This window comes from Pseudomonas sp. AIG, assembly GCF_977020205.1.
In genome coordinates, this window is sequence record NZ_CDROCK010000060.1 from 1 (window position 1) to 43,030 (window position 43,030).

The 43,030-nt window shown below is 52.2% G+C and carries 33 protein-coding genes; 15 read left to right on the plus strand and 18 right to left on the minus strand.

What is annotated here, in order from left to right; translation table 11 throughout:
- Positions 1 to 1,076: 1,076 nt before the first annotated feature.
- The 3 genes from ACWR1S_RS26470 to ACWR1S_RS26480 all read right to left on the minus strand — a co-directional run bounded on the left by ACWR1S_RS26470 (position 1,077) and on the right by ACWR1S_RS26480 (position 2,076).
- Positions 1,077 to 1,415, minus strand: coding sequence for a hypothetical protein (locus ACWR1S_RS26470; protein ID WP_454565550.1), 339 nt, complete (start codon positions 1,413 to 1,415; stop codon positions 1,077 to 1,079).
- 248 nt (positions 1,416 to 1,663) lie between these two features.
- Positions 1,664 to 1,876 (minus strand): hypothetical protein, encoded by a 213-nt coding sequence (locus ACWR1S_RS26475; protein WP_454565551.1) that lies wholly within the window; start codon positions 1,874 to 1,876, stop codon positions 1,664 to 1,666.
- On the minus strand, positions 1,783 to 2,076 hold the full coding sequence (locus ACWR1S_RS26480; RefSeq protein WP_454565581.1) for a hypothetical protein: 294 nt from the start codon (positions 2,074 to 2,076) through the stop codon (positions 1,783 to 1,785). Before ACWR1S_RS26480 ends, ACWR1S_RS26475 begins: the two co-directional genes overlap by 94 nt.
- A 470-nt stretch (positions 2,077 to 2,546) precedes the next feature.
- Between ACWR1S_RS26480 and ACWR1S_RS26485 the strand changes: the two genes are divergently transcribed.
- Genes ACWR1S_RS26485 through ACWR1S_RS26500 form a run of 4 tightly spaced genes read left to right on the plus strand, consistent with a single transcriptional unit; the run spans position 2,547 to position 17,396 of the window.
- The gene (locus tag ACWR1S_RS26485; RefSeq protein ID WP_454565552.1) at positions 2,547 to 8,948 is read left to right on the plus strand and encodes a hypothetical protein; all 6,402 of its coding nucleotides are present in this window, start codon (positions 2,547 to 2,549) and stop codon (positions 8,946 to 8,948) included.
- Positions 8,948 to 11,734, plus strand: a complete 2,787-nt coding sequence (locus ACWR1S_RS26490; protein ID WP_454565553.1) for a DISARM anti-phage system protein DrmE domain-containing protein — start codon at positions 8,948 to 8,950, stop codon at positions 11,732 to 11,734. The genes ACWR1S_RS26485 and ACWR1S_RS26490 overlap by 1 nt, the downstream gene beginning before the upstream one ends.
- A gap of 9 nt (positions 11,735 to 11,743) precedes the next feature.
- Positions 11,744 to 15,304, plus strand: a complete 3,561-nt coding sequence (locus ACWR1S_RS26495) for a helicase-related protein (RefSeq protein WP_454565554.1) — start codon at positions 11,744 to 11,746, stop codon at positions 15,302 to 15,304.
- A gap of 10 nt (positions 15,305 to 15,314) precedes the next feature.
- A complete protein-coding gene (locus ACWR1S_RS26500; protein ID WP_454565555.1) occupies positions 15,315 to 17,396 on the plus strand; it encodes a hypothetical protein in 2,082 nt (693 codons plus the stop codon).
- Positions 17,397 to 17,888: 492 nt separating this feature from the next.
- On the opposite strand, the gene ACWR1S_RS26505 is transcribed toward ACWR1S_RS26500, so the two are convergent.
- Positions 17,889 to 18,959 carry a DNA-binding protein gene (locus ACWR1S_RS26505; RefSeq protein WP_454565556.1) on the minus strand — a complete coding sequence of 357 codons (1,071 nt, stop codon included), beginning with the start codon at positions 18,957 to 18,959 and terminating at the stop codon, positions 17,889 to 17,891.
- A 197-nt stretch (positions 18,960 to 19,156) separates the two neighbouring features.
- On the opposite strand from ACWR1S_RS26505, the gene ACWR1S_RS26510 reads away from it, so the two are divergent.
- Complete coding sequence (locus tag ACWR1S_RS26510; protein ID WP_454565557.1) at positions 19,157 to 20,140, plus strand: tyrosine-type recombinase/integrase; 984 nt, start codon at positions 19,157 to 19,159, stop codon at positions 20,138 to 20,140.
- Positions 20,141 to 20,440: 300 nt separating this feature from the next.
- Here the strand turns inward: ACWR1S_RS26510 and ACWR1S_RS26515 are convergent, their stop codons facing one another.
- The 4 genes from ACWR1S_RS26515 to ACWR1S_RS26530 form a co-directional block, all read right to left on the minus strand.
- On the minus strand, positions 20,441 to 22,444 hold the full coding sequence (locus tag ACWR1S_RS26515) for a DUF3732 domain-containing protein (protein WP_454565558.1): 2,004 nt from the start codon (positions 22,442 to 22,444) through the stop codon (positions 20,441 to 20,443).
- Positions 22,441 to 22,902, minus strand: coding sequence for a three component ABC system middle component (locus tag ACWR1S_RS26520; protein WP_454565559.1), 462 nt, complete (start codon positions 22,900 to 22,902; stop codon positions 22,441 to 22,443). Before ACWR1S_RS26520 ends, ACWR1S_RS26515 begins: the two co-directional genes overlap by 4 nt.
- On the minus strand, positions 22,902 to 24,122 hold the full coding sequence (locus ACWR1S_RS26525) for a hypothetical protein (RefSeq protein ID WP_454565560.1): 1,221 nt from the start codon (positions 24,120 to 24,122) through the stop codon (positions 22,902 to 22,904). The genes ACWR1S_RS26520 and ACWR1S_RS26525 overlap by 1 nt, the downstream gene beginning before the upstream one ends.
- Positions 24,123 to 24,796: 674 nt before the next feature.
- Entirely contained in the window at positions 24,797 to 25,450 is a 654-nt protein-coding gene (locus ACWR1S_RS26530; RefSeq protein WP_454565561.1) for a hypothetical protein, read from the minus strand.
- 104 nt (positions 25,451 to 25,554) lie between these two features.
- On the opposite strand from ACWR1S_RS26530, the gene ACWR1S_RS26535 reads away from it, so the two are divergent.
- On the plus strand, positions 25,555 to 25,908 hold the full coding sequence (locus ACWR1S_RS26535) for a hypothetical protein (RefSeq protein WP_454565562.1): 354 nt from the start codon (positions 25,555 to 25,557) through the stop codon (positions 25,906 to 25,908).
- Between the two features lie 258 nt (positions 25,909 to 26,166).
- On the opposite strand, the gene ACWR1S_RS26540 is transcribed toward ACWR1S_RS26535, so the two are convergent.
- Positions 26,167 to 27,333 (minus strand): restriction endonuclease, encoded by a 1,167-nt coding sequence (locus tag ACWR1S_RS26540; protein WP_454565582.1) that lies wholly within the window; start codon positions 27,331 to 27,333, stop codon positions 26,167 to 26,169.
- Between the two features lie 512 nt (positions 27,334 to 27,845).
- On the opposite strand from ACWR1S_RS26540, the gene ACWR1S_RS26545 reads away from it, so the two are divergent.
- On the plus strand, positions 27,846 to 28,445 hold the full coding sequence (locus ACWR1S_RS26545) for a hypothetical protein (RefSeq protein ID WP_454565563.1): 600 nt from the start codon (positions 27,846 to 27,848) through the stop codon (positions 28,443 to 28,445).
- Between the two features lie 746 nt (positions 28,446 to 29,191).
- On the opposite strand, the gene ACWR1S_RS26550 is transcribed toward ACWR1S_RS26545, so the two are convergent.
- The 3 genes from ACWR1S_RS26550 to ACWR1S_RS26560 form a co-directional block, all read right to left on the minus strand.
- Positions 29,192 to 29,713 (minus strand): hypothetical protein, encoded by a 522-nt coding sequence (locus tag ACWR1S_RS26550; RefSeq protein WP_454565564.1) that lies wholly within the window; start codon positions 29,711 to 29,713, stop codon positions 29,192 to 29,194.
- A gap of 68 nt (positions 29,714 to 29,781) precedes the next feature.
- Entirely contained in the window at positions 29,782 to 30,192 is a 411-nt protein-coding gene (locus tag ACWR1S_RS26555; protein ID WP_454565565.1) for a hypothetical protein, read from the minus strand.
- 70 nt (positions 30,193 to 30,262) lie between these two features.
- Positions 30,263 to 30,481 (minus strand): hypothetical protein, encoded by a 219-nt coding sequence (locus ACWR1S_RS26560; RefSeq protein ID WP_454565566.1) that lies wholly within the window; start codon positions 30,479 to 30,481, stop codon positions 30,263 to 30,265.
- A gap of 670 nt (positions 30,482 to 31,151) precedes the next feature.
- Between ACWR1S_RS26560 and ACWR1S_RS26565 the strand changes: the two genes are divergently transcribed.
- The 3 genes from ACWR1S_RS26565 (at position 31,152) to ACWR1S_RS26575 (ending at position 33,012) form a co-directional block, all read left to right on the plus strand.
- Complete coding sequence (locus ACWR1S_RS26565; RefSeq protein ID WP_454565567.1) at positions 31,152 to 31,556, plus strand: helix-turn-helix domain-containing protein; 405 nt, start codon at positions 31,152 to 31,154, stop codon at positions 31,554 to 31,556.
- An 81-nt stretch (positions 31,557 to 31,637) separates the two neighbouring features.
- Positions 31,638 to 32,108, plus strand: a complete 471-nt coding sequence (locus ACWR1S_RS26570) for a hypothetical protein (protein ID WP_454565568.1) — start codon at positions 31,638 to 31,640, stop codon at positions 32,106 to 32,108.
- A gap of 79 nt (positions 32,109 to 32,187) precedes the next feature.
- Positions 32,188 to 33,012, plus strand: coding sequence for an inositol monophosphatase family protein (locus ACWR1S_RS26575; RefSeq protein ID WP_454565569.1), 825 nt, complete (start codon positions 32,188 to 32,190; stop codon positions 33,010 to 33,012).
- A gap of 438 nt (positions 33,013 to 33,450) precedes the next feature.
- Here the strand turns inward: ACWR1S_RS26575 and ACWR1S_RS26580 are convergent, their stop codons facing one another.
- Positions 33,451 to 34,455 carry a metallophosphoesterase gene (locus tag ACWR1S_RS26580; RefSeq protein ID WP_454565570.1) on the minus strand — a complete coding sequence of 335 codons (1,005 nt, stop codon included), beginning with the start codon at positions 34,453 to 34,455 and terminating at the stop codon, positions 33,451 to 33,453.
- A 167-nt stretch (positions 34,456 to 34,622) separates the two neighbouring features.
- Between ACWR1S_RS26580 and ACWR1S_RS26585 the strand changes: the two genes are divergently transcribed.
- Together ACWR1S_RS26585 and ACWR1S_RS26590 are read left to right on the plus strand one after the other, a co-directional pair.
- Positions 34,623 to 34,841, plus strand: a complete 219-nt coding sequence (locus ACWR1S_RS26585; protein ID WP_454565571.1) for a hypothetical protein — start codon at positions 34,623 to 34,625, stop codon at positions 34,839 to 34,841.
- A gap of 67 nt (positions 34,842 to 34,908) precedes the next feature.
- Positions 34,909 to 35,463 carry a restriction endonuclease gene (locus ACWR1S_RS26590; protein ID WP_454565572.1) on the plus strand — a complete coding sequence of 185 codons (555 nt, stop codon included), beginning with the start codon at positions 34,909 to 34,911 and terminating at the stop codon, positions 35,461 to 35,463.
- 106 nt (positions 35,464 to 35,569) lie between these two features.
- Here the strand turns inward: ACWR1S_RS26590 and ACWR1S_RS26595 are convergent, their stop codons facing one another.
- A complete protein-coding gene (locus ACWR1S_RS26595; RefSeq protein WP_454565573.1) occupies positions 35,570 to 36,580 on the minus strand; it encodes an AraC family transcriptional regulator ligand-binding domain-containing protein in 1,011 nt (336 codons plus the stop codon).
- Positions 36,581 to 36,868: 288 nt separating this feature from the next.
- Between ACWR1S_RS26595 and ACWR1S_RS26600 the strand changes: the two genes are divergently transcribed.
- Entirely contained in the window at positions 36,869 to 37,552 is a 684-nt protein-coding gene (locus ACWR1S_RS26600) for a glutathione S-transferase family protein (protein WP_454565574.1), read from the plus strand.
- A gap of 131 nt (positions 37,553 to 37,683) precedes the next feature.
- Here ACWR1S_RS26600 and ACWR1S_RS26605 read toward each other — a convergent pair whose 3' ends face one another.
- Positions 37,684 to 38,445 carry a methyltransferase domain-containing protein gene (locus tag ACWR1S_RS26605; RefSeq protein ID WP_454565575.1) on the minus strand — a complete coding sequence of 254 codons (762 nt, stop codon included), beginning with the start codon at positions 38,443 to 38,445 and terminating at the stop codon, positions 37,684 to 37,686.
- 260 nt (positions 38,446 to 38,705) lie between these two features.
- Here ACWR1S_RS26605 and ACWR1S_RS26610 point away from each other — a divergent pair, with 260 nt between their 5' ends.
- Positions 38,706 to 39,521, plus strand: coding sequence for a DUF1206 domain-containing protein (locus ACWR1S_RS26610; protein WP_454565576.1), 816 nt, complete (start codon positions 38,706 to 38,708; stop codon positions 39,519 to 39,521).
- Between the two features lie 33 nt (positions 39,522 to 39,554).
- On the opposite strand, the gene ACWR1S_RS26615 is transcribed toward ACWR1S_RS26610, so the two are convergent.
- Complete coding sequence (locus ACWR1S_RS26615; RefSeq protein ID WP_454565577.1) at positions 39,555 to 39,758, minus strand: hypothetical protein; 204 nt, start codon at positions 39,756 to 39,758, stop codon at positions 39,555 to 39,557.
- 842 nt (positions 39,759 to 40,600) lie between these two features.
- Here ACWR1S_RS26615 and ACWR1S_RS26620 point away from each other — a divergent pair.
- Positions 40,601 to 40,987, plus strand: coding sequence for a hypothetical protein (locus tag ACWR1S_RS26620; protein WP_454565578.1), 387 nt, complete (start codon positions 40,601 to 40,603; stop codon positions 40,985 to 40,987).
- A gap of 184 nt (positions 40,988 to 41,171) precedes the next feature.
- Here the strand turns inward: ACWR1S_RS26620 and ACWR1S_RS26625 are convergent, their stop codons facing one another.
- Complete coding sequence (locus ACWR1S_RS26625) at positions 41,172 to 41,636, minus strand: hypothetical protein (protein ID WP_454565579.1); 465 nt, start codon at positions 41,634 to 41,636, stop codon at positions 41,172 to 41,174.
- A 704-nt stretch (positions 41,637 to 42,340) separates the two neighbouring features.
- Complete coding sequence (locus tag ACWR1S_RS26630) at positions 42,341 to 42,895, minus strand: hypothetical protein (RefSeq protein ID WP_454565580.1); 555 nt, start codon at positions 42,893 to 42,895, stop codon at positions 42,341 to 42,343.
- Positions 42,896 to 43,030 lie beyond the last annotated feature (135 nt).

Genomic DNA, 43,030 nt, shown 5'->3' on the forward strand with positions numbered 1-43,030 from the left:
GGGAGGGGGGGGACGGGGGGGGGGCTGGGGGGGGGGGGGGGGGTGGGGGGGGGGGAGGTGGGGGGGGGGGGGGGGGGGGGGGGGTGGGGGGATGGGGTCACGAAAAGGTCTACAAGAATGTGATCAATTTTGATTACACCATGTTCCGTATAGTTTGATGCCAGCACTGATCGTGCTATTGGCTTTTCCACTGTTTGACGAGGCTCGCAGTACTGAACTCCGGCGAATCGTCAATAGTGACTTTACCAACGGCGTTTATGATAAACGGCTCGCAAGGAAGCTTAACGCGCACATAATGGATGCTACGCAAGACTTTTTCCATGTCCTGTAAATCGACTCGATTCTGCTTATTCATTTGAATGACCTCTAATGTTCGATTTTGAATTTTCCAGTTTAGATCACTAGCGTAGAACTCCAGCCTAAATAGTCAAGATTGAAAATCTGGGTTTTGTAACTTAACAAATGGTTTCAAACACCCAGGCACGGTGTGGGCGTTGATCGGAGTGTTCAAATCGAAGTTTGTATTTCTTAAGTACGCAAGCTGACAATTTGATGAAATTTTTTTAAAAACGAAAAAACGAAAAAACGAAAAAAAAAGCGAAATCAAGGGTTTAACTTGCCAGTCATTCGCTAATATTGTTTGCTGAGTTATGATAAATTGCGATCTAACCGATAGTAATCATTTCAATATTTTACTTGAGGTATAAGGTAATATAGTTGTATTGACAAGCTATCGCGGTTATTTATGAATATTTAATTATTTCATCCATGGTTTTTATTTCTTTTCTACATATATCCTTCGTCGGTTGTTACCGAAATCAGGGCGCTATTATCACGCCAGTTCGTCCTTGCTGCTTCGGGGCCAGTGTTCGTAAACCGCGCAGCCGACTTTGACCTGTGCTCGGCACGTTAGGCCGCCAGCCTCGCGACTACGGCCCAGGGCCTGCTGGCTCTGTTTTCCATCTGATATAAGCCTCCCCTCCTCCACTCATAATGTAGCCCGCTTAGCTGCCTAGCGTACGCTGACGGCAGTCATTATGATTTTGGAAGATCGAGCTCGCTGCTGGTTTCGGGCGTCACTTTGAAATCGACTCAACAGATACCAACTCCAAGTATTTGTATTTTTGCTTCTTCGCTTCGGCCTTTGCCTCCTGCTCAGCTACCAGCTTGCTGAGGCTGCTGGAATCGTGAACGAAGACTTCGACTTCACCGTCATACACCTTCGATACATGTAACGTCACACGAAGCTTGGACGTATGGTAACCAGTAGTTTTCTTCGGGCGTGTGGTTGGGCTTGGAGTTGGTGGGGGCGATGTTGTATCTAATACTGGTGCTGTTGCGTTAGATGTCACCGGATCCACACTGGCTCCGAAGAGTGCCTTTCGCATTTCCTCTTCACTTAATTCAATAGCCATAAATCTACCTTGGAAAGCACTGAAAGCTGTCACGGGTAGAGTGCCCGTCGTACTCGGATTGGTTATGTATGCAGGTGGTAGGTTCGACAGCATGGTTGATACCTGCGGATGCCGATGATAGCACCGGGATTACCGGCCCTGGTTTCCTCGACCACGAAGCTCTATCTCCATCGCCAGCTAGTACGTCGAACCGGCTGGCTTGGAACTGACCGCGCGTAAAAGCATCCTTCGCGCGGTCAGTTAACTCTTCAGATCGCTAAGGCGTGCTGCTCCTCATCGGTACTCGGTAGGGCTGCCTGGCCGCCGAAGTCTTCCTCCTCTTCATCCAAGGATGTGCTACCAGCGGTTGACCATTCCCGTAGCTCTACTACGGCTGGAATCTTCTCCAGGGCATTGGTTGGTTCGATCCCGAGCTCCACCAAGCGCTGCAGAAGTTCTTCGAAGATTTCCTCTTTATGCATGCTCCAGACGAGGCAAAGCAACGCCAAAACGTCCAGCCTGCACGTTCGAGGATACGTTGGCGATTCATGTCTGACTCCCAGCGATCGGAGCCATGGAAGGCGTCTCCATCACACTCGATTCCCAGAAGATTGTCGTTGGCCCCCTCCACGAACATGTCGAGCCTGAATGCCCACTCTTCATATGCGGGTTGACGCGGTATCTGAGCTCAACCGATCTGCTGAATACCTGCTGCTCTAATCCAGACTCGCACAGCTTGATGAGGCCATCGTGGTCGACCTCCTGCTCAGTTGGCGGTTTGATGAAGTACTCGAGGAGGTTCGACGAACATTTTTTCGGGAATGGTAATCAACAGTGACCGGGCGCATTAGGTACATCCCGTCACGCGGACGGCCAACACCGGGAATTTTAATGTTCTGCGTACTGCCATACTGCATTGATCGACGCCAATGGTGCAGCGTTCTTAGCAAAAATGTTGTTCATCCGAATGAGTTGGATCCAACTAGCCTACGCAATCCTGTTGTAGTAGCGTTAAGCCATCCTTGCCCCCCCAAAATCTAAACTCGCTGGGAGGCAGATTTTCCCAAATGTCCGTTCTTCGCGTGTGTCTACAGCTATGCTTGACTCGAAACCAGACCGCGGCGCAATCACTAATAATGATAAGGAAGTCAAATGAGCAATTTGATCTATGGCGTTGAAATTAATGATTTTCTTCTCGATCAGTTTCTAACTGACGGCCCTGGACTACCCGATCAAACGATGATTGATCCCGAGACAGGACTGCGGGATCCGCTAGTGTTGGAACGCATGCTTGGAATAACACGTGCGATGCGGCGAGCTGATGCCGCAAAACATAAGGCTGGAATGCGAATGGTGGACTACCTGAAGCACGCCCCTGGCCGAATGCTTATGTTGATCAGTGACCTTTATTCAACGCAGCAACGCATCACTAAGAAATCGAAAGCTGTCGACGGCTTTAAAAGCTGGGAAATGGTGGTGCTCAGACAAATTGACATCACATGGTTTGATCCTGCAAGCGCAGCGGCTCAACGATTCAAAGAGTTTTCAGAAGAGGATCGCGATGCTCTGGAGGCCATGGCTGAGCCGAGATTGTCTTGGATGCAAGGACTCAAAAAAAGCAGCATTGAAATCAAAGATTTCATGAAGAGCCGCTGGTATTACGAGCAACTGGCCGGCGTGGTCGGGCTTGTTTTGGATAAGCTCGCTCAGTGGGACACGCTGGACAGCGATGAAAGACAGGCCGTCGCAGATGGTGTTTACGCTTGCGCTACACCGTTTGGTTCGAATCTCCTAGGCTTGTTCATCACCCTCCAGCCTGAGCTAATGAGCTTTTACACGGAAATTCTAAAAGATGCCAAGGCATCCAAAGAAAAAGCTCCTGCTGAAGAGTTGGCGACAGAGCCCCTTTCCCCTCTGAGTCTCGATGGCCTCTATAGCGAGCTTTTGCAATTAGCCGAAAAGGCTAAGTCAGATTCGAGCAATCTCCAGTACGCCGAGCAGATTGAGTTACTGATAACCACCAACCTCCCTCGGCTCAAACAAGAGTACTCATTAGGGGAGGATGCGATACGTAAAATCTTGAACGAGTGCATCGAGTTACTGGAATGCATCGGGAGCAGCCTGGCGATCCCAGAATTTAGTGACGAAGAGTTCTTGATTGCCTTTCGATCCGCCTGGCTTGAGTACTTTAACAACCTTCTGCTGGACGAGGTTCCTGAAGCGCTATTGAAGGACTTGACAGTCGAACGTCAGATGAAATCAGAGGACATCAATGTTCGTCTTCGGACAGCCGAAGCGTATCGGAAAACGGTCGAGGCTGATTTGGCCGACCTTAACAGTAGGCTCGATACTGCTAGTTTCCGCGAAAAAAGTGAGTTGCGTAACGGTATCAGTCAGGCGGAAGAGTCTCGGGCGAGAGGCAGAAAGGAGCATCAGGAGGCGGAACAAGATGGCTGCAATTTGCTGTTGCCTCCTGGGTTACTGATCGATTCGCTCCCCGAGGGACACGATGTCGAATTGACTATTGAGTCTTACCATTCAACGGCCAAGGCTGCGCTAAGGGCGTGGACGAACCCATCACATGAAACTGAGTCGCTGATTGATAACGATCCGATCACGTGTTCTGAAGATGATGAGGCAACCGCCTCAGTCCCCCAGGCAATCGTGAGCCCAGAGGCGAGCGAGCCTGAGGCTGAGGCCTCATTGGATCATGAATATGAAGAGTCGCCGGTTAGCATCGCTCACGACCCCATAGAGATGGAGCTTGAGCAACCCGAAGCTCCTCGAAACGATGTAGGCAGCTGTGTTTTTAACGCCGAAGAACCATCGACCGAGGCGGTTGCGGATTTGCCGATCGAAGAGGGAGTAAACGTATCCCAGTTTTTAGGAACCCCTTCGGAGGCCCGCGACAGGCTCGATCATTGTAAGCAGTCGATGAGTGCGATCCCGGCGATTGCAGTGGAGAACATCGCGCTGCTTTGGATTAAACAGGGTCACCTTCCGTTGGCGAGTAAGACATTGGAAGTCGCCAATCGAATGGGGCTTGTGGGTGAGTTGTTATCCCTCCCCTTGGTTCAAGCTGCCTATCAAGGAACGCATGTGTGGCGAGGAGATACCGCAACCGTTACCCGCGTGCAGCTCAGCATGAATCAGCTTTCGTCGGAAGTGATTGAATCCTGGATATATCGACGCCCAGGCGGGCGCGTGGTGCCTTATCTTGTGTTCAGTGCTGCATTCCAACCGACACTGTTCTGCGGAAATATGACGAATGCACCGCGGCTTCTGGCCTCGGTGGCGACAAACTTTGATGGCCCAATTGTTCGTCTCATTGAAGAAGTGGTCGACTTTACCAGTCATAACCTGCGCCTTGATCTGGACACTCTCCGAGATCAGCCGACGAGTAATGACAAGGAGGCGCGCGGGAAATTGGCGGCTCGGATCGTTGAGTGGCACGATCGTATTCAGAATAAACAGACCGGCTGGGCTCCTGCGCGTAAGGCCATGAAGGAATGTCTAGAGCACGAAGAATTTGCTCTTGCCTATCGCAATATCACCAAGGATGACTCATCGGCGCTGAATCAGGTGCGGGCATTCGCTGACAAATACCGCGACCAAGAAGAACAAAGTCGCCTGATGCATGCCGAAATTCTGAAGGTGATGAACGAGAGCACGGCTGCGCCTCAGATTGAGGGCAACGCTAGGAATTGGTTCTTGCGCACGCTTGATGAAGTGGTAGCCATTGCCGACCTTTGGGTCGAGGGACATGCACTCCAAGGGCAACGTAACAGTGAGCTCAGCAAATTCGCGCCGCGCTTTTTGACGATGGTCACCACAGCGTTGAATCACATAGCGGAACGCATCAATCGCACCGACGACCTGGAGCATTTAGCGGGTCTGCAGATTGTTCAAAACGTGTTGCGCCAAATCTCTCAGACTGCTGAAAGACTAGATGACGCTAACTGGGAAGGTGGTCGCATTACCGGCTGGTTGGCTTGGCCGGCAGAATGGTTGGCGGCATTGAATGCCGATGAAGCCGATCATCAGATGGAGTTACTGTGCTCTTTGCTTGAACACGATATGGATGATTTGGCCCTGGCGGAGCAAGCACTTGAGCGAAAGAATTTTCGTCATGCGCTTCTGCTTACCCTTCATCATCAAGACAGCACCGAGGATAGCGCAGCCGACAAGATCGACGTGATCAAGCGCATGTTTTCCGAAGAGGTCTATTTTTGCAATACCCGCAGCGTCCATATGCGCGGGTTGTTGGACAATGCCAACGTTGCCTCCCTGATTGACGACGAACGTCATTATCAGCTGCGCGGTGAGCTTGAACACCTTCAGGATCAACTTAAGAACCTGAAGATGCTGGACGACCTCTGTGAGATTCATCGCAGTTTGGATGAGCTTGAATCAAGCATTACGGCAAAGTTCACAACCAAGAAAGAAGAGCTGCAGGCGTCGTTGGATGCGCTGATCAGCCAAGCCTTGATCGATCATGGTGTTGACTGGGTTCCCTCCTATTGGCTGCAGCAGATTGATTCGGCGCTTGCCCAGCACGACACCACCGTCGCGGAGGAAATGTTGGAGCATCTGAAACACTCGCTGGAAACCGGAACCTCATTGGCTGACTCCGCAGAATCAAGTACAGAGCTGCTTAAGCAATTCTTGAAACTTGAACCGCAGCTGTATGCGATTTTGAATGCAAATCCCAATCCACGAGAAGTTGTTCGACATCTCGCCGGAGAAGATATCGAGGGGCTCTCACTGGATACCCTGCCAGGGTACTTCAAACACGCGATTGAGGATTTGGTCGGCCTTCGCCGGCGTGTCAAAGCGTTAGATAAGGCGACCTATGAAGAGCTTGTGCATGTCTTGCACGCGTTAGGGTTGGAGGCGGTAACGCCGACGTTCAACAGTACGATGCCGCAGCGCACGGCCTTCTCAACACATAATAAATTTTCCCATTTTGCGATGTCGGTAAAACGCCGAGAAACCGGGCGCGGTATCGTTTTCTTCAATCAAAAATCCGAAGAGCAAGCCGTCAATGTTCTGATGGCGACAGGTGAATGGACAGTCGCTGAGCTACGCGTTTTGCTGAGCGAGCAAACACAATTCCTGCATGACCGCACTGTCCTGATTTCGGGGAAAGAGCTGTCGAACGACGAACGCAATGAGTTGGCATACTTTTCCAAACGAGAGAAGCACACGCTGCTCCATGTAGACCCTGTTCTGCTCGCCATGCTTGCTGGACTCAATGTTCCGGAGACCGCGCGACTCAAGACCTTCCTGCAGCTCAGTTTGCCGTGGACATTCTCCAACCCTTACACAGGCAATCAGATGCAGCCGGCGCCACCGGAAATGCGGTACGGCCGACAAAACGACATCAAGATGCTCACCACCATGCGAAATGGTGCAGCGATGATTTTTGGTGGGCGACAGTTGGGTAAGACAACTTTGCTCAATGAAACTCAACGGCGATTTCACAACCCGGATCAACGCCATCATGCATATCTGCACCAGATGGATGGCAATCTGGATCGTGCCAATCTGTCTGGAGATGAACTCGAGAAGCATCGCAAGTATGTCTGGAAAACCATTTACAACGACGCAGTATCAAGCGGCCTGATAAAAGAGGCTTATGGTCTCGACACCGCAGCGATGGTGGCTGCACTGCAGGAGTATTTCCGTCGGGAGAACTGTGACGCCTTCATGGTGTGTCTCGACGAGATTGATCCGATCCTGGGACTTGATGCGGCTAACGGCTTCCGCATTTTCCGAGAACTGAGCGGTCTGGTTAACAACAGCAACGGTCGATTCAAGGTGGTGATCGCCGGCCTTGAAAACGTTCGTCGATTTGCAGATGCCCCGAACTATCCGCTTCACCAGCTTGGCAGCGCAATCCAGGTCTCTATCATGAGTCCGATGGAGGCTCTGCAGCTGATACGTGAACCGCTTGGGTATCTTGGCTATGAGTTCGAAACTCCCTTGCTGATGAACCGAATTCTGGTCGAAACGAATCGGCATCCGGGATTGATTCATATCGTGTGTCACGAATTGATCCAGACCTTGAGTGCTCGTCACCAAAGTCGGATCGGCAGTCTCACGATTACCGCTGATGACATTGAGCAGATTCGCAAGGATCCTGCTATTCGCCAATTGATCTGTGATCGTTTTGATATCACGCTCAACCTTGATCTGCGTTACAAACTGATTGCCTATAGCTTGATTGCTCAAAGTACGAGCAGCTTTTCCCCAAGCCGCGCCAAAGCCATTGTTGAAGAATGGGCTCCCGAAATTTTCGAGCCGATGACTGAAGCACAATTCGAGGCTTTCCTCGACGAGTTGTGCGGGCTCGGTGTCCTGCAATACATGCGACGCACCGAAGGCGGTAAGGAATATGCTTTGCGCAATGCCAACATCTTGAATTTGGTGGGAGGCTTGCAGAAGATTGAGGACAAGTTGCTCGGCGCGCTTGAGGCCATTAGCGACAACGATCCACTCTCTGCTCACGCCTTTCCAGAAAAGGCTATTCGTCCTTCACCGTTGACCCTGCGCGATGAAAAACTGCTGATCAGTGAAGAAAAGAGTGACATGTCTAATGTGGGCACGATTGAAGCGCGCTCCTCAAATTACTCGGTTGGCATAATCACTGGTTCGGAAGCTCTGGGTCTGGATCCTCTTTGGATGGTGGAGTCGCTGCCGGCGATTGGGGAAGAAGAGCCCTCCATCAATAACAACCCTTATGGTCGTTATTATCCCGCCCACAAAAAGGATACCGAGCTGGGGACGGCCGGTGATTTCAAGAAGCTGCTCAATGAAAGCGTGATGGGCGTGCAGGCACTCACCAAGCACATCATGCTGTTTGTCGAGTTGACCGGTGACCAACCAATCAGTAAGGCCCTTGATTTGCTGGACGTTGCCCATGAGGCACGCCTCATCACAAACGTGAAACGTAATCGAGTTCGAGTGATTTTTCTCATGACGCCCAAAGCGCTTTGGCAATGGGAGACACATCCGGTGCTAACTGCCGGTCGTGAGGCGATGCAGCCATTCGTTGCCCTGGATGTCTGGAAAAAAACCGCTCTGGCCCATCTTCTAAACAAACTTGAATTGGAGAATACCTCGACATCTGTCGACACCCTGGAGGCCTTCAGCCAAGGCTGGTACTTCTCCCTGGATAGACTGCTGGACGCCAAGAAAAAGAAACCCGAGCAAGTACGCATCAGTTCCTTTGGTCAAGCCTATTCGCCGTTGTTGCAGGCCAAGCCCAAAAGTATGGATGAGTTTCTTGTTAAGGCCGGTGTCTCGGCGGTGGATTGGGCACGCCCAGTACTAACAGCTCTTTGCGAAGAGGTGACGTTTGACGAAGACGATTTTGAACTTCAGCTCATGGAACACCATTCGCAGGTTAAACCTCAGGAAGCCCTTCGTTGGCTATCCCGGCTACGTCTGATAGTGCCTGACAAGGTGATCGGCAAGAAAAGTTTTTATCGTGTGTCTGCCAGTATCAAGGCCGCACTTCTGGCTAAGTCAGCCCAAGAAGCCAAAGTCTGATGATGGCCGAGAAAATCACGAGTCACCTTGAATGGATGACGGCGCTGCAGGATGCTTGGGGGGCTGTGCCTGCCGGTGATCTGCTCCAGCCCTCCTCCGGAGTCTGGACTTCCCTTGATTTGAATGCACTTGACGTTGGCGAAGCCACGAGCTTTGCCACGGCAGGGCGTGCGCTAAAATACGGGCAATCTTTGGCAATCGCGTTACCTGTCACTGGAGGTGAAAGCATCACCCGGCTGATGGTGTACTTGCATCGTATCCGACTGGACGCATTACAAGGTGGGATTCGCTCGCCGTGGCTCAACGCAGAAAATATGGAGCGACATCCGGATATTGTCTTCATCTCTCGACCGCGCATGGGCTTTCAGGAAATTTCCCGCGTAGCTGCCTTACACGCGCGCGTACTTCGACCCGCAAATTTGAAGGAACCCAGGAACAAGCATACTTCCCAGACGTTGGTGGTGGATGGCTCTGCTGACTTGATGGAGCTGACTGACCTCATCGATAAAGGTAGCCGCCCTTTTGTCCTGGTTGTGGATGGCAGTCGAGGCGGTAACGATAATGCTTGGGCCGTGGATAGCGCACTCGAAGAGTGCTTCCCTGGAACGCCCCGAATAGTTTTACTGTCGTTAGGCGATAGCGAGTCAATCTCTAAAGTTCGCTTTAACCGGACTCGCACTCATTTGTGGGTCATGCGTTTGATGGATAAAGCTGCACTCAATTCCCACATGACTACTGAGTTGACTTTTCAGCAAGCGCTAATCGGTGACGAAACGGCGAATACTGCTCTTGAAAGCCTTGCCTACAGTTTTTTTCAGCTGCGCAGGGAACTCCATCGGTCAAAGGATCCGGTATTAAAGGAACGTTTAGCTGTTATCGGGAAAGTATTTCGTGCCTTGAACGAATTGTCCGTTCCTCTTGCGCGATTGGAAAACAGTTTGCAGGCGGCGACACGCCCGGGGCTGTTTCCCGTCCGATGCTTGGAGCGTTGGCTCCAGGTCGCGGAAAAAGGTAGTTGCCAGTACGGTAAGACAGAGACGGACTCACGTTACTTGATCAAACAGGTGTCTGAATTCCACAGCCTTATGATGTCCGCGGTATCCGGTAAAGCCGCCTGGCTGCACCAATACCTGCAGACCTCTCGCGCAACGCAGGTAAAAACACTGGTCTTGTGTGGGAGCCCACACGAGGTCGGCGCGCTGGCGAACTGGCTCGACGACACGCTCGATGCGCAGTGGCATGAAACGATACAACTTACCGCTATGGATGGCGTGAAGGCCTTCCGGCAGTACCGCGATACGATTGAAGACGTCGTCATAACCGGCATGCTGTGGCCCAGCCGACAACATTGGCTCGCAACCCCGTGTAAAAGGCTGACGATCCCGGTATACGGCTATGAGGTCGATCAGATGCAGCGTCTGCTTCATCGCTGGTGGCAGGAGCATGGAGCCGCGAGTCGCTCAGACGGCGACAAGCTTACGCACTGGCAGTTGGGCTGGATCGACTCATGCTGTGAAGATAGCGATACGATAGGTGAACCGCTGATACTCAACACCGTTGATTGTCCGAATTACGGAGAATATCCACCCCGTAAACATCACGCTGTGGTTACGTTGGCGGTGGACGTAGACAACTGGCTTGAGTTGTTGCTTGAAGAACCAGTAGAGCCCATTCCCGAGATTCAGAACGGCGAAATTCTGAATCCCGATCTTGTTTGGATCACTACCTTGCAATCAGACACTCCATTGCCTTGGGGAAAGTCTCTACCGGTGTTGGTGCTCAAGGATGATGACATCCTCCCTACTCTTCCTGAGCACTTGGAAGAAGGTGACCAGATCATCCTTCTCAAGTACACCGACGAACGCGTGGCGACACAGGAAAGGCTGTTCGAAATGGTGGCAGTGTCTGAAGGCATACAGCAGTTTATCCGTGCTGCTGGGCGGTGGACGTCGATGGTCGATACGGTGTCTGCCCGATACAAGCCTGCTCAAGTGCAGTTACATCTTAAGAAAGAAAACGTCAGCGTCTGTGATGCCACGGTTTCGAATTGGTACAGACACAACGTCTATGGCCCACGTGATCGTGCAGCGGTTCTGGTATTTGCCCGTTTGGCGGGCTTGAAGCAGCCAGAAACAACCGCAGTTTTTGTCGCGAATGCCATCGAGCAATTACGCAGCGTCCATCAACAAGTGGGCAGACAGTTGCGCAAGGCGCTTCTGGAGCGAAGCAAAGGTGCCACCACCGTCACAATTGGACAGCTGACCATGGACGGGCACGCATTTGACGACATGATCGAAATCTCAACTGTGAAATCTGTTCGGTTGCCTGCAACGCAAATCGTTGCGGTTAAAGATGAGGGCTTGGCAGATGTCGTGGATAGCATAACCACGCAGCATCCAGAACGCCTTCATTTGACGATACCCGCTCTCAAATCCATGCGCGACTCGGTCTACCGCGACACCGACAAATTCCGGGCTTGTTTGTCGCTGATGGCCACTAAACTCTATGACCACTACAGGAACAGGGATGCCCGTTTGCATGATGTCCTCGAACACTTCAAACAGGAGAACATTGAGTTTCAGCCCAGGATGTCCAGCGTGACGATGGGTCAATTTTCAAATGATCGAAAGTACAAAGGAAGACCCGCGGATCTCAACAGGCATTTTTGCTTAGGTAATGCTCGTGACCCCGCTCGTACCTTGCGCATTCATTTCGACTGGGATGAGGAAGATAAGCTGCTCGTGATTCATCACGCTGGTAAGCATCTGGAAACCACACAATCATAAGGACGATCCATGGCACTCAACTACCGTGAGGAAATGGGGCTAACAGCTGCATTCCTTAAAGAGATGCGCCTGCGACTGAGCGACAAGGACATTGATGTTCTTCCTCCAGATGGCAAGCTATATGACGGTGTAGAACCTAATCGATTGAGCCTTGTAGGTTGCCTGGGCCCCTCTCCTGATACTGCTTATACGGGCCCGCAACCGCCTAACTCCGTGGGCATCGTCCTGCTTGTGTCCCCTGGCGAAAACGGTGACATTAAATGTGAGCTCGATGGGCAGTTCGACGTAGTACACCGGTATATCCCTGATCTGAAAAGCATGGCTCGCGATCTTGTTTTGGATTCCTCCGCACCACGTCGAAGCCAGATTATCTCCATGGCGTTCATGCGTTACACCGTGTGCTTCTCCTCAATCGATCTCAATTTTGATCCCAGCAGACCCAACGAATGGGTGTCCGCAAAGGCAGTTTTGGCTGCCACACTGCAGAGCGATGAGCAGCGCTGGCTGGATGACCCGCGGGTCATGAGACGCTGCCGATTGAATCCAAATGGGGGGGCGAAATTCAATTTCGAATGGAGCGAAGCTGCGTTAAGCGATCAGCAAGGCCTAAACCGGGCGGTTTATGACCAGATAATTTGCGACCCCGGTGAAGTGCTGAACTATCAAATCAACCTTCGTGGGCGCCTGCGTCCGGCTCCGACAGCATTCGTTGAGCAATCTGAGGGACGCTTTCTGCTGGAGTTGTTTCTGGAGAATCAGACCACTACGGCAGACGCCCGGGCCTTCGGTGTTGAATTTCCCTACCTGCTCGACGTTCGTCTCGGGACGAGGTTGGTGGCGGGAACAAGCTACAAAGTGCCTCACCGATTGCAACCCGAAGACTACCGATATCGAGACGATGATGGGTTGCCTGGCTATGGTATTAACTGCGCCGTCAACCAGATCGATGAAACCCGATTCATGACCGATGGGATGCCAACTTCGGCACAAGCGCGCGTTGACGCGCCTTCGCCAGATGAAGTCGGAATGGCATTCGCTCCAAGTTATGACCTTCTCGCACGTGACCCTCTGCAGGTTTGTGAGAGCTTTCTTAGCGCGCAAGAGCACTACCTTGGCTTCTGGGCTGAACGCATTCATGGTCTGGAGGCTTGCGGGCTCATGGATGATCGCGATGTCGCTCTCGCTGACCGCGAAGCTTTCAAAGACGAAATAAACCGTATTCGGGACGGCGTCGAATTGTTACGCATGCATGACGATCTGCGTCAGTGCTTTCAATGGATGAACGAGGCGATGGCCGGGGCCATCAGGATGCAGGGCAAGAAATTCACTGGTTGGCACCTGTTCCAACTGGGCTTCATCCTTACCCAGATACGTTCGATCTATGAGCGCCATGCTCCGCTATCTGATTTGCGGGGAAGCATGGAGACAGCGGACGTCCTGTGGTTCGCTACTGGCGGCGGAAAGACTGAGGCATATCTAGGCATCATCAGCATGGCCATGCTGTTCGCACGGATGAAGGGGCGTGACCATGGCACCACTGCCTGGATGCGATTTCCGTTGCGAATGTTGTCGGTTCAGCAGTTTCAACGACTGTCCTATGTGCTTGCGCACACGAACAAGATCCGTCATCGCGAACGTTTGGGCGGCTGGCCTTTTACCATTGGTTACTACACTGGCGATGGCACGCCGAATCGCATCAGCAGCACCTATGGGGATGACATTCACACAGGCTTTTTGCCTGCGATCAGTGAAGAGCGTCTTAAAGCTTATCAATTCATCAGCGACTGCCCCTATTGCGGAACCGTCGGCTCTATCGGCATTGAAAAAGACCTCGGGCGAGCACGTATCAAGCATGTATGTAGCAATCAAGATTGCTGGTCAAACGTTGACGCTGACTCTGGTGTCCATGGCGAAGGGATACGTGGCGAGATTGGTATTTATGTCTCTGATGAAGAGTGCTACCGCTATCTACCTTCTGTGCTCGTTGGGACAGTCGATAAGCTTGCAGTTATTGGACACAACAAACGTTTCGTGAATTTCTTTGGGGGTGCTCGTTTCTATTGTCCGGATCATGGGTTCTCACAGACGTCCAAATGCGAACATCGTCGGATCGTGAAGAAGAACGAAGCCTGGGAAACCGTGCAATGTGGCAATAACACGCGAACAAGTGCGCAGAAAGTAGTTCCGGTGCCACCGATGAAAGACCCTGGATTTGCTCTGCTCGTCCAAGATGAACTCCATTTATTAAGGGAATCGCTGGGTAATTTCAACGCACATTATGAAACCCTTCTGAGTAATCTTCAGATCAGCCACAAGGGACGTGCACCCAAGGTTCTGGCGGCTACAGCCACGATCAAAGATTTCGAAGACCATATCCATCACCTGTACTTGCAGCGCGCAGTACGCTTTCCGGCACCTGGCGTGAGTCAAGGCGAATCGTTTTATTCCCGTAAAGCCAAGGATGAGGAAACTGAAATCGCACTGATTCGGCGCTGGTTTGCCGGCATCCTTCCTATTGGTCGGGGGCGAATTGCGATGCAAGCAGTTGCAGAAATTAGCTCGCGCTTTCTAGACCAGGTTGATCAATGGCGAACGAGCCTTGCAGCAACAGACGCCCTACTACTGAACAGGCTGGGACTTGCGACGACGCAAGCCAGCGATGCGTTGCACTACATCGAAAGAAATCTGAACACCGACCTGGTGTATGCAAACAGCAAACGCAATATCACCGAGATTTTGCGTTACATGGAGGAGGTCAACAATAAAACGGGTACGGAGCGCAGCGCTAGACTGTTGGACGGAGAAACTCGTCTGGACATAATTCTCGATGCGATTCGGCACGTGGAAACCAAGTCCGCCGACGACACCTGCCGTCACATCATTGCCACCAGTGTGGTTTCACACGGGGTCGACATCGCGGAATTGAATTTCATGATCATGGCCGGTTGGCCGAAATCGACTGCGGAATACATTCAGGCATCGGCGCGCAGTGGGCGTGTTCACCCAGGCATTGTGTTCTGTGTGCTGTCTTCTCACCAACTGTTTGAATCAGGCGTCTTCATGAACTTCGGGGATTACCACACATTCCTCGATCGACTTGTCGATTCGGTGCCGATCAATAGATTTGCTCCCAATATCATCGAACGCACCCTGCCCGGCATCCTGTCATCTGTTCTTCTCAACTGGGCCCCTCAACAACCGTGGGGAGGCGAGTTGAATAATAAGGTGACGCGGCTGGTGGCGCTGTTGCGCTCCGCCGACGGAAAAGTGGCGGCCAGCGCCATCAAGGTGGTAGTCATCAATTCTCTGCGAATTCCTGCAGCGTTACAGGCCAAATTCGATCAGCGTGTCATTGCAGGTTTCAATGCGTCGCTTGAAGAGCGCGTAGATAACGCTTTCTTCGAACTGGAAAATTGGCCAGGAAGCAAAAATGATCAAACGCTGAGTGAGGCTCTCGGTGACATTTTTGGCTATGCCCCCTTCCGGTCTTTTCGCGATATTGAAAATCAGATCTTGATCAAACCGGTCAACGGCCCGGCTGACAAAGTCCTCATGGCGCTGGCCAGGTAAGGAGTGGGAAATGGATAAGGAATACGTGAGTCGAAGCCGACTTTTCAGAGAGTCATTTCTACCGGGCGCTTACACACGTCTGCGTAATCAAGCCTATGGTCGCGTAGTGGGTGTCGTAAGTAGCGGTTCTGCGCTGGATGGTGTCGATAAAGACCAGCTGCGCGAGGCAGTGCTCAATTTTGTAAATGACTGGATCAACTCGGGTGGAACAGTTGATCCTACCTTTCTGACAGCCGCAGAGAAGAAGCGACTCGAAATTCAGTCCCCTTCGGAAATATCGGTGACCCCTGCCCCGCTTATGCTCAGTTGCAAAAAGTGCAAGGTGATCGATTTTTACGACCCCCGGTGGCCGGAAGATCAAACCCTTTCAAAAATGGAAGCTCGCATTCGTCACCGGGCTGGAAGGAGCTATATCCACTGCAAGCGCCCAGAATGTCCTGGAGAAATGATCCAGATTCCTTATTTGGCGGTTCATCGATGTGGTTATGCCAGCCCGATTTACGTCCATCATTCTGCTCGTCGCTCCAAAAACATCGGATACAGGGATGCAGGCTCGTTTATCCATTCATCCTTCTTCGATGTAGACACTAATGAGAAGCTCGCCGGCTCATTGCAGGACAACTGCACCGCCTGCCAGGATCGTTTCCAGGACGAAATCAACAAGCGAGGGACGCCGCTTACCAGCGGGGAATCTTTTTACGCACAAAGCACACAGTACATCGCTTTGAGTGAGGAGCGCGGCAAGCTCATCGCCAGGTTATTGCAGTGTTTACAAGGAGACCAGAGTGCTGCGGGTGGGCCAGCGCAAGAAATCGCCCAAGGTCTCGCATTGGCCTTATTGCACAAGATGCCAGGGCGTGAACTCGAGCAGAAACTTACACTTCTGCTGTCAGCGAGCATTGGAAATCCCGAGGGGCAGGCGGCTTTGCGAGCGACCCTTGCCAAGAAACTTGAGAGTATTTCCAAGTTTGCCGAGCTTGCCAAAACCAATGAATCCATTGCAGATCTGCTGAACTCTGCGGAAAAAGAGGTGGCCGCAATTGAAGCCCAACTTGCGAGTTCATCAGGGTGCTTCAAAGCAGCGCACGATCTGATATCTGACGAAGCCACATTAATAAACCTGATCCAGCATCGCCGCTCTTTGGAGGCTGTGTTCTTGCCACACGACGTTAATGGAATCTCAATCGAGAACGAGATTTTAGGGACTAATGATGCCGCGCACCGGGACGCGTTGATTGGACAATGGGAGAACGTAAAAAGCCGATACGGAATAGAGTCGATCTCTCACATTCCGGATTTGCGCGTTGTTTTGGCAACGCTGGGTTACTCGCGTGAGAAGAGCAGTCCATCGATTACCGAAAATGTACCTCCAGTGGTGCTCAATGCCTTCGTCGATCGAGTAGACGAAGCCATGAAGGGAAAAACCTCGGTGTATGCGATGTCCGCCAAGACGGAGGCTCTCTGGATTCGATTGGATCCTTGCAAGGTTTTGCAATGGTGTGTTGAGTCCGCTCATCTCGACGCACCCAGTGAAGATGTCCTTGCTGATCGATCAAAAAGTCATGGTTATCTCTTGAGTCACTACCCCGCCCTCTCCATGCACCCAGGTATGGTCGCCAAAGCAATTTCGACGGAGCATCCAGCTGAGGGTGCGCCCTTCCACTTGCTGCATTCAATCAGCCACTCGCTGATGCTCACAGCCCGTCGACACACAGGGTATGACTCCAAGAGTATCCAGGAATACCTATTACCGATGGATTTATCGGTGATCCTGTATGTGTCGTCAATCCAGAACTACACGGCAGGTGGTTTATTGACCCTGTTTCAGCATTACCTCCAGCCTTGGTTCGACGACGCCAGCATGTTCGCTTTCAACTGTGCCTTTGATCCCGTATGTACGGATGTCGGTAGTTCTTGCAGCGGCTGCGTGCAGGTAGAAATCGGTTGCGAGACCTTCAACCAGGGCTTATCTCGTGGGTACATTCACGGCGGCCCCGTAAATAGGGATGCGAAGCAGGTCATAAAAAGGGGCTACTGGGATGCCCAGCGAGGGCGTTCCCAACGGGGGGCGGGGTCAGACAAGCCGATGTAGACAATCAATTGATCTAGCTCGCAGCTATTCATGGCGTTATCGATCATGAATGCGCTGTGCTTTGTTCACACAACCTTGGCCCAAGGAAGGTAAGTGGATTCAAGCTTGTGAGTGGTATCACATGATTAAGGCGTCGGCTAACGTGGCCATAACCATTATATTCGAGCTTATGTGAGTGGGCATTGAGAGGTGCTAGCGGGCCCGCTGTCGCTCTGCGTGCGTAACCCACAGAAGGTAAAGGTCAATGTCCAAAACGCCCCAAACTGATTAAGAGCTTATGTTCTCTCAGCCTCTTACGGCGTTTCTACCTACCGATGGAGCGTACGGCCGTTGATATCTTGTGCCGGCGGCATCCAGCTTCATAATTGGAGTCAGGGAGCCGAATGGTTCAACCCTTTCAATGAGCATTTGGGATAGACGCTGATGAGCGAATCTCCAACCTGACATGCCTTCATCATGGCTACGCGGATTTCCTTTGATCTGATGCATGCTTCATCTCCTAGGTCGTTTCGAAGGCTTGGCGTGCCCGGCAAATTGCTGATCCCCTACCCCTGAGGAGGCATTGCTACCCTCCTCCAGGCCTGGTTCATCAATCTCAGCCTGCCGCGGTTGCTCATTCTCTTTTTGAAGCGACGCTACCATCGCCACGGTTTCTTGCTCACGCAGCTCGGCTACAGCGGCGGCCTTGTGGAGTGCCTTTACCTCTTCACGTAGAGCTGAGATCTGCTCCATGAGGTGTTCAGCCACCCCTGCGGACTTGGCCTCCCCCTGGCGTAGTGCCTCAATTTGGGTGTTAAGAGACTGAACCAAGGTTTCCTGAGTGTGCAGGGCTTTGGTTTGCTGCCTGGCTTCACCGAGCAGGCGTTCATTGTCGCGATTCAGTCGGGTCAAATCGTTCTGTTTTACGGCAATGGTCTCCCGCAGCTTGCGCTGCTCAACTTGCATCTCATGCAGTTGAGATTCGTGCTTGCGTTGATCCTGATCCCGCTGCTCCTTCGCGGCCTCGCGATAGTGCTCGAGTGCTCCACGCGCCTGAACGTGCTTTTCCTCCAGCGATTGGATCTGCTTGTCCTTTTCAGCAACCAGCGACTCAAGGTCGGTGCAGCGCTGACTAAGGCCCGCGTTACGGGTCAGCTCAGCCTGAAGTGAGGACTGAGTGGTCGCAAGTTGAGCGTTCTGCGTCTCTATCGCGGCCTGTTGGGTGGCCGAATTACGTTGGGCGGTAGCCAACTCCGAATTGAGCTCGATGATCTGGTTTTCGAGCGCGGCCCGCTGCAGGTCAAAAGCTGCGGTCGCCTGGGAGATTACTTCCTGGCCCTCCTCCATAAGCTGACCCAGCAGCGTTTGCACCATGCCGTTAAGCGTGTCGCCCAGGCGTTCTCGGGATGCCACGGGCTCTAAATTGGAGGGCTCAAGCTCTTTCAGGTACCGAGAAATCGTTGTCTTGGAGCCCGTATTTCCGAGCTCTACGCGCACTGCGTCGATGCTGGGGTTGGCCCCCCTGGCCAGTAGCGCCTGACGTGCTCTTTGCACAACAGTTTTATTGATTCCGCCTCGGGCCACGGGGATCTCCTACGATTTCGTACTGTGTTACATGTCATGTATTTACATAACACCTTTTAGAGATTTTACGACGTTTGATCTTGATTTACTAGGAGACCATAATAGTGCTTTATGGCTTCTTGACTCTTCATCGCGCCCACAAAGCTTCGATACGGCGCGGGATGGCAGAAACGCTCCGATTTTGAAGGCAAAGCACGATGGAAAAGGCAGATCGGTACCTCAGGGCCGGTACCCGGGAGAACACGCGAAAGAGCTACCGGGCGGCGATCGAGCACTTCGAAGTGACTTGGGGCGGGTACCTACCCACGACCGGAGCGGGCGTCGTTCGCTACTTGGCGGAGTACGCCGACAAGCTCTCCATCAACACTCTGAAGCAGCGCTTGGCGGCCCTTGCGCAATGGCACATTACCCAGGGCTTCCCTGATCCAACCAAAACGCCTGATGTTCGCCAGATGATCAAGGGCATCAGAGTCGTACATCCTGCTCAGGTTAAACAGGCCGCCCCACTACTGCTGAAGCACCTGGAGCAAGCGGTCACATGGCTTGAAGGGGAAGCTGCAGCTGCGACTGAACGGGGGGATTACAAATCGCTAGTGCGTCATCGTCGGTCGGTGGCGATTATCTTGATCGGGTTCTGGCGGGGTTTTCGAGGCGACGAGTTGGCCAGGCTTACGGCGGAGGACACCCAGGCCATAAGCGGTGAAGGTATTACCTTTTTTCTGCCTTACACCAAGGGTGATCGCCAGTATGAAGGAACCACGTTCCAGACGCCGGCCCTAACCATGCTTTGCCCTGTGGAGGCCTACATCAACTGGGTAACCGTTGCCGGCATTGCGAAGGGCCCTGTGTTCCAGCGTATTGATCGCTGGGGCAATCTGTCAGGCAAAGCCATGCAACCGCATAGCCTGATTCCCGTGCTACGCCGCATTTTCAAAGAGGCCGGATTGCCAGCGGAGCTATATAGCAGTCACTCAATGCGGCGAGGCTTTGCAACCTGGGCGTCCGCCAACGGGTGGGACATCAAAGGGCTGATGAGCTATGTGGGCTGGAAGGATATGAAATCCGCATTGCGCTATGTGGATGCTAGCGTGTCGTTCGGCGGAATTACTTTGCGCGCGGCCCAGCAAGCGCCCTCCATTGAGAGTAAGAGGATTTCCGGTGATCACCCACGCACTGATTGATGCCTATCCGGCAGGCTTAAAAGTTTTCTTTTAGAAAATCGTGAAAGCAGTCATTCAGTATGATGGAGCACTCGGAAAACTCATCCGCAACCTCGCTAATCTGTTGGACAGTCCATGGCTGTCCTGCCCCTATAGCCTTGCTATGCCGTCAGCTTGGTCTGTCCCGGGCCTGCCATATAGGAAGTTATTTCGATCGATGAATAGATCAGCAAAGCGGGATGCACCGTCTATCCGATATTGCCCAGCTACAATTCGCACGATACCCGCCAAGGGAGCGACCTCCCCTGGCAACTTCTCAGGTTACTCCGCGATCAGCCCTCGTGTTCTCCAACGTGCGCGAACGAAGTCTTCAAAGACATAGCTACCCAGCAACGGCAATCTATCGGCGTGGTCGCAAACAATAATCTGCGGCATGACGCCGGTTTCCTTGTGAGTCACATCACAGAATTTAGCCAGATTAGTGAACATCTTTGAAACGGCGTCTACGTCCTCGTCGACTGTCTTGGCGGTCTTTCTATCTCCACGCAGATCACCCGCCTCGAATGCCTCAGCATCATCTGTTGAGGGGAAATAAACCTGCGTGGGCTGATCAAGAAACAGGATCGGTGGCACCTTACATTTGGGATACGCTGCGAACTGATAATGCAACGCCATGAACAGTGTCAAATGTGAGTACAACCAGTTGGCTCCGCTGCCCATCGAGCGTAGAAATACCTTCTTGAAGTGGCCACCAGTGAGGGGCCGTTCATGCCATAGATCGAAGGTTTCCACGTCAAACTTCAAGGAGCCCGTTTTATAGGTATCTTCGAAATCGAAGTCCTGCCCGAAGGTTTTCATTTTTTTGTTGATATCGTTTTGAAGCGCCCACAGCTTTGACTCAACGTCGTACTGGGACATGAGCCCATCAAACCTATCAACTTCTTTTTGCCAGAATTCCGCCATACCCGTAGCCTCGGATGGGGGATTCGCAATGCGCTTTTCAATGGCAAGCTCGAGCTTGATTTTAGCCTTCTGAGCGGCGCCATCGACGGACTTTGACTTCTCCAACCGATCCGCTTCATCGTCAAGGGGCTTCAACGCCTTCTCTATGAGCGCGAGATCTTTGCGAAGCTTTTTGAGCTCATCTTCAATCGCCCGAGACTCTTCACCGAACCCTTCCCTGGCATAGGTCGAGACCTTTAGTTCACCATTAAGCCAGTGGATCGCAGCCGACAATTTTTTGGCTTCGTCCTCAGCCACATCTGATTGCGATGCGCAAACGGGACACGCCGCGTGCTCAAGGTTGGTCTTTGTAGGGATGGGTAACGCGGTAACTGATTCCGCGAAACCCGAAGCCTGCTGAGTGGATACCTTCAGCAGATAGCGAGTGTTGAGCGCCTTCTGAATGCTGGCCATCAGTACGGCTTTTTGCTCGCGCAGTTCAGTCCGCCTGGTTTCAAAAGCATTGGACTGGCCATCAACTCTCACAGATAGACCTGTGAGCCGCTCCAGCGCTGGCTTGGGTTTTGCCAATATTTCTTCAGGGGTGAGTTCTGTTAGTGGTACGCCCGCGAACGCTTCGTACTCTTTCAACAAAGTACCGAAGTCAGAAATGTAGTCTTCCTTAATCTTGTCTTGCTTTGGTATCTGAGCCTTAGCGCGCTTGAGCTCATACAGGGCCTCAGTACGGAGCTTAGCAAGATCGAAATAATCCTCTCCAACGATATCCATGAATATCTTGAAGTGATCAATTGCCTGATCACGCTTGCGCTTCTCCTCGAATCGGTAGAACACTGCGTGCCGGTTGGCCACTAGGTTTTGATGCTGCAGCATGAACGACGGGAAGCTGCGTACCGAAGGTGTAGCGCTCCATTTGCCGGTCATTTCTTGCTGCAGAGCATCCGTGTCGATGTTCTCCAGCGTGACACCGAAGTAGCGCCCTAGGCTTTTAAGGAAGTCAGCCTTCGGTTGGTAGAAATTGGAAGTGAAGAACGTGTCCACGTCTTCAATAAGCTGGAGCACGTTTTCAACTGCCTGCCCGGAAATCTCGCGTAAAAAACACCGGTTGCTGGCCACCGCTCTCCCTACGACAACCGCCATGGTCGGGAAGCGCAGTACAGTAAAGAATGTCTTCGCACGATCCGTGATAATGCCCTCCGGGATCGTGTCTTCGGAGCTCCCCAGGCAATAGTCGAAAATGTCGAGAATCGCACTTTTTCCCTTGGAGGATTTGCCGGTCACAATATTGAGACCAGGCTCAAAGGGGACGTGGTGGACGTCATGATCACTATCCACGACACCGATATATTGTACGTAACACTTCATAGCGATTTGAGCCCCAACATCCTGTAAATGGAAACAACGTTTTCGCCAGACAACACCATGGCCAGTTTCTCGCTGTATCTCAGCAATGACTTATCCGAGTTGACCGACTGCGGCTTCTGGAGTGATCGAACAGAAAGCTCGGGGGTAATTTCCAGACTTTTTTCAGCGGCTAGGATAAGCAAGGAAGCGTTGGTGATTGGCTTGAACTCCTCAACACGAAGGGCCAGCCCGATGAGCCTTTCTGAATTGGAGGCCATCGTCCGCAGCGAACTGTCGCGTCGAGCCCTGTGCAGGAAGGGATGCATCGGTTTGTAAGTGACGAGGGGAAGGATGAGGTAGCTAAGCAGTACGTCCTTTTCGACCGGATCCCAATGCTGGTAGAAGCTCTGGATAACAGGTGCCAGCGCAAAAGGTGTTCGATGCAACGTATAGAGGTGATCAGAGACTTGAGTTGTCATCACCAAAGCCTCCAGTGCAATTCGTCATCCTTATCCTCGGGTTTCTCTCCTGCGAGCATGTGATATATGCCATTACGAAACTCGGGCATCGTATGTTCCAAGCCGCAGAACGACTCAGGAGGTAAGCCATTGCGTTCAAGGAAGAACATCATGGATCGGGTGCTGAGTTGGGTTGGACAGGTAATCCCTGTACAGCCCAGCATCGCCGCCTCACGCCCGTATTGGTGCTGAGTAAGGTGACTGCTGAGGTAAAGATCCACCATAGGCTTGAATAGCACACCGTCCGTGTACAGATCGGAGATCGTTGTCTGGGCAACCACACGATGAAGTGCTGCCCGCTTCAGGTACTGGTCTCCGCCAATTTCTGAAATCTTATGAGCAAACGCCATAGGTCGAATCTCTTCGACATCAATGCTCTTTTTGAGCGTCGCGATATCCAAGAGGGGAAAAGTTTTCGGATGTTTCATGTACCGGTGTGTGAGTTCTGACAATTTGTCAGTAAAAGCTTGGTGTGTGATCTTCCACCCACTGATCACTAGCTCCGGGCTATAAATGAAGCCCAACAGTTCGTAGATGAACTGTTGATATTTTGACGGTCGAATGGGCTTAAGGTGGCGAGTCGCGTAAGTCTGAAGGCGTTGCTCCAATGACTCGGCGCCAGTCGTGATGCGCATCCGCTCCAGCACTTCCATCAATGCTTCACGGCGCTCATGGGCCATCACGTATTGTTGAATCGATTGAGACTTCGAGACCTTGGAAACAACCTCCCCTGCTTCAGATTCCTTCTTTGCCTTCCTGTCGGCACTAGCTTGAGAGGATGCGACGATGCTCTCCAGGATAGATAGCCGCTCAACGGAAGTAGCCGTGCTCCATCCCTTGAGCAGGGTTTGCGCTCCGAATTCCTGCGTCGTCAGCAACACGAGGCTCTTGAAGGAGGCGCGATCAAAGTTTTCGTGCAGCCAGTTTTTTATGGTGTTCCAGAAATTGGCATGGCCATCCGTGAGGCTATCTGTGTAAAGCTTGACCTCTGTCTGGTTTTTTCCTGGAACAGTGACATCTCCAAAGACTTCAAGCCACAGGCACTCGTCAAGTGCCAAGTCATAGCAATACTCCACGGCAACGAGCAGTTGGTACTGAAGCGCCTTGAACAAAAGCGTCGCATCGAACGGCAAGGGTGCGTCAACGGGTGACACCGCATTCGGGTTTTGAGTCGTATCCATATACATTCCAATGTTGGGTATGCTTCCCTGACCAGCGACTCGCTTAACAGACCGAGCACACGTATCGGCTCTTGATACGCGTCAGCAAATCAACGCAGGACATGTCCTCACGTCGGTATTGGGTAGATCACCGTTATTCCAATACTGTATATAAATACAGCACCCAATCAGTATTTGGACATATGCTACCAGTAGTTCAGCGCATAGTCGCGAAAAGCCATCACTACTACTTCGCGATCTTAGGCCCACGGCTTCTGCAGCAGTCATTCAAGGCCGCGATGTAAAATCGAAATCTTGTGACCGGTCAAACCCACTGCCCTCCCCAGAGATCCGCTCTACGACGACGGCTTAGTATTCGGATGCTTCCCTAGTCCATGGATTGTTCAGATTGGTACTCAGACAAAACAAGCCTGACGAATGGATGGCCAGATATCCGACAATCCGAGGGCAAACCAAATTCGCAAATAAATCCGCATACTTTCAGTCTGTATCGGGCTGAAACCTTTGCGCAATAGGGGCTCCATGGTTCTTGAAAATCCGCAATCCGATGCCGGCTTTTCCTTCCGTCTGAGCCCCAATCTGCTGATAGCGCCCTATAGAACGATCTGGGTTAAGTGGGTTCTCAAAAGGAAATGGCCATCCTCACTTATCGATGAAGAAGCAAGCTGTTCCTCTTAGGGCCTCTCAATCCGAGCTAGCAAGTATCCTCCTACGCACAGCTGCTCAATCAACCACGAAGCGTCCTCCACGCTGAACGTGAATACCCTGTCTTCGATGCCAAAAATCGGTACGAATAGCTCGTCGTTCACCCCGAGGAAAAGTTGAAAATAGCTTTGCGAATCTGGATAGCGAAACGATCCAGATGCTCCAAAGAACATTCCGTCCAAGTCGTACCCGTGGTTGCACAACCAATCCTGCTGTGTGGACTGAGTACGAGACATAATCAGTTGGTGAAATAGCTTTCCAAAATCTAATTTCTGCGGATTAGGGATACCAGTGAGGATTGCGCTCCGTTGATAGAGCGTTTTGACTAGGGTCGACAGCCCATCAGCTAGCTCCCCGCATTGCTGAGCAGTGAAGTCATATTCAGAGCCGTCTAGAACGAGCCTTACGTGGCTATTTGCGAGTTCAACAGATGCCTCGAACCACCTAGCTTCCTCACCCTCACCCTCACCCTCCCCCCCATCTTCATGAGATAGAAATGCGCGCTCGGCCCTGAATCTAATAATTTCTGCAGAATCATGCTCTTTCAACATTGCCCACTCAGCCCTTTTCGTGAAATACAAACTTAAACGGATTTTTTCGAGCAAAACTTTAGCGCTGCGCAAAATTACTTTTCAGGCAGATCTCTTTTTAAACCCACCACTCAAGTTTCGAATTTCGCCTCCGTTTAAATAGTCATGCGACATATTTTCTGAGGACTATCGAGAACATGAGTACAAAACTGCCGCCGAACAGATTCTTCACGTTCAAGGATGGTTCGCCCGAAGGTGACTCACACGAAATTAGGCTCGCCGTCTTCACTCGGCACGACATTGCCGAGGGTGAAGTCATAGACGATGACAACAGCTACGCAGTTGTCCTGGATACAGAATCCAATGGAGTAATTTCTATCAAAATCGATGAGTCACGCTTTAGGTTCACGCCTAAGCAGGCGACGGCGTTAGCCTCAGCACTTACTGACCTCTCGAGAAATGACGGATGGGTTCCCGCCTCTGCTCTGTGCAATCCGCTCTGTGAGACCTTCATCATGGAGCGTGATCATTCCGGGCCGGAAACCATGTAAATCCTTGCAGTGGAGATAGCGATCGCACGATTCACCGGCTTGACTCTGTGCGTGCCCCTACGGGGATGGCTGTCGTAAACCGAGCCTAGCGGAGCCAAGTCTCGGCCCTGCCGGGCTCCCATCCTCACGCCTCCAGCCGTTTCGGCTTGCGCGCTCCGCTTGCTGCTCCGTCGGTTGAGCATGGTCTTTCTAGTCACGGATCTCGAAACCGCACCGATGTCGCGGGGCTAAAGTTTTTGCCCCGAAGGGCACCTACTTTTAAGCACTTTCTTCCTCGGCCTGGAAAACCTCGATGAGCTTCTGATTGTAGTCGTCCAAATAGCTCTGAAGCCCGTCCCGGTCGATCAGCCGGACGCCTGCTGTGCTGGCCAGCTCTTTGGCGGATTTCGTGTAGTAGGAGTTCGTGACTACCATCGCCTCGTCGCACCCATAGAAAGCTTTTGCGGAAATGGCTTGCTGCACTGCCGCATTACCTACAGAGCCAGAGTAGTTTTTAGCTTGGATCACCATGTTTTTTCCGAAGCGGCTGACGAAAAGATCAGCGCCTTGGTCAGCTGTCTTCTTAGTCTCTTTAACGTCGTATCCAATGGTCTGGAATATCTCAACCAGGAAGGCTTCAAACTGAAATCCGTCCATAGCGTCCACTAGGTACATGGTGATGAACTGGTTCGGATTGAAATGCTCCAGCTGAGATCCAAGCCGCTCGACGAGAATATCGAAATAGATCTCCTCGCAGAGACTCAGGCCATTCCGGAAAACCTGTATCGGGAGGAGTGGCACACCAGATGTCGAAGCCGCTTGAGGATTGAATTGCACATTGGGGAACGCAACGTCATTTTCCCACAGGTAGTAATAGAACAAAGCCAAGTCAGACCTGAAGGTCGTTCCTGCCTCTTCAATCCAAGAACGTAAGGTGTCGGCAAGGTCAGTTCGAATGTGTCGCGTCAACTCTCTGGAGAAGCCCAGATAGGCAGAGTTGAAGGCGGTGGTCTGTAACAGCTTGTCCAGAAGAGATGGAAGCCCTTCAAGCTCGTCAAAGCCTTTGCGAATCAAGACTTCCCTAAACAGTTCCCTCTCGCTGTACACACCATCCAATCGTGGCCCAGGTATGCCCGCATCATCGCTGCTACCTGCGCTTTCGCGAGTTGTGTGAATAAAGTTTGTGAAGTATGGCTGCTTAAGCTCTGCGTACTTTCTCAAAACGTTATTCAGGAGATCGTTGAGCTGGGCTTGCTCCTTCTTCTTCCCAAAAAAGTCTTGAATCAAGCCTTTGGATCTGTATTGAAAGTCGGGATAAAACGAAGGATCCAGCGGCGTGAGGTGTCGCAACGTGAGCTCTGATGACGGCGAGACCTGAGAGCCCATGCACCACGGGCATGCGATCTCGAAGGTAGTTCTGTTGCATCCATTGCATAAGTAAATCATCGCATTCATCCCTTCATGATTTGTCACGCGGCCTGCGCGTTTTCATGCTTGCGACAATATCTGAGTGCCATTAGCACGTCCACGCGTTCGCGTCTGGTTAGCGCCTATTTGCGTCGGCAAAAAAACTTCCTATACGGCTCAAGGTTTTTCAAAACGAACCGTTTTTCATATCTATGACATCTAGAGAAACCGGTTTTGAACCTACCAACGATCGCATTTGCACGCTCCTTAAAAGACGCCGTGCCGTTTGCCGAGACCATCCAGGGTCATCGTCAACGCAGGGCGTGGGAGCGCTTGGTCAGCTACATCGCGTCCTCTGACTCCCCTTCCGACTTTGACAGAGCTGCAGCCTTCGCTGAGGGCTATGCGCAAGCGCTCGTCGACGGTGAGCAGATCGAAATCTCAACAGAGCGTGACTTACTGATCATCTCAATCGTTGATGAGTGGCGGTGTCATTTCATCCGAACCAATGGTTCGTCCACCTTTAGCACTCCCCTCCTCCAAGGACATTCATGACTTCCAAATTTCAGCGCTACGCGGACGACGAAATTTCAGATCCCAGCCTCCGAATGCCACGTCAAATTTTGGCAACCAGCACCAACCAATATCCAATTGACATCTTGGTTTCTCGCTGGGAAAAACACTTGGTCGAACCATCTGTTGCTCACGAGAAGTACCCTTGGGCTGCGGGGTTCGTAATGGGCATTCCAGTTCCGTCTTGGCATCGCCCAGTAGTATGGAATCTGGGGCAAAAGGCTCGGTTCATCGTTTCTGTGTGGTCTGGAGGGGATCTTGGAAGCTATCTCACTAATGAGTGGTGTGATTCGGTTGCGGGGCGAGCAATGGCTGAGAGTAGCGATATTTTGATCGATGGCTTGCAGCGGTTGCATAGCCTTGAGGAGTACCTTCTTGATCGCTTGGCAGTCCCAGATGTTCAAGGACAACCAAGGGTTTGGTCTGAGATTGGCAATGGCGAACGGAAGCGTTTCTTGTCGACAGTCCTCATGCACGCGCATGTATCGTCTGATGACGAATTGTTGTTGCGAAAGACTTATGATCTTTACGCCATGGGTGTAGCTCCTCGTACGAACGAACAGCGTGCGGTTCGATAACCTAGCTTTTATTTTTCGGGCATGCCCCTCTGGGGATGGCTGTCGTAAACCAAGCCTCGTCTATCGACGGGTCTTGGCCCTGCGGGCTTCCATCCTCATGCCTTCGACCTTCCTGGTCTGCGCGCTCCGCTTGCATAGTGACCAAGGTCACCACCTAGCTTGGACATTTCTTTCAGCTGCCACATACTAGCCTCATCCACTTAGGAACGGGACTCAGAGAATGGCGTGGTCATTTTGGAAAGACAAACGTCCTGAATGGATTCAGGCAGAGGAGCGAGCCTTCATCAAGGCAGCCAACGGTTTGAAAACTCTGCAGACAACTCCTCGCGGTGGGATGAGGATTGATCCTGAAGAGCTCAGAGACCAGATTCTGGCCTCTCGAGAAAGGTACAAAGATCTGGTTGAGAAATAGGGATACCGGTGGCGAGCCAGTTTGGAGCCTCATCGAGAGTAAGCTGACCTGCTTTTCATCCTCGCCTGTGCCACCGAACAAACGCCAGTGAGGCTCGTATTTACTTCACGAGTTGACCCTATGGCGTAAGTGGTAGTCGAACACCTATATGTAGCTCGCGCCGACTTCTATGAAAAGGAGGCTCCCTAACAAATGCTGAGCATTTTCTTAACCGCTGCGCCGGACGCATACGACCTGCCTTGATTGCGTACGGGCAGCATGGATGAAGTTTGTTCCTGGCTGTTCAACCTCGTGAGGTTGTTATTGCAGTCATTTTGTGCGGAGATCTGTCGATTTAAGGCTTCGCGATTTTTTGGCAGGCCCTAAGCAAGCCTTCGCTCAGCCAGAACGCATCATCTTCAGTGAACGAGTAACACATAAAAGGAAATACCAACTCATAACCCCCACCCTCAATTGTGCAGACCACGATTGACGTGGTGCCTGAAGGTGACTCCTCACAGACGTCTGCGCTCGCATCTTCAAACGCAATCTCGCCAGAAGCCGAGTATTGAAAGCCGCGTATTCCAATTAATCTGCGAACCTTGAACAATCCAGTCGGACGATTTTCGCCTACGGCTTGATCACCTTCCTCATCACCACCAATAGCCAGTGCTTCTCTCAGGCATGACGAAATCTCTTGTGCGACGTCAGGAGTGACACTGAGCCTCACGATGTCTAGCTCGATCATGATTCGCGCCGACGGCAGCACTTCGATTGCGCATGTGTATTTTTCGTCAAAATCTAGGCCGCGCCAGCAGTCGAACTCTCTACAAAGACGAAAATCAGAAGATGCTTTTGAAGTTGGATGAAGCTTCATGGAAACGCCTTATTTATTTGCTCTTGTAAATACAAACGGATGCGTTTCGAGAAACTTGAGATGCTCTCCTAATTTTTTTCGTCGATGGCTGATCGGTACGCTTCTAGGCGCTGATTTTCCTGCGTCCAAAGATTAATAAATTTTTCAAAATCATTAAGGAAAGGGCCTGCTTCAACCCGAGTCGATCCGATGCTCGCTTGGAGGAATCGCTCTCGCCACGGTTCCGGAATGCTCCCTTCACGAACGATTTGAAGGCCGCACGAGCGAGGTTCGATAACCACAAGGTCGCGAAGATCCTCGAGTTTCGCCACATCTCTCAGCAACCTGTCGGCTTCATCCTGGCGTGCGATTTCGTCGAGCATAGACACGACTGGAGTGGCTTTGGGATCGCCTGGCAGAAGATCAGATAGCGTCCACAAAGCTTTCCTCCTGATCTTCTCTCGCTCACGCAGATTCTGATCAACAGCACCGCTAGACATTAGGTTCTCCTCCTTAATGCGGACACCCTGACCTCCTCTTAAGGTCGCGGGCTTCGTTGGCTGAGCTATTTCAATGTGACCGCCGGCCAAATCCGCCAGCGCCGGAGAGTTGCTCCTCCACGAACTCAATTGACGAGCTCAGCTCGTGCTGTATTTCTTCAAAGACTGAGTCTAGCTCGGGATGAGCACCTGACTTTCTAAGCTCCGCTATTAACCTCGAAAGCTCCCGCCCCTTGGCCATCGGCATTTGAACATTGCAGTACACTGTGTCTTTGTAATCACGACTCATAAGTCCTCCAAACTAGGAAGCTGAAACCGTGATGTTGGTATGTACCGGCGCTGCAATCAAGCCTCGTTGGGAGTGCTATGTCTTACGATCGGAATGCAGCAGTGAATCGGCGATTGACTGAAGTAATTCCGGTGCGCGCCCCTGCCGGGGACGGCTGTCGTAAACCAAGCCACCCGCCAGGGCGGCGTCTTGGCCCGCAGGGCTTCCATCCTCGCGCCTCGGCCTCTCGGCCTCTCGGCCTGCGCGCTCCGCTTGCCACCACACTCCCAGCTGATTTTTGGTGTCGCGGCTACGAAGAATTTGATACTTCTCTTAGCCTATCCTTGGTAAAACTTGCTCTGGTTTCTACTCAGCCTCTGAGGAGTCGCAAATTGCTTGAAACTCAACGGGTGAAAGGGAGGGCTTACCAGTCCGCTAGAGATCCTGAGCGCGTGCTGATCGAAGAGCGAGCAAAGGCGCTATCAGCGGCCGGCTATCCGCTGCCTGAGGATGACTCGGCGATGTACGCTGAGCAAAGACTGCGAGAGGCTAGAGAGGCGGCGCGGGAACCCCAACCTTGTCTGGTAAGCGAAGCCACTCCAATCGACATACCGTGATTGCCTCCACATGGGTAAAATGTCTCATAAAGCGCGACCACGCTCAAAAAGACTGGCTGATTAGGAACGTGTTTATGACGCTCAAAATTGCTTTTGCTGCTGTGCTAAAAGCGATGCGCGCGGGCAAAGGATTGACCCAGAGAAATCTTGCGGAAGTCAGCAGTCGAACATACGTTTCGAAACTAGAGCGCGCCCAGTCAAGCCCCACGCTGGAGATGATAACGGCTTTGAGCGGCCCGCTCAGAGTAAGTCCTATGACCCTGGTCGCCATTACCCTATGCGCTGAGTCGGGAGAGTCCGTTGACGCTTTGCTGCGTCGCACCCAAGAGGAACTGGCGAGCCTAGGCCATGAGGGAGTTCTCAAAAATCTGGCAATCTCGTCTTGTGATGAGTTGCCAGCGCGACGTCTCTCTCCAAAGCCCCAAAATCATCGCTCAGTGACGAAGTCCCAGCAAGTCGAATTCTGTTTCGCTGAATAAGCGCTGTTCATCGCCACGTAATTAGACGGCAGATACGGCCACGGTAGTGGCACACCGGTGGAAAGCCCAAGAGGTCAAGTAATGCGTAATTTCGATCTTGACCTGAGTAGGGTTACCTACGAGCACTTCATCACCGGCAAGGCAGCCATAAACTTCCCGAGGCCTCACACCACTTCGGGCGGATGGCACTACCTAGCATATTGGAACAGCAAGGTCGGTGAGGCGAAGGTGTCGCTTGCTGGTATCCACTACCCCGACACGACATTTTGCTTTGGTGATACGGGCATCTTTAACGTAACCGATGAACTAGAGCGGAGGGGGTGGAAGATCGATCACCAGATCTATATGGCCGATCACTTCCGCGCAACCGGGGATATGGTTGTCAAATGGGTGTTCACCCATTCAGAGTTTTGCAATGTCGAGCTATCCGAGTGGTTTCCGGACGAAGATGATTTACATGCCATGGTCGGAATGCTCAGAGGTGCCATCAACAAGCTGGGAAACGTTCAAGGCGATCGTCTGAGTCGATGGCTTGGTTCGCAGCTCCTGTAAGATGGTAGGAGCCTTGTCTATTTGCTTAGGAACACGGCATCACCCTCCACTCCTCCGCCCGTGAGCTCGTCAGGTCGCCATGATAAATACACAACTGCAGCAGATTCTTCCCCAGGTGATCAAAGCTGTGGAGCGGGCGGGTGTGTTATTGGCAGAGGAATGTGTCCGTCCGGACGGCCGCCGGGGTTGCGGAGATAAAGCTGAAATCGACGTCGAAATCGAGGTATTTCTCCGTGAGGAATTGCTGAGAATTTTGCCATGCGATTGGTGGGGTGAAGAGACCGGCCACGTACTTTCCGGCAACTCCTTCTGCTGGGTTGTTGACCCGAACGACGGCACCAGCGACTTCCTCAAAGGCTTCGATGGATCGGCCATCTCAGTAGGATTGCTTCACAACAATCATCCCGTTTTGGGCGTAGTACATGCACCTGTCACACCATTTGGGATTCCAGACTGCATCAGTTGGGCGCAAGGTATGGATCAAGTGGTTAGGAATGGAGCCCCCATCTATGTCGACCTTTCAAAACAGGTGCTTTCGAAGGAGAGCATGGTGATGGTGAGCGCTGCTGCTGGCAACAAACCGCAGACCAATCGCGCACTCTGTGCGCCGGCAGGTTTTTACCCGATGCCATCAATTGCATACAGGCTGGCGAAGGTCGCTGCTGGTGACGGAGTCTGTGGACTGTCTCTTTATCCGGTGTCAGCCCATGACGTTGTCGCAGGGCATGCATTACTGATTGGTGCAAAAGGTGTATTGCTCAACGAATCCGGTGACCTCATTCACTACAGCACCGAATTAGAAATGCTTAAGGTTTGCCAACGATGCTTTGGTGGTGCGCCCAGTGTTTGCTCAGAAATGGCAAGTCGCGACTGGGCAAAAGTCTTTGAGACGTCGGCGAACTAAGGCGCTTTGAAAAGCGGGATCATCACCTACCCATTAGAGATGGCATATGGCCATTTTTTTCGAAAAAAAATCATTCCTTTTGGAATCAAAAAGTAGCCGCGACTGAGGTCGCAAAGGTGCCATCTACATACACAACACTGGCTTCGCCGCCCCCCATCATGCATTCCAACGCAGAAAAAACGGATAACAGAAGCAAAAAAAAAACAAAAGGAGCGCAAGCCTACAGAGCAACAGAAAGGCAATCGGGTCGATTGCCCCACAGCTCAAGGCAGGCAAAAAATGGGGGACTTTTGTAGGACGTCGCTTTTTTGTTTGTTTTCAAATATAAGGTCTCCGGTTTGAAAATTTACTTTCAAGGGGGCGGGGGAAATATATTTTCGGTTTGTGTGACGAGAGCATCCTGAAGATTCATTTTGTGAAGCCCACCAGAGTAGTAAGTCAGGCGCCGAAAAGCCTCTGAAGCAGCTGCTCCGTCTGCGTTCCACTGTACCTTGCCTTCAGCTCATCAAGCTTGGCACCTCTGCGCTCGCCAGTAAGTAAGCTAAGCCCGTGCAACGCGTTAATAAGCTTCTCAGATTCGGCGTCCTCATCTCTCATCGTGATCCACGATGAGTTCACCTGCTTGGCCAAGGCTTCAGCCTTACCGCTAAGGCTCTGCGATTCAATCAACCTGTTGCCATTTACTTCTGTCTTAAGCTGACTGATGACGTGCTCCAGCTCCTGTAGCTGCTCTGAAATGCTCTCTGCGCTATCAAGCGACAAAGGACGCCCATCAACATAGATAGTGTCTTCTTGGACACAGTAGATTCCCAAAGGGCCGTCCCCTCCTCCCGTGCAGTCTAGCGCGAGAAAATTCCCCAATCTCAGCGGTTTCGGAATCCACGTATGTCCCGAGCAAACTCTCCAGATGCCTGGAACACCGTCACGATAATGCTTGATGATCCGTTCCCGGCCCCACAGAGCGATCTCTTCGATCTGAGCATTGTCTAGACTCCCAACGAACTCCTGCCAAGAAATCCCCGCCGGCACATCGGCATGAACGACACCGACCAGGCCACGTGGGGACTGAATCTCTATGGCGGTGGGAAGACGCTCCAGCCTTTCGATCACCATTCCTTTTGACTCATCGGCGATCGTTGCCCACCATCCCGCACCGTGGGAGCTATAGCGTGCTTGTGGGTTCTCACGATAAGCGTTTATCAGCATCTGTTCGTGATTGCCTTGGACACTGAAGAACCAAGGTTCGCCAAGCAGTTTTAGCCCATCCAGCATTCCGGGCCCACGGTCGATCAAATCGCCTACAGCAATAACCCGATCAACCGCACTGTCAAAGCCTAGCGCGCGAAGCCCCTTATGGAGCTCGATGGTTTTGAAGTGGATATCACCGACTACAAAGTCACGGCCCACTTCATTCTTGGGGAGTCGCAAAACCGTCTGCTTCATCTGAGATCGGTACTCCGGAGCATTTGCCGATGGATTGACTGAGTAGCACCATTGTACTCGCTCGTTGGGACACATAATTGGTCGCCGGCGAACCTGCCCTTGTCTGCACCGTGTGAGCCAGCGGTGAGATGAACTAGGCTCTGTGCATCATCCCAAGGAAGACCGCCATGCCAGAGAATTCTAACTACAAGATCGCCACGGCGGACGCCCTTACATTGCTGCTGCATAACCAGCACGCACTAGGTGCAGCAATAGAAGAAATAACCAAGTGGCTTTCAGAAAATGGCGTAGGAAGCGTAGCCACTCATGCGATGTCGGCCATGGAAGCGCTGGACACAAATGCTCAAGCCATCACCGATTCCATTTTGAGGATTCGACAGTCTTAGGTGCTGTTACCCCGAGCCATGCGCACCTATCGCGCACTGCCAATTCGACTGAACAATAAGGAAAAGAATGTTCCCACCAATGGCGAATCCCAACCTCGAAATTACCGCCACTGAATTCGAGTTCTTGGTCAGGGACTGGATCCTCAAGCAAGGAAGTGAACTGACATCGCTGGAGGTTACGCACGACGCAAAAGTCGAGGCCTACGACTCAACCTACCAGATCGACGTGCTGGCGAAATTCCAGGCCTTCGCAGGTGCCGAATTCATCGTGCTGATTGAGTGCAAAAAATACCGTAAGGCAGTCGAGCGGGAGCTGGTTCAGGTACTGCACGACAAGGTGAGATCTGTGGGCGCTCATAAAGGAATGCTGTTCACCACAACAGGGTTTCAATCCGGAGCGATAAAATACGCAAGGGTGCATCGTATTGCGCTGGTGTCGATAATCGACGGTGCAGCAACCTATCATACCCGCTCGGCTTTTCCAGTTGATGCGAAGCCACCGGCCTGGCTAAACCTTCCGAAATTTTCGCTCTGGCACGTCGGTGAAAATGACACTGGCAACATCACGATGAAATCCTTAGGTCGTGCTGATACGGAGCTCAACGATATGTTTGGTGACTAAACCTATCTCGGCAGTCCAGTTACGCATATCCAGGAATGCACGGCTGTAGAGGTTTTTAGGCTAGGGTGAGGTCTATGGCGCCACGGCAACGGCATAACGCAATACGTTAACTATTTAGCCGCCGCCAGTTTCCTGGTGTTACTTTCTCCCGATCCCGGAAGGCTCTATAAAACGAGTTGGTGTCCTGATAACCAAGTCGGTATGCAACCTCTTTGATCTCTGTTGCCCCACCGCTTAGCAGCTCACGGCTGAGCTCATTCCTCGCCTCGGTCAGTAATGACCTGAATGTTTTACCCTCAGCGGAAATTTTTCGCTGGAGTGTGCGAGGACTGAGGCCCAGTTCCTTGGCCACTCTCGCAACGTCAGTGCCTCCATCAGCCATCATCAGCTTTAGCGTGGCCTTCACTCTTTCACCCAAGCTGGCATGCTTTGCAATATCCTCTACTGCGCTTGCCAGCGCGGGTGTTAGCATCCGCAGTAATTCTGGGTTGTGCGTGGGGAACGGCAAATCCAAGTCCACAGAGTTCAGCACGAGCTTGTCGCGCTTCGCGCCAAAGCGGATTGGGCAACCGAAAAACTCCGCATGCTCGGTCGATACGGGTGCAGGGCGCCGCAGGTCTACCGACGCAGGGAGAATATGTTTGCCAGAGCCTCTACGTCCGACTTCCAGCAGCAATGCAAAGCTTGCTTCCACCGCTATGTAGGGCTCGGCTGGAGTGCCGACGGGCCACTCTGTGGTCACTGATGTCTTTCCATTGCGCGCTTCGAAGCACAGCCGGTCAGGGCTGCATAAGCGCTTGAATCGTGCCAGTCGAGTTAGTCCATCTCGAAAGTCCGCCGCGTATGTGGCAGCCAAGAACGCAAGCATGTGTTTCGCGGTACTTGTCTCGGAGACCATCCTGATGCCCGACGCAGTGTCAGCGCTCAGTGCCTCAACGGCATCCCAGATGGCGAAGAGTCGTGATGTGCTGATCACGATAGTGTCGTCGAGGTGCCAGGTTTCCGGCAGATTCGCGTGACGCAATACGGCTGCGGGCTCGAGCCCTAGCTGAGTGATCGCTTGCCAAAATGATTGGGGAAGTTTGCAGGCACTAGAAGGCACGTTGTTCATGGTCATTTGTTGTCACCCTCCTCTGATATTTATCGAAAACTAGAGACTCAGTGCCTGACTCAGGTCGTCATAGCAAACGATGCCTGGGAATTCCGCCGACCTAAGACGCTGGACACTTCACATCTCATCGTGCCCTCGCAAATGGTGCACAGCTACACGCCAGGAGACTAAATTTTCGATAGTGAGAAATGGCACTGGCACGAATGGCGAGCATTGTGGCGTGCTTTGCTAGATTCGTCAGCTTCCAACCTATCTATTCTCCAAAGGCAGCTTTCGACAGTCAGGAGAATAATTGTGAGCATCACCTTCTATACCAACCCCAACTCACGCGGACGAATAGTGCGCTGGATGCTTGAAGAGATCGGCTGTCCCTATGAGACCGTAGTTTTGGACTACGAACGTGCAAGCGAGGGAGATCCATGGGGTGGAGCAGCGCTCGAAAGACCTGACAGCACAGACGTTGAGCGAAGCAAGTTCTTCACCGAAGTGAATCCTATTGGAAAGATTCCCGCAATCGTACACAACGGTCGGGTCATTTCGGAGAGCGCAGCTATCTGCGTTTACCTAGCCGAAACCTTTCCAGAAGCGTTACTCGCTCCCACACCTGAAGAACGGGCCGATTATTACCGTTGGATGTTCTTCGCAGCAGGGCCTGTGGAGCAGGCTGTGACCAATTTTCGCGCAGATTTTAAACCAACAACCAGCCAAGAGTTTTTCCTCGGCTATGGCAGTTACGAGCGGACGGTAGACCAATTGGAGTGGGCTACCTCAGCTCACCCGTACATCGCCGGTGATCGTTTCACTGCGGCGGACGTTTACGTAGGCTCCCACGTGGGTTGGGGTTTAGGACTTCAAACCCTGCCTTATCGCCAAGCCTTTGTTGATTACGCCCAGAAGTTGACGATGAGACCTGCCTACCAGCGCGCTGTGGCGAAAGATAATGAATTACTGGAATCGCTCAAAAAGGCATCCAGCTAAATTACCTGATTGCGTAGGATCTCGGCAGCGAGCCGGTCGATTAATGCCGCTCAAGCTCGCTTCTGGGAAACATCATCACCCATCAATGTTATCTCCCGAGCCTCAACCCCAAGCAGTGCCGGTGCTTGGGGCTAAGCCTGGCCCGGCTTGTGTGCCCACGCCCCGAACATTACATCCCCAATGTAGATTCCACCGGACTGCTTTCGCTCATCGTCCAGACGTTGCTGCAATGTTTCAATGCCGACCTCATCTGGTGTCGCGACCCCAAGCGCAATTATGCGTGGTAAGCAGGCACGTATTATGTAGCCCAGGCCATAAGGTGTATCAGGGGTTTGTACGACACATTCAGCACGTACATCCCAGACACACAACCCGGCAGTGGTGAGAATACTGTGTAGGTTGAAGCCGATATGCAGGTCGGCGCCTTCGCGCGCAATCATTTGCTGTATCCAGCCCTGAGCAGTTCTGTGCAGGCTGAAGGCGTCAATGCTGGCTGGAGCCATCGTCGTATCATGTTCCTGGAAAACCATTACTCCGCCTGCACGAAGATGCTTGACCAATGCACTTACGGTCGCAACGGTATCTGCCTGGTACATGAGCACTCGTCTGCCCACAATGGCGTCAAACATGCCGATAGATTCAGTAAGGTCGAGCAACCCGCTTTGAATGAAAGTGGGCACAGGGTGTTCAGCGGAAGCCTCGCGTTTACGTGCTGTAGTGAGTGCATCATCGTCGCGATCAATCCCGACGACTTCGCCAGTCTCGCCGACCAGCGTGCTTAGCAGAAAGGTAACGTCTCCCGTTCCGCAGCCGACATCCAGAACACGCATCCCATCACGGATTCCTGCATCAATTAGAAGTTGTGTCGTGAAATCCCGCTTGGCAGAAGTCATGTGTTTAGCTCCAAAATTCAGCCCGGAGTCTGAAGTACGCTTCCCGATAAACGCAATGAGCAACTGCGATTTACAGTTATCCGCCTCTCGGCCCGTTTGCGATTGAGAGCAACGATAAGGCGCACCGCAGAGCGTGCAGGTGTCAGAAGACGTTCAATGACGGATCTGTATGTAATAAATCGCTGCCGTCACCTACTTGGTAACAGAACCCCGCCCCACAAGAAGGGTCTGCTTTGTATCAGATCTCGGGAATACATCGAATGTCAGCGCAACACAGCCTAGTAATACTCGCTCGGGGAGGCTACGCCGCTCGGGGATTGCTGTATTTGATCGTCGGTATTTTCGCGTTGCTCGCAGCACAAGATTCGACAAAACCGAAGGACAGCCACAAGAGCCTCGAAGCATTGCTGAGCCAACCATTCGGCTATTTTCTGGTTGGGCTTGTGGTGGCGGGTCTGCTCGCGTTTGCGGCGTGGCGCGTGCTTCAGGCAACGCGTGATGTCGATCATCATGGCAAAAAATTCAAAGGTTTGGTAATTCGCGCAGGTCTGTTCGCGGGAGGTATGGTCAACGGCGCTCTCGCGTTTTTCGCGTTGGGCCTACTCATTAGCGGTATTAAAAGTTCGGGCGATTCCGGAGGGCAAACCAAAGACTGGCTAGCGCATTTTTTGTCTTGGGATCACTCGAATTTATTGGTGTACCTGATCGCTCTCGTTCCCCTTGGTGTGGGTGTTGCTCACATCATCAAGGGATGGAAGGCGTCGTTCGAGAACTATTTTGAGGCCGACGAGGAAGTCATGCGCTACGTCCGCCCTGTATCACGATTCGGACTAATTGCCCGTGGAGTCGTGTTCTTAGAAATTGCGTTGCTAATGGCCATCAGCGGTTCCACCTATAAAGCCATGAATCCACCTGGTATGAAGGAATCACTTGATGCGCTCCAAAATCTACCAGCTGGTTGGTTGATTTTGATGGTGATGGCCCTGGGGCTCATTGCCTTCTCGGTTTACAGTTTCTCTGAAGCCTTTTGGCGCAAGATCAACATGGATGTGCCTGGAGTGCCGAGCAGGGATTGATTAGAAACGGAAGTTTCACGGCCATGAGGATCCTTACTCGCACCAAGGCCCCCACATTGGCGGGTTGTCCACGATATCGATAGACGTACTGAGTTCGTCTTGCATGTGCTCGAAGACTTTATCGAGACGGGGATGAGCGTTCGATTCTCGCAGTACATTTACTAATTCCAGAAGCTCTCGGCCCTGGGCTAGTGGCATCTGGATATCGCAGTATACCGTGTCATCGTCTTGTCCCATGCCCTCACCTGCTCAGTCTTTTTCATTGATATCTTGCGGCCCTATGCTGCCCCAGGTACCGCATCTCTGCTCCCCAACTCGCCAGGAATTTATCCCAGTCTGCGGCGTATGGCCCATCAACCAACCTGGTCGATCCGATGCTTGCCTGATAGAATCGCTCCCTCCAGGGCTGCGGAATACTCTGCTCCAAAATGATGTCGATGCCGGAGTTGTGACGCTTCGCTGAGACTGAATTACGAACCTCAATGAGCTCGAGTGGGTTATCGCTATAGGACGTACCACTTCGTTCTTGTTCGTCGAGCTCATCAAGGATGGTAAGAAGCTCGGATGCTGCAGAATCATCAGGACGGAGGCTTGCAAGCGCCCACAGAGCTCTTCGCCTAGTCCTCTCACGCTCGCGGAGTAAATCGCAGGTCATTTCAGCCTCCTTTTCACAAAGCTGGGCGGTGGTTATGGCGTGCTACCTTCGGCGGATGGCTGGCGTGAACCGAGCCACGGCAAACCGCGTCTCGGCCCTTCGGGCGCTCATCCTGCACGCCTGCGCGCTCCGCTTGCCTTACAGTTCAAATGCATTAGCTGCGTTGGCTGGATGTGGATAAGATCGATGCTTGTCGGCAAGATTAATCTCAGATCGCATGGGTGATAGTAGGAGACCGACTCAGTGGACATTGCTATCGAATTACCGGGGAAATCACAAATAGCTCAGGATGCTCATTTGGGACGACCACACATGCATTTTTTTGCTCACACCATGGCCATTACCCAGTTCGATTAGTCTCCACTGACGGTCGTTGATATCTGGTGTATATCAATCGTCTACAGTTCACTCAAGCCAGGTGTCTATGGATATCAAGCATCGCCTCCATCTGACGGAAAAATTCCCGCACATATTTCCAGCCTCTGCCCCTTCGACAAACAGCCCTTTCCTGTTCGAGTGCGAGGATGGATGGCTAGACCTGATAGATGGCATGTGCAACCTCATTCAGCAGCGCGTGGACGATGGACGCTTGGAGCAAGTGGTAGCCAGACAGGTCAAGGAAAAACAGGGCCAGCTTCGCTTTTACTACAGCGGCGCATCTGGTGATCTTTACCTAGAAGGGATTGTGGCAATGGCAGGCGAAATGTCGTTTTACACCTGTGAAGTCTGCGGTTGCCGGGGAACATTTCGTAATGGTGGAAGATTCTTTCGCACCCGGTGTGATGAGCATGATGGAAGGGAGCAAGAATGATCGAGCTCACCAGCAAACCCTTGATTGATTACATCGGTCTCCAACTCGCCTGGGGCTTGCCATGCCTACCAGGTACGTGATCACCTGCCTTCGGTTCAGCGGTCGCACAAGCTGTGCTACATCCATACTTCAATGGACTCATCGCTTTCGCATAGCTGAGGGTCGGTATCCTCCCTCTGATAGTTCAACCTTCGAAAAAAGCACGACAAGCGTTCATCAAAGCAGTTGCGTCATTTAGAACTCGGTGATGCCTGGCTGTCGGCAGTCGCCGGTAGATTTCACTGGCAGCCTCCCGGCCCACAAAAACCTCCAAAGGCTTCAACTCGAAGGTGGGCATCAGATCTGCGGCCTCGAAAAGCACATCGAACCAAAAACTGTCTTGAGGTGAGTCGCTACAAAGCACCTGGCCTGAAAACAGCTGATTCATACTTCTCGCCACAGCGACTGGGGTATCACCTTCCTGATGTAACTGATCTTGAGTGAGATCGTGCATGTCTTGCGCATCGAACGACCAGTACGTCCAGTACCGGACTGGCTTGATAAGCGAGCTGAAAGAGGTCTCATTCGACACGACGGCGACCTCGATAGGATAGCTATCCGGGGCTATCCCTGAGGCTTCGAAATCGATAAAAAAAGAAGGCCGTTCCACCTTGCTGCTCCTGTTTTACGGTGGATTTTCAGCGGCTACACCGACTGCTTGTGTGGTTGCGCCGCCATCGCTCGCCAGCCGTTCTAGCTGTTAGTAGCCTGTGCAACTCGGTGATTTTGCAGATGCTGCATCTCACGCTCCCATTCAACCAAAAATTTATCCCAGTCTGTGGCGTAGGCCCCATCAGGAACTCTGGTCGACCCGATGCTTGCCTGATGGAACCGCTCCCTCCAGGGTAGCGGAATAGTCTGATCTAAAATGATGTCGATTCCAGAGTTGTGGCGCATCACCGAGACAGAGTTACGAACCTCAGTGAGCTCGAGTAGCCTATCGCTACAGGGGGTGTCGTTTCGCTCTTGGTCGTCGAGATCATCGAGGATGACAAGGAGGTCGGATGCGTTGGGATCACCAGGACGGAGGCATGCAAGGGCCCACAGAACCCTTCGCCTAGTTCTCTCACGCTCGCGGAGTAAATCGCAGGTCATTTAAGCCTCCTTTTCACAAAGCAGGGCGGTGGTTATGGCGTGCCGCCTTCGGCGGATGGCTGGCGTGAACCGAGCCGTGGCAAGCCACGTCTCGTCCCTACGGGCGTCCATCCCACACGCCTGCGCGCTCCGCTTGCCCGATACTCGCAGCCAAAGGAAAGTCTGGCGCAGCGATCCTGAAGCCGGGGCGGGTGTAAGCGTGCCCTACGCACAGGACAATTACTTGTGGAGCTTACTAAAGCGACTCGATAGCGCTGCGGCTTCGGTAGTTTCCCAAGCTTCAGGATCAGATGTAGCGTTGAACATCGCCCATGCCCTCCACAGGAAAAATGCGGCAACCACGCTCGACTCAATTACTGCAAATACCGTAGTGGTATACATATAATCCGAATTTTCTCCAAACAAGAAAAGCACTGGGAATATCGAAGCTATCCAGCCGGCGACGAAAGTTAAGCAAAATGCTATGGCCGCAGTGACCGTCAGGAAAAGCGGGACTTGATATCTGTACTGGGTTGCAAATGATTTCTCGCCGTTTTGCTTCGCTAGGCCGTACAAGATTCCTGTGTTTTTTTCCTTGTCATTACTTCTTTTAAAAAGCCCATACAAAGTTACACTCTCGCCGGCTTCTAACTCTTCGTAAAGCTTATTCGACACTTGCAAATTCGGGATAACTGCACCGTCAATGCTGACTTTAGCTTTATGTCCGCCGTTCATTCGATCAACAGATCGAACGTAGTCAACTTTTCCTGAAACTTTCACGCAATCGAACTTCATCACTCACTATCCCTGCCTTCGCTTAAAAAAGTGGATCTGGTTCTTGCCAAGACGTCGCTAAGTGACGATTGCAGGCAGGCTTACGCGGGCCATAAACGTCGGACTTGATGAGCGCGTCTCCCATCGAGACGTCCC

Bases quoted from the DNA above. Each gene is read 5' to 3' on its own strand.
- ACWR1S_RS26470 (WP_454565550.1), bottom strand. From the start codon at position 1,415: ATGGCTATTGAATTAAGTGAAGAGGAAATGCGAAAGGCACTCTTCGGA.
- ACWR1S_RS26475 (WP_454565551.1), bottom strand. From the start codon at position 1,876: ATGCATAAAGAGGAAATCTTCGAAGAACTTCTGCAGCGCTTGGTGGAG.
- ACWR1S_RS26485 (WP_454565552.1), top strand. From the start codon at position 2,547: ATGAGCAATTTGATCTATGGCGTTGAAATTAATGATTTTCTTCTCGAT.
- ACWR1S_RS26490 (WP_454565553.1), top strand. From the start codon at position 8,948: ATGATGGCCGAGAAAATCACGAGTCACCTTGAATGGATGACGGCGCTG.
- ACWR1S_RS26495 (WP_454565554.1), top strand. From the start codon at position 11,744: ATGGCACTCAACTACCGTGAGGAAATGGGGCTAACAGCTGCATTCCTT.
- ACWR1S_RS26500 (WP_454565555.1), top strand. From the start codon at position 15,315: ATGGATAAGGAATACGTGAGTCGAAGCCGACTTTTCAGAGAGTCATTT.
- ACWR1S_RS26510 (WP_454565557.1), top strand. From the start codon at position 19,157: ATGGAAAAGGCAGATCGGTACCTCAGGGCCGGTACCCGGGAGAACACG.
- ACWR1S_RS26515 (WP_454565558.1), bottom strand. From the start codon at position 22,444: ATGAAGTGTTACGTACAATATATCGGTGTCGTGGATAGTGATCATGAC.
- ACWR1S_RS26520 (WP_454565559.1), bottom strand. From the start codon at position 22,902: ATGACAACTCAAGTCTCTGATCACCTCTATACGTTGCATCGAACACCT.
- ACWR1S_RS26525 (WP_454565560.1), bottom strand. From the start codon at position 24,122: ATGGATACGACTCAAAACCCGAATGCGGTGTCACCCGTTGACGCACCC.
- ACWR1S_RS26535 (WP_454565562.1), top strand. From the start codon at position 25,555: ATGAGTACAAAACTGCCGCCGAACAGATTCTTCACGTTCAAGGATGGT.
- ACWR1S_RS26540 (WP_454565582.1), bottom strand. From the start codon at position 27,333: ATGATTTACTTATGCAATGGATGCAACAGAACTACCTTCGAGATCGCA.
- ACWR1S_RS26545 (WP_454565563.1), top strand. From the start codon at position 27,846: ATGACTTCCAAATTTCAGCGCTACGCGGACGACGAAATTTCAGATCCC.
- ACWR1S_RS26550 (WP_454565564.1), bottom strand. From the start codon at position 29,713: ATGAAGCTTCATCCAACTTCAAAAGCATCTTCTGATTTTCGTCTTTGT.
- ACWR1S_RS26555 (WP_454565565.1), bottom strand. From the start codon at position 30,192: ATGTCTAGCGGTGCTGTTGATCAGAATCTGCGTGAGCGAGAGAAGATC.
- ACWR1S_RS26560 (WP_454565566.1), bottom strand. From the start codon at position 30,481: ATGAGTCGTGATTACAAAGACACAGTGTACTGCAATGTTCAAATGCCG.
- ACWR1S_RS26565 (WP_454565567.1), top strand. From the start codon at position 31,152: ATGACGCTCAAAATTGCTTTTGCTGCTGTGCTAAAAGCGATGCGCGCG.
- ACWR1S_RS26570 (WP_454565568.1), top strand. From the start codon at position 31,638: ATGCGTAATTTCGATCTTGACCTGAGTAGGGTTACCTACGAGCACTTC.
- ACWR1S_RS26575 (WP_454565569.1), top strand. From the start codon at position 32,188: ATGATAAATACACAACTGCAGCAGATTCTTCCCCAGGTGATCAAAGCT.
- ACWR1S_RS26580 (WP_454565570.1), bottom strand. From the start codon at position 34,455: ATGAAGCAGACGGTTTTGCGACTCCCCAAGAATGAAGTGGGCCGTGAC.
- ACWR1S_RS26585 (WP_454565571.1), top strand. From the start codon at position 34,623: ATGCCAGAGAATTCTAACTACAAGATCGCCACGGCGGACGCCCTTACA.
- ACWR1S_RS26590 (WP_454565572.1), top strand. From the start codon at position 34,909: ATGTTCCCACCAATGGCGAATCCCAACCTCGAAATTACCGCCACTGAA.
- ACWR1S_RS26595 (WP_454565573.1), bottom strand. From the start codon at position 36,580: ATGACCATGAACAACGTGCCTTCTAGTGCCTGCAAACTTCCCCAATCA.
- ACWR1S_RS26605 (WP_454565575.1), bottom strand. From the start codon at position 38,445: ATGACTTCTGCCAAGCGGGATTTCACGACACAACTTCTAATTGATGCA.
- ACWR1S_RS26610 (WP_454565576.1), top strand. From the start codon at position 38,706: ATGTCAGCGCAACACAGCCTAGTAATACTCGCTCGGGGAGGCTACGCC.
- ACWR1S_RS26615 (WP_454565577.1), bottom strand. From the start codon at position 39,758: ATGGGACAAGACGATGACACGGTATACTGCGATATCCAGATGCCACTA.
- ACWR1S_RS26620 (WP_454565578.1), top strand. From the start codon at position 40,601: ATGGATATCAAGCATCGCCTCCATCTGACGGAAAAATTCCCGCACATA.
- ACWR1S_RS26630 (WP_454565580.1), bottom strand. From the start codon at position 42,895: ATGAAGTTCGATTGCGTGAAAGTTTCAGGAAAAGTTGACTACGTTCGA.